The sequence below is a fragment of the Nocardiopsis sp. NPDC006198 genome, from assembly GCF_040613895.1.
Classification (GTDB): Bacteria; Actinomycetota; Actinomycetes; order Streptosporangiales; family Streptosporangiaceae; genus Nocardiopsis; species Nocardiopsis tropica.
In genome coordinates this window covers 1-57,079 of record NZ_JBEXSY010000035.1, presented here as the reverse complement: position 1 = coordinate 57,079, position 57,079 = coordinate 1, and the positions used below count along the sequence as shown (strand labels likewise).

Sequence of the window (57,079 nt, the reverse complement as noted above, 5' to 3'; positions counted from 1 at the left end):
GGCCGCGCGGTGCGGCCGGGTCCGTCGAACAGGAGGCGTCCTAGTGCGCGGACTCCTTCTCACCCTCCGGTGCGGAGTGGTGGAGGTGGTGGCCGCTGTGCGCCTCGACACCGTCGATGGACACGTTGTCCTTGGTGTACCAGTGGGCCAGGGCGCGGCGGAGCTTGCCCATGCCCTTGCGGGACTCGGGGTTCTCCACCCCCTTGTCGTCGACGTCCGCGTCGTCCGCGAGGGCCGTGGAACCGATGAGCGGCTTGCTCTCCAGCACCTCGGTGGTCTCCTCGGAGTTGCGCTTGTGGACCTCGATGAACTCACCGCTGGGGAGCTGCCGGATGGTGCCGCTCTCGTAGCCGTGCTCCAGGGTGTCGCGGTCCCTGCGCTGGAGGCCCAGGCAGATCCGCTTGGTGACGATGAACGCCACGACCGGCCCCACGAAGACCAGCACACGGAAGATGTACGTGGTCAGGTACAGGTCGATCGAGAAGGTCTCCGACAGGATGTCGTTGGACCCGGCGAGCCAGAGCACGCCGTAGGCGGTCATGCCCGCGACGCCCAGCCCGGTGCGGACCGGCGCGTTGCGCGGACGGTCGGCCACGTTGTGGACGCGCTTGTCCCCGGTGATCCACTGCTCGACGAACGGCCAGGCGCCCGGCAGGACGAAGAGCATGCCCATGACCCCGAGCCCCGGGACGAGCACCGCGATCGGCACCGCGTAACCGAAGACGCTGAAGTCGAAGGTGTTCGGGAAGATGCGCAGCGACCCCTCCAGGAAGCCCATGTACCAGTCGGGCTGGAGCCCGGAGGTGATGGACGTCGGCGTGAAGGGCCCGAACAGGTGGATCGGGTTGATCTGCACGAACGCGCTCAGACCCGCGATCACGGCGAACGTGAAGAAGAAGAACCCGCCGGCCTTGACCGCGAACGCGGGGAACATGGGCGTTCCCACCACTGTCTTCTCCGTGCGCCCGATTCCCGGGTACTGCGTGTGCTTCTGGTGCCACAGGATCATGAAGTGCGCCACGATCAGGGCCAGGAGCACCGCCGGGATCGCCAGCACGTGCAGCATGTACAGCCGGGTGATGATGTCCTCGCCGGGGAACTCCCCGCCGAAGAGGAACATCGACACGTACGTGCCCACCAGCGGCAGCGCCAGGATCACGCCCTGGAGGATCCGCACGCCCATGCCCGAGGGCAGGTCGTCCGGCAGGGAGTAGCCGAAGAGGCCCTCGATGATCGACAGCGCGAAGATCGCGATGCCGATCAGCCAGTTGATCTCACGCGGCTTGCGGAACGCACCGGTGAAGAACACGCGGAGCATGTGCACCACGATCGCCGCCAGGAAGATCAGGGCGGCCCAGTGGTGGATCTGCCGGACGAGGAAGCCGCCACGCACATCGAAGTCGATGAACAGCGTGGAGGCGTACGCCTCCGACATGGGAACGCCCTGGAGGCGCTCGTAGGAGCCGTCGTAGACGACCTCCAGCATGCTCGGCTTGAACCAGAGCGTGAGGAAGACGCCGGTGACGAGCAGGATGATGAACGAGTACAGCGCGATCTCGCCCAGCATGAAGGACCAGTGGTTAGGGAAGACCTTGCGGAGGTTCTTCTCACCGGTCTTGGCCAGGTGGAAGCGGTCGTCGATGAAGTTTCCGACGCCGCGCAGCGCCTTGGGTGCTTGCGTGGTCTTACTCATCGACTAGTCCTTCGCATAATCCCAGAACGTCGGACCGGTCGGCTCCGTGAAGTCGCCGGTCGCGATGAGGTAGCCCTCATCGTCGACGCTGATGGGAAGCTGCGGCAGAGCGCGGTGCGCCGGTCCGAAGACGACCTTGGCGGCGTCCGCAGCGTCGAACGTTGACTGGTGGCACGGGCACAGGATGCGGTGCGTCGTGCGCTCGTACAGGGCTGCGGGGCAGCCCACGTGGGTGCAGATCTTGGAGTAGGCGATGATCCCGTTGTGCGTCCAGTTCAGACGCGTCTCATCGGTCCCCTCGATCGGCTCGGTCATGCCCTCCTTCCAGTCGTTCTCCGGGATCTTGATCAACAGGATCACGGATTTCGCCTGGTCGGTGAGGCTCATGCCGTGCGGGTGGTGCCCGTCGTCGATCGCGGGAAGGGCGGAGATCATCCCGTACGGGTCGTTCTCCAGGTCCTCCGCGCGGATCTCGCGGTGGGTCCCCTCGACGAACATGCGCATCCCGGGTTCCCACGGGGTGTGCTTCAGCTTGTCCCCGGGCAGCGGGCCGGTGTCGCGCAGCAGCACGATCGGGGCCAGGCCCAGGGGGACCATCGCGAGGATGAGCGTGCGCCGCATGAGCGGGCGCTTGGTGAAGCCGCTCTCGTCGGCGCTCTTCATGAAGAAGTCGCTGAAGGAGCCCTTCTCCTTCTCGTCGGACGCCAGGTCGTCGTAGGGCGAGTGCACCTCGTAGTGGGGCATCACCTGGCGCGCCCAGACCGTCATGCCCGCGCCGATACCGAACATGGCGACGGTGAGCGTGCCACCGAGCAGCATGTTCGAGTACTGGCCGATCTGCGGGTCGGCGATCGCGGGCTCGCCCGCCGCGTTGGGCGGGAACAGGAAGTAGGAGACGAGGAAGCCGATACCGCCGAGGAAGGCGATGATGAACCAGGCGGACGCGGCCTTCTCGCCGCGGCGCTGGACCTCCTCCGGGCGCGCGTGGGTCTCCGACGCCCGGTAGGGGCCGGCGTGCTCCTCGGGCGCCCCGGCGGAGGACCCGGTCACCACGCGTTCCTCCGCGGCGGCCGTCGGGGTCCCCACCACGCGCTCAGGCGTGTGGGCCCCGGCCTCGTTGTTGTCGTTGTTGTCGTTCTCAGTCATGTGCACGCTGCTTCGCGGTGATCCAGATCGCGCAGGCGACGATCAGGGCCAGGCCGACGACCCACCCGATGAAGCCCTCGGCGACCTGGCCGATCCGTTGGAGGTCGAAGACGCCGCCGGCGTTCGGCTCCGCCTGGAGGGTCTTCACGTAGGAGATGAGCTCGTGCTTCTCCTCGGGGGTGATGGCGCCGTCGCTGAACATCGGCATGGCGCCGGGGCCGCTGACCATGGCCTCGTAGATCTCGCGCGGGGAGGCGTCGTGGATCTCGGGGGCCCAGCGGCCGTCCGTGAGGGCGCCGCCGCCACCGGACCAGCTGTGGCAGTGCGCACAGTTGGTCAGGTAGAGCTTCATGCCCATGTCGGTGTCCTCGGCGCCCTCGATGTAGGAGTCGTACTCGGACTCCCACTCCTCGACGGCCGCCTCGTACGCCGTCTCGTCCTCGAAGTCCGCGCGGTTGGGCTCGGAGTCCGGGACCTCGTAGGGCACCTCGGCGCCGCTCTCGCCGTTCCTGATCTCCGCGTTGTAGTACGCGATCAGGTTGGCCAGGTCCTGTTCGGACATGGCCATGGGCTTGCGCGGCATCTGGCTGCTCGGGTCCATGGACGGCATGCGCCCGGTGCTGACCTGGAAGTCGATGGCCGCGGGGCCGACGTCGCGGAGGTCGGGACCGTTGGTCACGTTCCCCTCGGCGTCGTAGCTGCCGCTCCCGTCGTAGTTGTGGCAGCTCGCGCACGTCTGGTCGAAGACGGTCTTGCCCTCGGCGATGTCCACGTCATCCGGTGACGGGACGTCAGCGGCGAGGGTCTGCGCCTGGGCCTGGTCCGCGGTGGGTGCCAAGGCGGCATACCCCACCCCGAACAGGGCTAGCGCGAGGATGACGACGACATACCCCGCAAGGGGATGCCGTCGCCGCGCGGTAATCCATTTCACGGTTTCCCCGTTTCGGGTTACTGGATGAAGTAGATGGTGAAGAACAAAGCGACCCAGACGACGTCGACGAAGTGCCAGTAGTAGGACACGACGATCGCGCTGGTTGCCTGCTGGTGGGTGAAGCGCTTCGCGGCGTACGTGCGTCCCAGCATGATGAGGAACGCGATCAGCCCACCGATGACATGGAGTCCGTGGAAGCCCGTGGTCAGGTAGAACATCGACCCGTAGGCGTTCGACTGAAGAGTCAGGCCCTCGTGGACGATGAGCTCGTAGTACTCGTAGGCCTGTCCCAGGATGAAGAACAGTCCCATGAAGAACGTCACGAAGAACCACATGCGCAGCTTCTTGACGTCGCCGCGCTCTGCGGCCCAGACGCCGGCCTGCGCGGTGAAGCTCGAAGCCACGAGGACCACGGTGATGGTCGTCGCCCACGGAACGTTCAGGTGGGTCGCCGGCCATGCCCCGAGGTCGGGGTTTCCATTGGTCACCGATCGGATGGTGAAGTACATCGCGAACAGCGCAGCGAAGAACATGAGCTCATTGGCCAACCACACGATGGTGCCAACGCTCACCAGGTCAGGACGCTTTGCCGCACCATGTGCTGGTGTCGGTGCTGTTTTTGGGTTCGCGGTTGCTGTCGCCACGGGAGCATTATTACGGCATCTCGCGGAGGTCCGTACTCGACCCCCCGTAAGGAGGCGGTTCAGTCCCGATATGGCCTGCCTCGGACCGCCGCCACGGCCCTCACCCCGTGACTCGGGCGTTACTGTAGCGGCTCGGGCACCGCGGGTCCGCATCCGCCGCGCCCTCGGGGGCCGAAAAGCGCGATCCTGGGCGGCTGAGGCGATTCGTACCCCTCCTCCCGCCACTCCAACCCACCACGGCCAACGCCCAGGTATCGAAACGATCACTGTTGGACAACGCCGCGCCCGGGGCGGGTGGGCGAACCCCTCCGAGGTACTGGCATCCTGTGGTGTCGAAGGTCTCAGCCGCCCGAAGGACCCGCCGGTTCTCCTGGGCAGCGGGGCCACGAGGCAATACAGTCATAGGCATACAGCCAACGAACGCCTCGGCCGCACCCCCCACGGCGGCGGCCGCGGACAGACGCGATGGGACGGTTGCGCGATGGTGGTCAGCGGTACGGACACGGGTGCCAGGATGCGCGTGCTGGTCTACAGCGACAACGCCGACACCCGTGAGCAGGTCCGGCTGGCGATCGGCCGCCGCCCTGCGGCGGACGTCCCCCGGGTGGAGTTCGTCGAGTGCGCGACCGCGCCCGTCGTCCTGCGCAAACTGGAGGACACCGACCCGGCCGCGGCGATCGACGTGGCCGTCCTCGACGGCGAGGCCTCCCCCGTCGGCGGGATGGGCCTGTGCCGCCAGATCAAGGACGAGATCTACCGCTGCCCGCCGGTCCTGCTCCTGGTGGGCCGCCGCGACGACGGCTGGCTCGCGACCTGGTCGCAGGCCGAGCAGGTCGTCAGCCACCCGATCGACCCCGTCGCGCTCGCCGAGTCGCTGGCCGAGCTGATGCGCCGGCGGGTCGCGGCCCTCAGCGGGTGATCCGGGTGGGAGGCGGACGCGTGGTGGACGACAGCGGCGAGCGGGACATGCGCCGCCGCCTCGTGGTGGGCGGGTCCCTCAACCACGGCGCCGACATCGGGCGATGGCGCGGCCGAGCCCCGTCCCCGTCCCCGGGGGCCTGAGGGCGGCCCGCCCGCTCGTCCGCCGGCGCCCGTGAGGGCCGCCGCGCGGAGGCGGGCCGCCGCCCCGGCGCCGCGCACGCGGAACCCCTTCGCCGTGCGCCGCCTCCCCGGGTCCCTACGCCCGTTCCTCACCGTGGAGTCACCAGAATGAACGCCCCTGCCTCGCCCGCCCCCGCCTCCGAACCGTCCGCCGTCACCGAGCGGACCTGGTCGAACCTCATCACCGCCCTGCTCGGCGGTGTCACCCTCAGCAGCGCCGACACCGTCTGGGCGATGAACGAGATCATGTCGGGGTCGGCGACCGACGCCCAGATCGCCGGGTTCGCCATCGCGCTGCGCGCCAAGGGCGAGAGCGTGTCCGAGGTGACCGGCCTGGCCCAGGGCATGCTCGACAACGCCGTGCGCGTGAGCGTGCCCGGGCCGACCCTGGACATCGTCGGCACCGGCGGCGACCGGGCGCACACCGTGAACGTCTCCACGATGGCGGCGATCGTGGCCTCCGCGGCGGGCGCGCGCGTGGTCAAGCACGGCAACCGGGCCGCGTCCTCCTCCTGCGGCACCGCCGACGTGCTGGAGCGGCTCGGGGTGGTCCTGGACCTGCCCCCGGCGCTGACCGCGCGGGTGGCCGAGGAGGCGGGCATCACCTTCTGCTTCGCGCCCCTGTTCCACCCGTCCCTGCGCTTCGCTGCCAAGCCGCGCCGCGAGCTGGCCGTGCCGACGGTGTTCAACTTCCTGGGGCCGCTGACCAACCCCGCGCAGCCGACGGCCTCGGCGATCGGCGTCTTCGACGAGCGCATGTGCGAGGTCATCGCCGGCGTGTTCGCGCGCCGCGGCTCCTCCGCGCTGGTGTTCCGGGGCGACGACGGCCTGGACGAGCTGACCACGACGACCACGTCCACGGTGTGGGTGGTGGGCGACGGCTCGGCCCGCAGGGAGACCCTGGACCCGGCCGACCTGGGCATCGCCCGGTCCGGGGCCGAGGACCTGCGCGGCGGGGACGTGGAGTTCAACGCCCAGGCGGTGCGCGACCTCGTCGCGGGGCGCCCCGGGCCGGTGCGCGACGCGGTGCTGCTCAACGCGGGCGCCGCGCTGGCCGCCGTGGACGGCGTGGAGGGGCCGCTGCTGGACGCCGTGGGCGCCGGGTACGCGCGGGCGGCCGCCGCCGTCGACTCCGGAGCGGCCGAGCGCACCCTGGAGAACTGGGTGGAGATCAGCCAGAGCCACGCCAAGGCGGCCTGAGGACGCGGCGGCCGGGCCCCGTGCCCCGCCCTGCCGCGGGGGCGGGTGGCCGGGGTCCCCGGCGCCCGCCCCCGCCTCCGGCCGCGGGCCCGCCGCTCACCCGAAGCGGCGCGCGAAGCGCCGCTGCCACGGGGTCTCCACCGCGCGCGGCGAGTAGTGCTCCCGAACGTAGGCCACCGCCTCCCCGGCGGGCACCCCGTCCATGACGGCGAGGCAGGCCAGCGCGGTGCCGGTCCGCCCCCGTCCGCCCGAGCAGGCGACCTCGACCCTGTCGGCCCCGGCCCGCTCCAGCGCCTCCCGCAGGGCGCCGCGCAGGCCGGCCGGGTCGGACGGCAGACCGAAGTCCCTCCACCTCACCCAGCGCGCCTCCCAGGGCACGGGGGGCGGCTCCTGCCCGAGCAGGTACACGGCGAAGGAGGGTGCGGGGCCCTCCGGGAGCGGGCGGCGCAGGCCCCGGCCGCGGACCAGCGCCCCCGAGGGGAGCCGGAGCACACCGGGCGCCGAGGGGTCCCAGGAAGATGCCACCGGCCCCTACCAGCCGATCGCGAAGGCGGACTCCAGGTCGTGCTTGGAGTAGGCGCGGAAGGAGATGTGGGTGTCGGAGGACAGCACCCCGGGAACCTTGTTGACCCGCCCCGGGATCACCTCCGCCAGGTCCTCGTGCCGGCGCACGCGCACCATGGCGATGAGGTCGACGCCCCCGGTGACCGAGTAGACCTCGCTCACCCCGTCGATCTCCGCGATCGCCTCGGCGACCTCGGGGATGCGGTTGACGTCGGCCTTGATCATGACGATCGCGGTGATCACTGTGCCTCCAGGGCGGTTGGCCGCGGGAAGGCGGCCCCGGCCGCGCGGGGCGCCCCTAGTAGACGTCGGAGAGCCGCGTCCCGGAGCGCCATCGCAGCCGGTAGACCACCAGTCCCGCGATCACCCCGGCGATGAACCCGTACACGTGCGCCGCGTAGGCGACTCCGCTCCCGGCGCCGGGGGAGTTCGATGTGGTGACGTAGAGAAGATACTGAAGCACGAAGTAGCTTCCGACCAGGGCCCACCCCGGCAGGCGCATCGGGATCACCACGAACACCAGTGTGGTGACCCGGCTGCGGAACTGCACGACGAGGTAGGCGCCGAGCACGCCGGAGATGGCGCCCGAGGCTCCCACCATGGGCATCTCCCCCCCGGGTTCCACCAGGGAGAAGCCGTAGGCCGCCGCCACCCCGGTGACCGCGTACAGCAGCAGGAAGCGGACGCGGCCGATGCGGTCCTCCACGACGGGGCCGAAGACGAACAGGTAGACCATGTTGCCCAGCAGGTGCATGGCGCCGGCGTGCACGAACATCGAGCTGAGCACCGAGAACCACACGGACTTGCCGTCCACCGACCCGCACTCGGGCACCGCGTGCGGGACCCGGTCCACCTGTCCGAGGATCTCGGCGGGCACCGCGCCCCAGCGCATGAAGTAGTCCTGGATGGCGCAGAAGCGGCCCACCATGTCGACCGGGTACCAGACGGCCGTGGCGGCCTGGGGGGACAGCAGGTAGACGAGGACGTTGACCGCGATCAGCGTGTACGCGACGACGGGGGCGCGGCGGACGGGGTAGTCGTCATTGAGCGGAAGCGCGGCCATGCGCCCAGTGTGTCATCTCCGTGTGCGCCTCCGCGCTCCGCAACGGGCATGTCCAGACCCCGTCGATGTCGACGAGCCTCGTCGCCGGGTCGGTCAGCCAGTCCAGGACGAGCTCGGTCTCCGCGGGCAGGGCCCTGGGGCTCGGCCCGTACCCCGGAGGGACGTACTCGGCGGTCGCCAGGAGCGAGGCCAGGAACGCGGTCGGATCGGTGCCCGGCCGCAGGACCGCGCTGGCCGCGAGGCGCCCGTGGCGGACCACGCAGGTCTCCCAGCCCGTGGCGGAGCGCCGGGAGGCGACCACCTGGGCCACCGAGGCCAGGGCCGACAGCCGCTGGGCCCGCCGGGCGCCGCGCAGGAAGGCGGCGAGGCGGTCGCGGAGGGCGGCGGCCTCCTCGTAGCGCAGGGCGCCGGCGAGTTCGGCGATGCGCGAGGTGTGCGCCGCGACGACGGCGGCGGGGTCCCCGGTCATGGCCTCGAGCGCGGCGTCGGCGTGGACGGTGTAGGCCTCGAGCGCCTCGGTACCGTCGCAGGGGGCGCCGCAGCGTCCCAGCTGGGCCAGGACGCACGGGTCGATCCTCCTGCTCTCGGAGAAGGTGTGCGTGCACTGCCGCAGCGGGAACGTGTGGAGCAGGGCCTCCTTGGCCTGCTCGGCGTCCCTGGCCGAGGCGTAGGGACCGATGTAGGGGGCCCCGTCGTCCTTGACCGCCCGCACCACGGACAGGCGCGGGTAGGCGTCGGTGGTGAGCTTGACCCACGAGGCGCGCTCGGGGTTGCGGGAGCGCCGGTTGTAGGGGGGCTTGCGCTCGGCGATGATCCGCAGCTCGCGGACGGACGCCTCCAGTTCGGTGGCGCACTCGATGGGGGTGACGCCTTCGACCAGCGCGGCCATCTCGCGGATGTGCCTGCGGCTCTCCGCCGCGGTGAAGTAGGAGCGGACCCGCCGCCGCAGGTTGTTGCTCTTGCCCACGTAGAGGCCGGCCCCGCGCGCGTCGGTGAACACGTACACCCCCGGGCCCTCCGGCAGGCCCTCTGCCAAGTGCCGCCTGGCCTTCTGCGCCCGGCTGGCGGGCTTGCTGACGGCGCGCAGCTCCTCCACGCTGGTCACGCCCATCGGCCCGAGGCGCTCGATCAGCCCGTGCAGGACCCCGACCGTGGCACGCGCGTCGTCCAGGGCGCGGTGGTTGGGGGTGACCGGAACCCCGAAGAACGCGGCGAGGGTGGCGAGCCTGTGGTTGCGGGTCTCGCTCCGGGGGAGGATCGCCCGGGCCAGGCGCAGGGTGTCCACCACCGGGTACCCGGGCCAGGCCGACCCGTGGCGCTCGCACGCGGCCTTCAGGAAACCGGTGTCGAAGGCGGCGTTGTGGGCAACCAGGACGGTGTCCGGCTCCTCGTCGAGGAACGCGAGGACGCGGGGCAGGACCTCCTCCATGGGGGGCGCGGTCGCCACCATGGACTGGGTGATCCCGGTCAGCAGGGTGATGGCGGCCGGGACGGGCACGCCGGGGTCGACCAGGGTGGAGAACTCGCCGAGGACCTCTCCCCCGCGCACCCTGACCGCGCCGACCTCCGTGACACGGGCGGCGGACGCGCTGGTCCCGGTGGTCTCCAGGTCCAGCACGACGAACGTCGCCGCGGCGAGGGGCGTGCCGAGGTCGCTGATGCTCGTTTGGACGCCGGCGGGCGCCGCGGACTGTCGAACCACGCGGTCAGGCTAGTCGGCGGTGACGACCGAAAACGGCCGGGATACGGTCTGACCTGCCCGACATGGAAAGATGTGGGGGACGGGGCCGGAAGGTCCGCGGCCCCGTGACGAGCACGACACGAGGAGGAACCGTGGGGATCGCTATGCCGGGTGACAAGGAGCGGTGGCGGTGCACCGGATGCGGGAACCTCACGCGGTTCGACGTGACCAGGACGACCCGTTCGCAGGACTACCTCCACCTGGACCTGGCCGGTGAGGGCCGCGTCGAGGAGCGGACCGTGCTCTCGGAGACGGTCGAGCGCGTGAAGTGCCGCTGGTGCGGCGCCACCGACAGCGTCGAGGTCATCGCCCGCCCCGACGCCGACCGGTCGGCCACCGGTTCCTCGGCGGAGAGCCCGACGGGTCAGGCATGAGCGCCCGCCCCGAGGCGGGCGGCGACTCCGACGGCACCGGCCCGCGCGACGAGAGTGTCGACGTGACGCCCGGCGCCGACAGCGACGGGGAGCGGCTGCGCCGCCCCCTGCCCGAGCCGGTGCGCGCCCGGGTCGTCGAGTACGGTTCCGACGTGCTGGGCGGCATGCGCGCGAGCGAACTCCCCCCGCTGCTGCGCAGGGTCGCCAAGTTCGAGCCGCGCCGCCGTGCCAGGCTCGCCGGCCCGCAGATCGCCGCCCAGCTGGAGACCGACGGCGGCTTCCGCGACATGGTCGCGGCCCGGGTGCGGCAGGTGTGGCCGGAGCTGGCCGAGGGCCTGCACTCGGGCGTGGTGCCCCCTGCCGCGGACCCCGTGGCGGTGGCGGCCTGCGCGTACCTGCTGCGGCCCAAGGGCTGGCCGGAGATCATCGAGGACGTCCACCTGGAGCTGGAGCGGCTGGCCGGCGCCAGGGAGGTGGACGAGGCGGCCGAGGCGCTGGACTCCGTGCGCCGCCAGCTGGACGAGGCCAGGAGCGAGCACCAGTCGGAGACGGAGCGGCTGCGCTCCCAGCTCAAGGAGCAGCGCACGGAGATCGCCGAGCTGCGCCGCAAGGTGCACACGGAGCGGCAGCGGGCCAAGGGCGCCGCGGCGGAGGCCGCACGGGTCCTGGCCGAGACCTCCGACCGCGAGTCGGAGTCGGCCACGCAGATGAACGCCCTGGAGTCGGAGAACCGGCGGCTGCGGTCGCGGCTGGCCTCGGCCGAGGCGCAGGTGGAGAACGCCCGCCGCGCGGTGCGCGCCGGACGCAACGCGGACGAGGCCCGGCTCCGGGTGCTGCTGGACGTGCTGGTCGAATCCGCGCACGGGCTGCGCAGGGAGCTGGCGCTGCCCGCGGCCCTGGACAGCCCCGCGGACCTGGTCGCCGAGGCCGAGCAGCAGCGGCGGGTGTCGCTGGGGGGCCTGCCCGACGACGACCCGGGCCTGCTGGAGCACCTGTTGACGGTGCCCCGGGTCCACCTCCTGGTGGACGGCTACAACGTGACCAAGACCGGGTACGGGACCCTCCCCCTGGCCGACCAGCGCACACGGCTGATGGCCTCGCTGGAGGGGTTGGCCAGCCGGACCAAGGCCGAGATCACGTGCGTGTTCGACGGCGCCGACATCGACGCTCCCCCCGTGGCGGCCCCCACCCGGCGGGTGCGCCTGCTCTTCAGCGCCCCCGGGGAGACCGCCGACGAGCTGATCGTGCGGCTGGTGCGCGCGGAGCCGCCCGGACGCCCGATCGCCGTGGTGACCTCCGACAAGGAGATCGTGTCCGCGGTCCGGCGCGCGGGTGCGCGCGCGGTGCCCTCGGCGATCTTCCTGCGCCGCCTGGAGGCGCACGGCTGAACCGCCCTCCGCTCCCCCCGGCCGGGTCCTCCGAGGGCCCGGCCGGGGGGCGCGGCGCCTCCCCTCCGGCCGCCGCCGGGGCGTGGCGAGGCGCACAGCGGACAGAAGCCCGCACGTTCCGGGCCACACCGCCCCCGACCGCTCCTTCCAGGCGTAACGTCCCCGCGGGAACGGTGGGTTCCCCCATGATTCGGGGGTTGTGCCCACAGATGTGGTTGAGACGAGCAGAGCGGTCCGCTAGGTTCTTCCCGAACGTGAGTGCTCCATCGGAGCGAAGGCAGGATCTGCGCCCTCCGGTCGGGACCCGCACACTCACCCGCCCCGCCTCCGCGCGGACACTGTCCTCCAGCACCCCTATGCGGACTTCCCAACCTCAAGGAGCGGACCGCCATGAAGAACCCCGGTGGTCGGCGTACAGCCCGCCGCATCGCAGCCACGACCGGTATCAGCGCTGTCGTCGCGAGTACCCTCATCGCCCCGGGCACCGCCTACGCGGAGCCGACCCAGGACGAGGTCGAGGACCGGATCGAGGAGCTCAACGAAGAGGCCGCGGCCGCCGTCGAGACCTACAACCAGGCCAAGGAGGACCACGAGGTCGCCGAGGCCCTGTACGAGGAGCTCGAGGAGCAGGTCGGGGACGAGGAGGAGCGCTACGAGGAGCTGCGCGGCAAGGTCCAGCAGCTGGCCAGCGCCACCTACCAGTCCGGTGAGCTGGACTCCACGAGCACCATCCTGACCTCCGACGGCCCCGAGGCCCTGCTGGAGCAGAACGCCGACCTGAACTACCTCTCCGAGGCCCAGAAGGCCGAGCTGGACGAGTTCGGCGAGTCCTCCGAACGGCTGTTCAGCCTCAAGGACGAGGCGGAGGAGGCCCTGGAGGAGTCCGAGGCCGCCCTGGAGGAGGCCGACGAGGCCAAGACCGACGTCGAGGCGAAGATCGAGGAGCAGCAGGAGATCCTCGCCCAGTTCCCCGACGCCGACCGCTCCGCCGACGGCGCCGACTCCAGCGGCGGCCAGTCGTACACCGGCGGCGCGTCCGGCAGTGCCGGGGCGGCGCTGGACTTCGCCTACTCCAAGGTCGGCCTGCCCTACGTCTGGGGCGGCACCGGTCCCAACGGGTACGACTGCTCCGGCCTGGTCCAGGCGTCCTGGCGCAACGCCGGCGTCGACCTGCCCCGCACCACCTTCTCCCAGGCCGAGGTCGGCCACCGGATCAACGACATGAGCGCGCTCCAGCCCGGCGACATCATGTTCTTCTCCGGTGTGAACCACAACGGCCTCTACGCCGGCAACGGCCAGATGGTGCACGCGCCGAGCAGCGGCCGCAACATCGAGGTCGTGGACCTGGCCGCGTACTGGGCCGGACAGTTCGAGTTCGGCGTCCGCCCCTAGGGCCCGCCCCACGCGCACGGAAAGGCCGTCCCCGGTTCGCCGGGGGCGGCCTCTCCATGTGCGGAGCGTGCCCGGGTAAGGGACACGGAAGGGGTTTCCGGACACCCGACGCCCCACGGTGGAACGTCACGAAAAGGTTGAGGTGAACCCGCGCGATGCACTAGTGTTCATCGCCGACAGCGGTTGCTCCTCTTCACCGCCCCCAGGTGGTGACAGCCGTGTCCCGACCGGGCCCCACAGCGTTCGGGCCGGCTCCCCGGCCCTTGAACCCCCACCCGGCGCAGTCCCTTGCTCCCGCTGAACCCCGCACGGCCCGGGACAAGGGGAGAAAGGTGTAACCCAACGTGTCTGCATCCCCTGGCGGCCGCAGGCGCCGCACAGCGGTCCTCGCCGCCCTCACCCTCGGGGCCCTCGTCATGCCCGCCGCGGTGGCGCACGCCGAACCGACCTCCGAGGAGGTCCGCGAGGAGATCGAGCGCCTCGAAGAGGAGTTCATCGGGCTCAACGCGACCTACAACGAGGCCCAGGAGACCCACGAGGCCGCCGAGGAGAAGCTCGAGGAGGTCCTGGCGGAGATCGAGGCCGCCGAGGAGAACGTGGAGGAGCTGGGCCTGGACGTGCGCAAGCTCGCCGGGGCCGCCTACTCCAGCCCCGACTTCACCTCCTTCAACGAGCTGGTCACCTCGACCGGGCCCGAGAACGCCCTGGCCCACCAGGCGGACCTGACCTACCTCGCCGGCCAGAACGACGGGCAGCTGGCGCGGTACGCCGAGGAGCTCGCCAACCTGGAGACCCTGGAGGCCTCCGCGGCCGAGACCGAGGAGGAGGCGGCCCAAGCCCTCCAGGAGGCCGAGGACGCCACCGAGGAGGCCGAGGAGGCCATCGCGGAGCAGGAGGAACTGCTCTCCCAGCTGACCGCCGAGGAGCAGGAGGCGGCGACCGAGAACGTCGGCGGGTCCGGCGGAGGGGACAGCGGCAGCACCGGCGGTGGCGGTGGCGGTGGCAGCTACACCGGCCCCGCCTCGGGCAACGCCAGGACCGCCCTGGACTTCGCCTACTCCAAGATCGGCATGCCCTACGTCTGGGGCGGCACCGGCCCCAACGGGTACGACTGCTCCGGCCTGACCCAGGCCGCCTGGGGCGCCGCGGGCGTGAGCCTGCCGCGCACCACCTACTCCCAGGTGAACGCGGGCCAGCGGGTGTCCTGGGAGAACAAGCAGCCCGGCGACCTGCTGTTCTTCTACCCGGGCGGCAGCGGCCCGGAGCACGTGGGCATGTACGCGGGCGACAACGTGATGGTGCACGCGTCCACCTCGACCAAGCCCATCGGCACGGTGACCCTGAACGACTACTACCGCTCCGAATTCGTGACCGCCGTGCGCCCGTAGCGACGGCAGGCGTCCCGGTCCCCGCGGCAGAGCGGCGGGGCCCGGCGGTGGCCGCGACACCCTGGCTCCCAGGGGGTCGCGGCCACCGTGTCGTCCGTGCACGACCGTGCAACACGCAGAACCGGATCCCTGTCCCTCCCGCCTCGGGCGCCACGCATCCCGCCACCTGTACGGCGTAGATCACCCCAGGCCGGTCCGCCGCACCCGGGACGGCCCCCGCACCACCGCCCCGCGGGAGGCGGCCCGGCGCCCGCCGGCCCCGGTTCGGCGCGAACGCCGGGTTCTCCCCGGGCGACCGCGCGGGACGCCCTAGACTCGCTCCCGTGTCGCGCACCCTGATCATCACCAACGACTTCCCGCCGCGCTCCGGCGGCATCGAGTCCTTCGTCCACGAGCTGGCCCTGCGCCGGCCCGAGGGCTCCGTGGTCGTCTACTGCTCCTCCCCCTCCCCCGGCGACGCCGCCGCGGACCCGCACTTCGACCTGCGCCAGCCCTTCCCCGTCGTCCGCGACGCGGCGGGCGTGCTGCTCCCCTCGCCCCGGGTGGCCGCGCGGGCGCGCGCCATCGCCGCGCTGGAGGACTGCGACTCGGTGCTCTACGGGGCCGCCGCGCCCCTGGGCCTGCTCGCGGGCGGCCTGCGCGGCCGGGTCCGCCGCCAGGTGGCCCTCACCCACGGGCACGAGACCGGCTGGTCGGTGGTCCCCGGCGCGAGCACGGCTCTGCGCCGGATCGGAGACACCACCGACACCGTGACCTACCTGGGCGACTACACCCGCAGGCGGCTCTCCCGGGCCCTGTCCCCGGCCGCCGCCGACCGGATGCGCCGCCTGGCCCCGGGGGTGGACGTCGAGCGGTTCCGCCCCGGGGCGGGGGGCGGGGAGGTCCGCGCGCGCCACGGCCTGGGCGGGCGCCCCGTCGTGGTGTGCGTGTCGCGCCTGGTGCCCCGCAAGGGCCAGGACACCCTGATCCGCGCCTGGCCCCGCGTCCTGGCGGACGTGCCCGACGCGGCCCTGCTCGTCGTCGGCGACGGCCCCTACGGCCCCCGGCTGCGCTCCGCGGCGGCGGGGATGGACTCGGTGGTCTTCACCGGCCCCGTCCCCGCCGCGGAGCTCCCCGCCCACCACGACGCGGGCGACGTGTTCGCCATGCCCTGCCGCACCCGCCGGGGCGGCCTGGACGTGGAGGGGCTGGGGATGGTCTACCTGGAGGCCTCCGCCACCGGGCTGCCGGTGGTGGCCGGCGACTCCGGCGGCGCACCCGACGCCGTCCTGGAGGGCGAGACGGGCCGGGTGGTGGACGGCTCCCGGCCCGGGCCCGTGGCCCGGGCCCTCATCGGACTCCTGAAGGACCCCGACCGCGCCGCCCAGATGGGCGCACGCGGCCGGGAGTGGGTGGCCCGGACGTGGACCTGGGAACACACGGCCGAGCGCCTGGAGGCGCTGCTGACGGCTCCGGGGCGTGCGGGCGGCTGAACCGGGCGGTGCCCCCTGCCCGCTACAGGCCCTCGCCGTGCACGCTGCCCGGGGTGCCCGAGCCGTCGGTCACCTGGGGCTCACCGGTCTCGCTGTGCTTCAACCACTCCTTCCAGGAGCGCTGCCAGAAGCCCCACCCGTTGTCCCACTCCAGTTCGCGTCCGGTGCCGGTGGTCTCCAGGATGTCGCCCATCAGCGCCTGGTCGTGGAACCACCGGGCGTCCCGCACCGACATGTTGGTGCAGCCGTTGGAGGTGTTCGCGTGGCCGATACCGCCGTTCCACGGCGCCGCGTGGGTGAACTCGCCGCTGTCGGAGGTGCGCACGGCCCAGTCCACGTCGAGCCGGTAGTGCCCGGGCGAGCCCTCGGGGATGCCGACCGTCGCGGAGTCCATCACGAGCTCGGCGTACTTCTCCATGGTGACGTGCGTGCCGGAGGTGGTGGTGTTGAAGCGCTCATGGCCCTTGCCGTTGCTCACCGGGATCGTGCGCACGAGCTCGCCGTCGATCTCCACCTCGAGCTCGTGGTCGGGGACGTGCATCGTGGCGACGAGCTCCCGGCCGACCTCGAAGTCGATACGGTCGTCCTCCGTCCCGTAGACGCCCTCGGACGCCTCCACCCCGGCCAGCCTCAGGTCGACGGAGACCTTCTGACGGGGTTCCCAGTACTCCCGGGGCCGGAACACCGCCGTCTCGTCGTCGACCCAGTTCCACGCGCCCTCGACCGGGTGTTCGGAGGTCACCTCGATGGAGTTCTCCACCTGGACCTTGTTCTCCACCGGCACGTCGAAGCCGACGACGACGGGCATGCCGACGCCCACGGTCTGGCCGCTCTGCGGGTGGTTGGAGACGAGCCCGAGGCGTGAGTCCCCGTCGACGCCCTCGGTGTGGAACTCCGCGACGACCTCGGTCTCCTCGCCGCCGGCGTCCTCCGCCGTGGCGTAGACGCTCACCGACGCGCCGGGGGTGAGGTTCCGGTCGCTCTTCCACCGGGTGCCGTCCCCGCTCAGGGTTCCCGGGAACTCCTGCCCCTCCACCCCGGCCTCCCCCGCCCCGCCGGCCTCCGCGAGCGCGTCCGCGGCGACCTGCTCCACGCGGACGTCCGTGATGGTCCCGCCGGAGGCCTCCACGCGCACCGGCGTGTTGGGCGCCACGGGGGCGGCGCCCGTCCCGGGGGTGACGGTGATCCCGGGACCGGGCGCGTCCTCCCCGCCGGGACCTCCCGGGTCCCCGCCCGCGGTGGTGCAGGCCGTCGCCACGAGGACGACCGCGGCGACCGCGGCCACGAGGCGGCGGACCGCCGGTCGGAAGACTCGTCCCTTCACGCCAAGGACCTCCAGCGTCGGTTGCGACGTGGCCCCGGTGCGCGGGACGGCGCCTCGCACGCCGCCGGTCCCGGACACGCCGCGCACCGGACACGAGGCCCCGCGTCACGGCAGGGTCACCGAAAACACGACCCCGGCGGCCGGTCGGCCTCGCGGTGCGAGGCCTTCCGGCCACCGGGGTGGTGACAGTCGCATACTACCCGGAGTGCGCATTTGGGCACGGTATGTGCCCGATGCTCGGGGCGGCGCGTCCTAGTGCTGGAACTCCTTGCGGTAGTACTCGAAGATCCAGCCGATCGAGGTGAGGATGATCGCGAAGGCGCCCGTGATCACCATCCACCAGCCGATGGCCACGCCCACCGCGGTGAACGCGACGGCCAGCGCGACGAACATCGGCCACCAGCTGTGCGGGCTGAAGAACCCGTACTCCCCGGCGTTCTCGGCGATCTCGCCGTCCAGCCGCTCCTCCGCGGGGAGCCCGTGGAAGCGCTCGCTGCGGCGGGCCGCCTGCCAGAGCCAGAAGCCGATCATCCAGCCGAAGCCGATGGAGACCACCAGTGCGGTGGTGCCCGTCCACTCGATGGCGCCGGTGTCCTGGTAGGACCAGTACACGTACAGGGCGGCAGCAAGACCGAAGAAGGTCGAGATGCCCATGAACAGATAGGCCTGCGTCTTCATGGCGAGATCCCTAGTTCCTCTCGGGGTCCGTGCCCGCCGGAACCGCGGCGTGCGGGTGGTTCAGGTCGAACGCGGGACGCTCCGAGCGGATGCGCGGCAGCGACGTGAAGTTGTGCCGCGGCGGCGGGCAGGAGGTGGCCCACTCCAGCGAGCAGCCGTAACCCCACGGGTCGTCCACGGTGACCAGCGGCGCCCTCTTCGCGGTGATGTACATGTTCCAGAAGAAGATGAGCGTCGAGGCCCCCAGCACGAACGACGACACCGAGGAGATCTGGTTCAGCTCGGTGAAGCCGTCTCCGGGCAGGTAGTCGGCGTAGCGGCGCGGGAAGCCCATGGCCCCGAGCCAGTGCTGCACCAGGAACGTGCCGTGGAAGCCGAAGAACAGCAGCCAGAAGTGGAACTTGCCCAGCTTCTCGTTGAGCATCCTGCCGGTGAACTTGGGCCACCAGAAGTAGAAGCCCGCGAACATCGCGAACACCACGGTGCCGAAGACCACGTAGTGGAAGTGCGCCACCACGAAGTAGGAGTCGGTGACGTGGAAGTCGATCGGCGGGGAGGCCAGGAGCACGCCGGTCAGGCCGCCGAAGAGGAAGGTGACCAGGAAGCCGATCGTGAACAGCATCGGCGTCTCGAAGGACAGCTGCCCCCGCCACATCGTGCCGATCCAGTTGAAGAACTTCACGCCGGTCGGGACCGCGATGAGGAACGTCATGAAGGAGAAGAACGGCAGCAGGACCGCGCCCGTGGGGAACATGTGGTGCGCCCACACGGTGACGGACAGGCCCGCGATGGCGATGGTGGCGGCCACCAGGCTCTTGTAGCCGAAGATCGGCTTGCGGCTGAACACCGGCAGGATCTCCGTCGCGATGCCGAAGAACGGCAGGGCGATGATGTACACCTCGGGGTGCCCGAAGAACCAGAACAGGTGCTGCCACAGGATGGCGCCGCCGTGCTCGGCGTTGAAGACGTGTGTGCCGATCATGCGGTCGGCGCCCAGGGCGATCAGGGCGGCGGTCAGGACCGGGAACGCGATGAGCACCAGGACGCTGGTGAGCAGCGTGTTCCAGGTGAAGATCGGCATGCGGAACATCGTCATGCCGGGCGCGCGCATGCACAGGCCGGTGGTGATGAAGTTGACCGCGCCGAGGATGGTGCCCAGACCGGAGACGGCCAGGCCCAGGATCCACAGGTCGCCGCCCAGGCCCGGCGAGCGGACCGCGTCGGACAGCGGCGTGTACGCGAACCAGCCGAAGCTGGCCGCGCCGCCCGGGGTGAGGAACCCGCCCACGGCGATGAGGCTGCCGAACAGGTACAGGTAGTACCCGAACAGGTTGATCCGGGGGAAGGCGACGTCGGGGGCGCCGATCTGCAGCGGCATGAGGATGTTGGAGAACCCGACGAAGAGCGGGGTCGCGAACATCAGCAGCATGATCGTGCCGTGCATCGTGAACAGCTGGTTGAACTGCTCGTTGGACATGACCTGCATGCCCGGTGAGAACAGCTCGGCGCGCATGAGGAGCGCCAGGACACCGCCGAAGAGGAAGAACGCGAACGAGGTGATCAGGTACATGTACCCGATGACCTTGTGGTCGGTCGACGTCAGCCAGTTGACGATGATCGAGCCCGCGCTCGACGGCGCCTTGCCGTCGGTGCGAGCCGGTGTTGCCGTCGTGGTCATTACTCGTTCTCCTCGGCGTCGTCCGCGCCCGCACCGGTGCCCTCGGCATCCGATCCCTCGGCGCCCGAGCCGTCGGCGGAGTCCGCTTCGGAATCCACGGCCTCGGCGGCCTCGTTCTCGGCGGTCACGGCCGCCTGCTCCTGCTCGGCGGCCCAGGCGTCGTACTCGTCCTGGGGAAGGACCTCGACGTTGAAGAGCATGCGGGTGTGGTCGACCCCGCACAGCTCCGCGCAGCGGCCGATGTACCGGCCCGCGCTGTCCTCGGTGAGGCTCGCCTGGAACGCGTTGTCCCGTCCGGGGACGACGTCCATCTTGAAGCCGAACTCGGGGATCCAGAACGAGTGGATGACGTCGGGCGAGTGGAGGTCGAAGTGGACGGTCGCGCCCTCGGGAAGCACCAGGGTGGTCTGCGTCGAGGGGTCGGCGGTGCCGTCCGGGTTGGGGATGCCCGTCTCGGAGAAGAGCACCTCGCCGCCGTTCTCCTTGGTGTCGTCGAGGTAGTTGAACTGCCAGGCCCATTGGAAGGCCACGACCTCGATGTTCACGTCGGCCGGCTCGTCGGTGTCCAGGATGATCGCCTGGTCCCGCGCGGTGAAGAAGAAGAGCACGGAGATGACGACGATCGGCAGGACGGTGTAGAGCGCTTCGATGGGCATGTTGTACCGCACCTGCGGCGGCAACTGCTCAGAGCGCTTGCGGTGGAAGATGACTGACCAGATGATCAGCCCCCACACGAGAATGCCGACCGCGAAAGCCGCCACCCAGGAGCCCTGCCAGAGCGAGAGAACACGCTCGGCTTGGTCGGTGATCGGCTCCGGCATGCCCAAACGAGTGAGATCGTTCGACGCGCAGCCGGTCGCGGCCAGCCCCAGCACGGCGAGCGCGGCGCCGCGTGGTGCCCATCGGCGCGGATTGGGGCGCCGATTTTCTTGGCGGGTCGGACTCACGGATTGCCTTCCCAGCGGTGAAGCCCGTGGATCCTCCACGGGCGGCCTAAGTGTCCAAAGCTTGTCAAGGGGAAACATTATCGCGAACCGCCCGGCGTGCCGTTCATGGGCTTACCTGGTCAGCGTGTTGCCAGACGCCCCTGCGCGGAACGCGCGGCGGTACGTGGAGCCGGGCCCGTTCGCCCGCGGAGGATACCCTCCCGGCTGGCTACGGAGCGCGGCCCGGCGTCCCCCCGGGCCCTCCTCCCCGCGGGCGACCCCGCCGCTCGTGGGCGGCGGTTCCGGAAGCTTCGCGAGGAAAGACCAAGGCGAGCGTATCGCTGGGTTTACGACGCCCTTAACCGGGTTCGCCTTACGGGGCCGGGCGGGTCAAGATGGTGGGGACAGGACGACGACGCGCAGGGGGTGTTCCGTGCCCGGGTATCCGCCGCAGGCCCCGCTGGTCACGGTCGAGGCGGTGGGCCGCAAGTGCCCCGTCCCGATCATCATGCTGGCCGCCAGACTGGGAGAAGTGCCCATCGGGTCGGTCATCGCGGTCACCGCGGACGACCCGGCCGCGCGGGCCGACATCCCCGCGTGGTGCCGCATGAAGATGCACGAGTTCCTCGCGGAGGAGCCCCTGGGGCGGGGTAGCGCGTTTCACATCCGCCGGATGTACTGAACCGGCTCCGGCGCACGTCCCGCCATCCCGTTGCGATAACGATTCGCCGCCCGGCGTTTCCCGGGAGCGGCGCGGGAGGGCGCCCGCACACGACGAGGCCGCGCGGACGGGGTCCGCGCGGCCTCTCCGGTCCCCGGTGCGTCCCTGGGGACGCGCGCAGGGCGCGGGGTTCGCGACTAGCGGGCGTAGAACTCGACGACGAGCTGCTCGTCGAAGGGCACCGGGATCTGCTCGCGCTTGGGGCGGTCGATGACCGCGATGCGCAGGTCCTTGTGGCTCACCGCGAGGAAGCCGGCGATCTTGTCGTCCGCGTGGACGCCCTCGGCGGCCTCGACGAACGGCACCATGTTGCGGGACTTCTCCCGAACCTCGATGATCTGGCCCGGCTTGACCTGGTACGACGGGATGTCGACCTTCTTGCCGTCCACGGTGACGTGGCCGTGGTTGATGAACTGGCGGGCGGCGTAGATCGACGCGGCCAGACCGGCGCGCAGCACGACCGTGGCCAGACGCATCTCCAGCTCGGCGAGCATCTCCTCACCGGTGCGGCCGGAGCGCTTCTTCGCGTTCTCGTAGATCCTGACCAGCTGCTTCTCGGTCAGGTCGTAGTACCAGCGCACCTTCTGCTTCTCCGCCTGACGGACGGCGAAGTCGCTGCTGTTGCGGCGGACACGGCGACCGTGCTCACCGGGCGGGTACGGACGCTTCTCGAAGTAGCTGACCGCCTTACGGGTCAGCGGGGTGCCGGCGCGCCGGGACAACCGCACCTTCGGTCCGGTGTAGCGCATGCAATGTCCTTTCAGGGTGAATCAGGGAATCCCAGGTAAGGCTTGCCTAGATCTGGGAGGCGCTCACGGCGCCCGAGCCCCGACCGCGTGCCGTGGCACGGGGGTCCGGGGTGGGTTCCCCACCGTCGCGGCGACCCTGCGCGGACGGCTTGGGCTAGGTAACCGGTACGCGTTTCAGCGCACCGGCGGGCACGGGGCTCCCCGTGCGGGCGGCCGGGGCGCCCTGGGGCGCACGGCCGACCGTTCGGGGCGCGGCCCGGTCCGGGATCGGATCGGGTCGTGCGGGTCGCGACTATCTACTCTACGGGTTCCCGGGCACCGCCCCGACCCGCGCGGGCGGGGGACGGCGCCCGGGACCCCCCGGTCAGACGAACGGCCGGACCTCGGCGGCGGCCGCGGCGCCGTACGACTTCTCCACGCGCTCCAGCAGGGATGCGCCGGTCATGGTGTACTCCTGCGGACCGTCCGCCTCCAGGCAGTGCACGGCGGTGGCGTTGCCGACCTGGGCGGCCCGCTCCAGGGACAGGCCCCAGGAGTGGGCGGCCAGGAAGCCCGCGCGGAAGGCGTCCCCCATGCCGGTGGGGTCGACGAGGTTGTCGACCGAGGCCGCGGGGACGTGCAGGGCCGGCTCGCCCTCCCGGTCGATGCGGGCGCCCTTGGCCCCGAGGGTGGTGACGCGGGTGCCGACCCGGCTCAGGACGTCCGCGTCGGACCAGCCGGTCTTCTGCTCCGCGAGGGCCTTCTCGTACTCGTTGCCGAACAGGAAGGTCGCCCCCTCGATGAGGGTGCGGACCTCGGGGCCCTCCATCCGGGCCAGCTGCTGGGAGGGGTCCGCCGCGAAGGGGATGCCGCGCGTGCGGCACTCCTCGCTGTGGCGGACCATGGCGAGCGGGTCGTCGGCGCCGATGAGGACGAGGTCGAGCCCGCCGACCCGCTCCGCGACCGCCTGGAGCTCGATGTTGCGCGCCTCGGCCATGGCGCCCGCGTAGAACGAGGCGATCTGGTTCTGGTCGCGGTCCGTGGTGCAGATGAAGCGGGCGGTGTGCCGCAGCTCGGAGATGTACACGGCGGACGTGTCCACCCCGTGGCGGTCCAGCCAGGCGCGGTAGTCCTCGAAGTCGGCCCCCGCCGCGCCGACGAGGACGGGGGCGAGGCCGAAGCCGCCCATGCCGAAGCAGATGTTGGCCGCGACGCCTCCGCGACGGACGTCCAGCTCGTCGATCAGGAAGGAGAGTGACAACTGCTGGATCTGGTCGGGGATGATCTGTTCCGCGAACCGGCCCTCGAAGGACATGAGGTGGTCGGTGGCGATGGATCCGGCAACCGCGATACGCACGGGACGAAGGCTCCTTGGGTGGGAGGCGTCCGGTCGGGGCGACCGGACGGGTGCGGGCAGGCCGAGGACGTGCCCGTTTCGGACCGACCCAGGGTACCGAGTGCCGCTCCCGGCCGGGGTTCCGTCATCGGGATTCCCCGCGCGGGGCTGCGGAAACGACGAGGGGGAGGGCGGATGTCCGCCCTCCCCCTGTGCCCCGCCGCCCGCCGCGGCCGGCGGCGGGGGCGTACCCCCTAGTTGAAGGAGTCGCCGCAGGCGCAGGAACCCGTGGCGTTGGGGTTGTCGATCGTGAACCCCTGCTTCTCGATGGTGTCCACGAAGTCGATCGTGGCGCCGACGAGGTAGGGGGAGCTCATCCGGTCGGTGACGACCTCGACGCCGCCGAAGTCGGTGACCACGTCCCCGTCCAGGTCGCGCTCGTCGAAGTAGAGCTGGTAACGCAGCCCCGAGCAACCACCGGGCTGGACGGCCACACGGAGACGGAGGTCGTCCCGGCCCTCCTGCTCCAGAAGCGCCCTGACCTTGCCGGACGCCTCGTCGGTGAGGTTGATCCCCTCGGTGACCTCGCTCTGAACCGTCATGTTGTAAAGCTCCTCTGAAAAGGGGTTGCGGCTGCCTGGCGACCCCTGGTCGCTTGGGGGACCGGCCCGCCGCGGCGGGTCCTGTCCTCTTCAACGGGTCCCAACGCCCGGGGCCGGTCCGGCATTCCGCCGTGCCGCCGCTGTGTTCTCCCTGCCACCGTTCCCCAGTGCCCCCTGGCGTGGGGGAGGTTCCGGCGAAGCACGGGTGTGCTCGTCCTCCCAGGGTAATTTGTCCGGCCCCGGGACGCCATCTCCCGGCGCGGTCCGTGCCGCCGGGAGATGGCGTCCCGGGTCACAGTCCCGGCGCGCCGTAGACCGGGAACCAGCGCGAGCGGTCCCGCTCCAGGGGCAGGTCGTCGCCGACGGCGGCCTCGAGCTGGAGTTCGAGGGCGTTGTCCCTGTGCCGGCCGTCGCCGGTGGGCGCGAAGGGGTAGAAGGTCCCGCGCTTGTACAGGTACACGAGGCCCAGGGAGCGCGTCCCGTCCGTGAACCCGACGAGGGAGCACAGGAGCGAGGGTCCGTACCCGTTGGCCTCCAGGGTGGAGTTGACGGCGTGCAGGTCGGTGACCAGGCCGGTGATGTCGGGGTCGGTGACCTCCCCCTCCGCTCCCGCCGGGTCGTGCGAGCGGACGACCAGCCACGTGTAGCCGTAGTCGTCGGTGACCTGGTCGACCGGCGGCCCGTCGCCGGCGTCGAGCAGCGCGGTGATGTCGCGTTCCAGGTCGGCGAAGGCCGCGCCCTCGGTGGCGCGGAAGGCGACGGACCCCGTGCCGGTGGGCCGGAACCCGGCCGCGGCCCGCAGGGTGACGGCCGCCGAGGGCAGGCCGAAGAGGGCGTCGAGGTCGGGTGCGGTCGGCTTGGAGCGGCCCAGCAGGGCCCGCCAGAAACTCATCGTGTGCTCCCTCGTCGGTCGGGTGGCGCCCGCCGCGACCCCGCTCAGCGGCCCTGTCCGAGCTGCCGGGAGATCTCGGAGAGCTGGGACAGGCGCTGGTCGACCGGGGGGTGGGTCGCGACCAGCCGGCTGAAGCTGAACCCCTTGCGGGAGAGGGCGGGGGCGAAGAAGAACGCGTTGAACGGCTCCACCTGGCGCAGGTCGCGGCTCGGGATCCGCGCCATGTCGCCGGTGATCTTGGTGAGGGCGCTCCCCAGCACGGAGGGGCGCCCGGTCAGGTAGGCGGCGGCCCGGTCGGCCGAGAGCTCCCGGTACCGGGACAGCGCCCGGGTGAGCAGGAAGCTGAGCGCCCAGGCGACGGCGCTGACCAGGACGACCAGGAGGGCGACCACCGCGGGCGCCGGCCCGTTGTTGTTGCCGCGGCTCGCTCCGGCGAACATGGCGAAGCGCAGGCCCGCCTGGGTGAGGAAGCCCGCGACGATGCCGAGGAACCCGGCGACGGTCATGACCATGACGTCGCGGTGGGCGATGTGGGACAGCTCGTGGGCGACGACCGCCTCCAGCTCGGGACCCTCCAGGCGGCGCATGAGGCCGGTCGTCACGCAGATGACCGCGCTCTTCTCGTTGTGGCCGGTGGCGAAGGCGTTGGGGACGTCGGTGTCGGCGACCCCGACCCTGGGCTTGGCCATGTCGGCCATGGCGCACAGCCGGTCGACCACGGCGTGCAGCTCGGGCGCCTGCTGGGGCGTGACCTCCTTGGCCCCCATGGAGAACATGGCGATCTTGTCGGAGGCGAAGTAGCTGAAGAGCGCGAACCCGGCGACGAGGAGGACCACGAGCCACACGTTGAGCCCCACCAGGACCAGTCCGACCACGAAGGCCGCGTACACCAGGGCCAGGAGGCCCATGGTCGTCACCATCCGGGTGGTGAGCCCGCGGTCCGGCCTGAACTTGGAACCAGCCATGCCGCACTCCTCTCCCCGACTGTCTCGGAGTGTAGTTCGCACAGGTGAGAAAGGGGTCAAAGCGGTGTACAGCGTGTCCCCCACGGTGCGTCCCCCTCTCCGGTCAACGGGGACGCGGGGGCGCCGGGTTCCACCGGGGCGGCCGGGCGCGGGGTGTTCCGTGGCACACCGGCCCCCGCACACGCCGAGGCCGCCGTGACGGTGTCACGGCGGCCTCGGCGAAAACACGCGCGCGCAGGCACCGAGCGCGGTTCCGACCGGCCGTGGCCGGGCCTGTCGGATCCCGCTGCCCCTGTCCGGCGCACACCTGGACGGATGCGGTGTGCGCGGACGGAGAGGACCGGTCCTAGCCGGGGATGAGCCCGTCGTCCTGGAGCATCTGCCGCACCTCTTCCATGCTGGCGTCGGCGTGCGGAAGGATGAACTCGGACGGCTCCAGGGCGTCGGGGGGCAGCGGCCTGCCGTCCTCCCGGACCTTCGCGAGAAGGTCGTGCAGGGCCCGGCGGAACGTCTCCTCGTCACCCGACTCGATCGCCGACTCCAGCGCGGAGTCGAAGGAGTTGAGCAGTTGCAGGTCGGCCTCGGTCAGGTCGACCTGGCCCTCACCCATGATGCGGACGATCACGAGCCCTCCCGGTTCCCGGTGCTGCCGGCGCCGTTCCCGCCCTCGATCTGAGGGGTGGAGCTGCCGCCGCCGAGCTCCATCTTCATGCGCTCCAGCTCGGCCTCGACGCCGGTGGTGCTGGCCATCCGGTCGAGCTCGCTCTGGATGTCGTCCTTGGCGGTGCCGGTGACGTCGTCGAGCGCGCCGGAGGCGAGCAGTTCGTCGACGGCGCCGGCGCGGGCCTGCATCTCGGCGGTCTTGTCCTCGGCACGCTGGACCGCCATGCCGACGTCGCCCATCTCCTCGGAGATGCCGGAGAAGGCCTCGCTGATCTGCGTCTGGGCCTGGGCGGCGGTGTACGTCGCCTTGATGGTCTCCTTGCGCGTGCGGAAGGCGTCCACCTTGGCCTGGAGGCGCTGGGCCGCCAGCGTGAGCTTCTGCTCCTCGCCCTGGAGGTTGGCGTGCTGCTCGCGCAGGCCCTCGATCTGCGTGGCCAGGCCGGAGCGGCGGGTGAGGGCCTCGCGGGCGAGGTCCTCGCGGCCCTGGGTCAGGGCCGCCCGGCCCTGGTTCTCCAGCTTGCCGGACTGCTGCTCCAGCTGCTGGATCTGGAGCTCGACCCGCTTGCGGGAGGTCGCGACGTCCGCCACCCCGCGACGGACCTTCTGCAGGAGTTCGAGCTGTTTCTGGTACGAGTAGTCGAGGGTTTCCCTGGGGTCCTCGACCGAGTCCAAGGCCTTGTTGGCCTTGGATTTGAAGATCATCGAAAGTCGCTGAAACACGCTCATCGGCGTGGCCGTCCCCTTCTCGGTGCGTACATCGGCTGTTCCCAGCGGGCGCTTTGCCCAACCCTACGCGGTCTGGCCCGCGGTCGCCATAAAGCTATGACCGGCTACCCTGTGGGTGTGTTCCGACGTCGCTCCGCTTCCGCAGCCACGGATTCGCACTCTTCCGAATCCGCCAGCCCCGAGGCCACTGAGGCCACCCAACCTAAGGGATACACCCCCAAGAAGGGTGTCCCCACCCCAAAGCGCAGGGAATCCGAGACGATCCCCCGCAAGCCGGTGAAGGCCCCCGAGAGCCGTAAGGAGGCCTACCGCGCCTACCGGGACCGTCTCGACCGTCAACGCGGCCAGACCGTCCGGAGTTCCGGCGGCCTCAAGGGCGTGCCCAAGGACGAGGCCCGCTACTACCGCCAGCAGGACCTGGGCGAGGCCCGCGCGTTCGCCCGCGACTACATCGACTCGCGCCGCAGCGCCAGCGAGTTCTTCCTGCCGTTCTCGATCGTCATCATCGCCCTGCTGTTCATCAACAACCCGCTCTTCCAGGTCGGCGTGGCCTACGTGGCCTGGCCGCTGATGATGGTGACGATCATCGCCGAGGGCGTCCTGGTGGGCCGCGCCGTCAAGAAGCGCGCCCTGGAGTACTTCCCCGACGACACCGCCATCCGGGGCATCGGGATGTACGCGGCCATGCGCCAGCTGCAGTTCCGCCGCCTGCGCCTGCCCAAGCCGCGGATCAAGGTCGGCGAGGACCCGACGCCCCGCGGCGCGCGCTGACTCCCCGCGCCTCCCCGCCCCCGCGCCACGTGAGTAGGGCCGGTGTCCGCACCGGCCCTTCACTCCTCCCCGACTCGGGAGCGGTCCCAGTCATGCCGTTACATTCCTGACAAATCGGCACGATCCCCCACTAGAGTGCTGCCCATGGACTTTCGGCATCTAGGCAACAGCGGTCTCATGGTCAGCGAGATCGCCTACGGGAACTGGCTCACCCACGGCTCCCAGGTGGAGGAGGACACGGCCGCGGCCTGTGTCCGCGCGGCCCTGGACGCGGGCATCACCACGTTCGACACCGCGGACGTGTACGCCAGGGGCAAGGCCGAGGAGGTCCTCGGCCGGGCGCTGAAGGGCGAGCGCCGGGACGGCCTCGAGATCTTCTCCAAGGTCTACTGGCCCATGGGCGACGGCAGGAACGACCGCGGCCTCTCCCGCAAGCACGTCCTCCGCGGCGCCGAGGACTCCCTGCGCCGCCTCGGGACCGACTACCTGGACCTGTACCAGGCGCACCGGTTCGACTACTCCACCCCCCTGGAGGAGACGATGCGGGCGTTCGAGGACCTGGTCCGCCAGGGCAAGGTCCTCTACATCGGCGTCTCGGAGTGGCGCGCGGACGAGATCGAGCAGGCGCTGAGGATCGCCGACGAGATGGGCTTCGACCGGATCGTCTCCAGCCAGCCGCAGTACAACATGGTGTGGCGGGTCGTCGAGTCCGAGGTCGTCCCGGTCTGCGAGCGCGAGGGCATCGGCCAGATCGTGTGGTCGCCCCTGGCGGGAGGCGTCCTGAGCGGCAAGTACAAGCCGGGCCAGGACCTGCCGGAGGGCTCGCGCGCGACCGATCCCAAGATCAAGCAGGCCATCGCCGACAAGGTCGGCGACCAGGTCCTGCTGGAGCGGGTCCAGCGGCTGGAGCCGCTGGCGGCCGAGGCGGGCCTGACCCTGGCGCAGCTGTCCCTGGCCTGGGTCCTCCAGAACCCGAACGTGTCGTCGGCGATCATCGGCGCCTCACGCCCCGAGCAGGTCGAGGGCAACGTGAAGGCCGCGGGGGTCCGGCTCGACGCGGACCTGCTGGAGCGGATCGACGAGGTCCTCGGCGACAGCGTCCAGCGCGACCCCGCGCTGACGAAGAGCCCCGAGGACGTCCACGGCATCTAGCCCGTCGTCCGGCCCCGGGCCCGTGACCGGGCTGTCGTCCGGTCACGGGCCCGGGCGTTCCCCGGACGGCGCCGGGGCCCCGGGCGGTCATGTGCGCCGCCGGGACGCCCGGCGACCGGGCCCGGGCTGTGGACGGGTACGCCGCACGACCACGTCCCGGGCCCGCCTTCCGGGGCTCCGCCCGTCGCGCCCACGGGGGGCGGCAGGCGCCGGGGCCCTACTCGACGGGCTCCAGGGCCATCGCGTAGACCTCCCGGTCGTCCTCCAGGAGGGCGACGCGGCCGACGCCCCCCTCGGCGAGCTCCTGCCAGTTCTCCCCCAGCCAGCTCTCCGCGTCGCCACGCGAGGTGAACGACTCGGACGGCAGGTCCTCCGCCAGAGGGTCGGCGCCGTCGGCCTCGAAGTACCGCCAGGTCCACGCCATGTTCGACCGCCCTTCGTCACGCAGGCCGCGGTGGTGGTCACCGTGATCCTGTGCCGAGCTTAACCAAGGCGCGGTCCGGCATGCTGTTTACTTTTCCGGTGCGTATCCGATTTCAGGGGACGGCGGGTCCCGCGGGCTGGCCCGCACCGCAGTGCACCTGCTCCTCCTGCAACAAGGCCCTGGCCGAACGCCGCCTGCCCGTGCGCGTGACCGTCGACGACCGCTTCCGCGTCCGCGAGGCGGGCGCGGTCGGCCCCGTGCCCCCGGGATACACCGTGTCCGCGACGCCGGACGGCTGCCTGGTCGAGGCCGCCGACGGCGGCAGGCTGCTCTACGCCCGGTCGGGCCCGGGCCCGCTGCCCGGCGGCCCCCCGGTGGAAGCACGGGCGGAGGGGCTCTCCGGCTACTCCTCGGCACGGCCCGAACAGCAGGTGGACATGGTCGTCGTGGACGCCGCGCGGCGCCCGGAGGTCATCGGCGAGCTGCGGCGCTCGGGGGTGATCGGGGTGACCACCGCCGTCGTGGCCGTGGGCGGCGACCACCGGATCCCCTCGCCGCAGGAGTTCGCCCGGCGCGCGCGGCTGTGGGGCGCCCTGGCCCCCGGAGACGGCCAGGTCATGTCGTGCCCGCCGTCCGTGTGGCCGGAGCCGCGCCCGCAGGGGCCGCACCGGACCCTGGTCACCGGCGGCGCCCGCTCGGGGAAGTCGACGGAGGCGGAGCTGCGCCTGCTCGCGGAGCCGAGGGTGCTGTACGCGGCGACCGGGCCGGAGCCGGACCCGTCCGAGGACCCCGAGTGGGCCGACCGGGTGGACAGGCACGTGCGCCGCCGCCCCTGGTGGTGGCGGACCGAGCAGACCACCGACCTGGCCCCGCTGCTCCGGCGGGCGGAGGGAGCGGTCCTGGTCGACTGCCTCGGCACCTGGCTGACCCGGGTGATGGACGGGGCGGGGCTGTGGGACGAGGCGCCGCCCCCCGACGCCGAGGAGCGGGTGGAGGCGGCGGTCCGGGACCTGCTGGAGGCCTGGCGCGGGACCCGGGCCTACGTCGTGGCCGTCACCAACGAGGCGGGGTCGGGGGTGGTGCCCGCGACCCGTTCCGGGCGGCTCTTCCGCGACCACCTCGGCCGGCTGAACCAGTGGGTGGGAGCAGAGTCCGAGGACGTGGTCCTCGTGACGGCCGGCCGCGTCCTGGAACTGCCTTGACGGGCGGGCCGACGGAGGGCGGTCCCCCCTCCACGGGCCCGGCCGCGGCCGACGCGCTCGCGGGGGCCCGGATGGCCCTGGGCACGTTCACCGCCTTCCCCGTGCGGGCGGGGCGGGTGGACCGGGCGGCCGCCGGCTGGGCGATGGCGTGGGCGCCCGTGGTCGGCGCGGCCCTGGGCCTCCTCTCCGGCGCGGTCGCGGCGGCCGGCGCCTGGGCCGGCCTGGCCCCCTCCCTGGCGGCGGTGCTCGCCGTGGGCCTGGGCGCGCTCGCGACGCGGGGGCTGCACCTGGACGGGCTGGCCGACCTGGCGGACGGGCTGGGGAGCGGCAGGCCGGCGGAGGGGGCGCTGGAGGTGATGCGGCGGTCCGACATCGGACCGTTCGGCGTGGTGTCGGTCGTGGTGGCGACGGCGGCACAGGCCCTGGCGCTGGGACAGCTGGTGGCGGCCTCGCCCTGGGCCGCCCTGTCCGGGGCCGCCGTCGCGGGCGCGACGGGACGGCTGGCGGCGACGCTGGCGTGCGTCCCCCGGGTGCCGCCGGCGCGGCCCGAGGGCCTGGGGGCCTTCGTGGCGGGGACGGTGCGCGGGCCGCGTGCGGCGGCGGCCGTGGCGTTCGTCGCCGCCCTCTGCCTCACGGGGGCGGTGCAGGCGCCTGCCCTGGCCGCGGCCCACGCCCTCGCGGCGGCGGCGGGCCTGGTCGCCGCCGGGGCGCTGCTGCGCCGGGCGGTGCGGCGCCTCGGCGGGATCACCGGCGACGTCCTGGGCGCCCTGGTGGAGACGGCCTCGACCGCGGCGCTGGTGGCGGCGGCAGCGGCGACCGCGTGGGTGTGAGGCCGGGCACGGTTCCCACCAGGGGGTTCACGGCCGTACGGTCGCCTCCGGTGGCGGGATGTCGCCATCGTCACATTTTTTCACACGGAGTTTCACGGCCCTCCGGCACGGGCAGGCGCGGGCCCCCGGGAGCGGGCGTGCGACGCCCCCGGTGGGCGACCAGGGGCCCCCTCCCCGCGCGGGCGGGCCGGGGCCGCCCCCGGGAACACCCCCCGCCCCCGGTCGCGCGGAGCGCGGCGTCAGACCCCCTGGGGAGCCGGGGTGCCGCGTCCCCGCCCGGCGCGGGAGGCGACTAGCATCGGGGGTGTGAGCACGTCGTTGGCAGTAAACACGGAGTCCCCCAGTTCGCTCGACGCCGACGCGGTTGTCGTCGGCTACCACTCCGGAGGCGACGCTCCGGAACCCGCGTCGGGCGCGCATGACGTCGACGCCGCCTTCTCGGGCGGCCTCGCCCCGACCCTGTCGCTCCTGGGAGCGAGCGGCGCACCCGAGGAGGTGCACACCATTGCCTCCCTCGGAGCCGTCAGGGCCCCGGTCGTCGTCGCGGTCGGTCTCGGCCCGGCGCCCGCCGAGGGCCCCGTCGACCCCGACGTCCTGTCCCGCGCCGCGGGCGCCGCCCTGCGGTCGCTCGCCTCGCGCCCCGGGGGCACCGGCCGCGTGGTCCTGGCCCTGCCCGCCGGGAGCGCCGCCGAGGCCGGGGCCGTCGCCCTCGGAGCCCAGCTCGGAACCTACGTCTTCGACCGGTACCGCACCGGTGACGAGGCCCGCGAGCAGGCCGAGGGCCGCGCCGCCGGCTCCCTGGTCCTGGCCAGCTCCGCGCCGGGCGCGGACGCGGCCGTCGAGCGCGCCGCGGTCATGGCCGAGGCCGTCAACTTCACGCGCGACCTGGTCAACACCGCCCCGGCCGACCTGGTCCCCGAGGACCTGGCCGCCGCCGCCCAGGAGATCGCCCAGCAGGCCGGCCTCCAGATCGAGGTCCTGGACGAGCGGGCCCTGTCCGAGGGCGGCTACGGCGGCCTGACCGGCGTCGGCCAGGGCTCGTCCAACCCGCCCCGCCTGGTCCGCCTCGCCCACAGCCACCCGGAGGCGACCAGGACCGTCGCCTTCGTCGGCAAGGGCATCACCTTCGACTCGGGCGGCCTCTCCCTCAAGCCCGCGGGCTCGATGGACTGGATGAAGTCCGACATGGCCGGCGCCGCCTCCGTGCTCGCCGCCATGCGCGCCATCTCCACCCTGGGCCTGAAGGTCAACGTCGTCGGCTACCTGGCCGTGGCGGAGAACATGCCCAGCGGCACCGCCCAGCGCCCCTCCGACGTGCTGAGCATCTACGGCGGCAAGACCGTCGAGGTCCTCAACACCGACGCCGAGGGCCGCCTGGTCATGGCGGACGCCCTGGTCCGGGCCCAGGAGGACCAGCCCGACCTGGTCGTGGACATCGCCACGCTGACCGGCGCGCAGCTGGTCGCGCTCGGCACCCGGGTGTTCGCGGTCATGGCCAACGACGACGGCGTGCGCGAGGCGGTCGTCGCCGCGGCCGGGGCGGAGGGCGAGGCCTCCTGGCCGATGCCGCTCCCCTCCGAGCTGCGGGCGGGGCTCGACTCCGCGGTCGCCGACATCGCGAACGTGGCGGGCGAGCGCTGGGGCGGCATGCTCTCGGCGGGCGTCTTCCTCCAGGAGTTCATCGGCGAGGGCGTCAAGTGGGCGCACCTCGACATCGCGGGCCCGTCCTTCAACCAGGGCGGTCCGCACGGCCACACCCCGAAGGGCGGCACCGGCGCGGGAACCCGCACCCTGGTCCGCATCGCCGAGGAGTACGCCGAGTAGTCACCGTGCGCGGGTCCGGTCCCGGTGAGCCGGGACACCGCCCCGCGCGCGGCCACCGCGGTCGCCGACACCCTCCCCCCTCTGTGGGCGCCACCCGCGGATCCACCACCCACACCAGCCACCACAACTAGGAGTTCGTTCCCGTGAGTGAGAACGGCGGCACCTTCGACCTCGTCGTCCTTGGCGGCGGCAGCGGCGGCTACGCGGCAGCGCTCCGCGCCGCCGAGCTGGACATGAGCGTCGTCCTGATCGAGAAGGACAAGCTCGGCGGCACGTGCCTGCACCGCGGCTGCATCCCCACCAAGGCCCTCCTGCACTCCGCCGAGGTCGCCGACTCCGCCAAGGAGAGCGAGGCCTTCGGCGTGAAGGCCAGCTTCGAGGGCATCGACATCGAGGCCGTGCACAAGTACAAGGACAAGGTGATCGGCGGCCTCTTCAAGGGCCTGACCGGCCTCGTCAAGTCCCGCAAGATCACCGTCGTCGAGGGCGAGGGCAAGCTCACCGGCAAGGACGAGGTGACCGTCGGCGACACGGTGTACAAGGGCCGCAACATCGTCCTGGCCACCGGCTCCAAGCCCAAGACCCTGGGCCTGGAGATCGACGGCGAGAAGGTCATGACCAGCGACCAGGCCCTCGACCTGGGCCGGGTCCCCGAGTCCGTCATCGTCCTGGGCGGCGGCGTGATCGGCGTGGAGTTCGCCAGCGTGTGGCGTTCCTACGGCGCCGACGTCACCATCGTCGAGGCCCTGCCGCACCTGGTGCCGGTCGAGGAGGAGTCGAGCTCCAAGCTGCTGGAGCGCGCCTTCCGCAAGCGCAAGATCAAGTACGAGCTCGGCACCCCGTTCGAGTCGGTCAAGACCACCGACTCCGGCGTGACGGTCACCCTCAAGGGCGGCAAGACCCTCGACGCCGAGGTGCTGCTGGTCGCCATCGGCCGCGGCCCCGTCTCGGAGGGCCTGGGCTACGAGGAGCAGGGGATCACCCTGGAGCGCGGCTTCGTCCAGGTCGACGAGAACCTGCACACCGGCGTCGGCGGCGTCTACGCCGTGGGCGACCTCATCCCCACCCTCCAGCTCGCCCACGTCGGCTTCGCCGAGGGCATCTTCGTCGCCGAGCACATCGCCGGGCAGAACCCGCCCGCGATCGACTACGACGGTGTGCCCCGGGTCACGTACTGTGAGCCCGAGGTCGCCTCGGTGGGCCTCACCTCCGCGGTGGCCAAGGAGCGCGGCCACGACATCGTGGAGATGAACTACAACCTGGCGGGCAACGGCAAGAGCCAGATCCTCCAGACCTCCGGCGCGATCAAGGTCATCGCCGAGAAGGACGGGCCGGTGCTGGGCGTCCACATGGTCGGCAGCCGCGTCGGCGAGCTGATCGCCGAGGGGCAGCTCATCTACAACTGGGAGGCGCTGCCCTCCGAGGTGGCCCAGCTCATCCACCCGCACCCGAGCCAGTCCGAGGCGCTGGGCGAGGCGCATCTGGCCCTGGCCGGCAAGCCGCTGCACGTCCACGACTGACCGCACCACCCGGGGGCGGGCCCACACGGCCCGCCCCCGCACACATCCGCGCTGCCCAGTCAAGGGGTTGGGCAGAGACCGCGCCCAGATCCAACGAGGAACCCATGCCGACTTCCGTTTCCATGCCCGCCCTGGGTGAGAGCGTCACCGAGGGGACCGTCACCCAGTGGCTCAAGAACGTGGGCGACACCGTCGAGGTAGACGAGCCGCTCCTTGAGGTCTCCACCGACAAGGTGGACACCGAGATCCCGTCCCCGGTCGCCGGTGTACTCACCAAGATCCTGGTGGACGAGGACGAGACCGTGGAGATCGGCGCCGAGATCGCCGTCATCGGCGGCGAAGGCGAGAGCACCGACGAGACCGGGTCCGCGCCCGCCGCCGAGACCGCCCGGCCCGAGGCGGAGCCGGAGCCCGAGCCGGAGGCCGAGCCGGAGGCCGCCCCGGAGCCCGAGGCCGCCGCCGAGCCCGAGCCGGCCGCGTCCCCCGCCGCGTCCGCCCCGTCCTCCGACGGACCCACCACGTCGGTGACCATGCCCGCCCTGGGTGAGAGCGTCACCGAGGGGACCGTCACCCAGTGGCTCAAGAGCGTGGGCGACACCGTCGAGGTGGACGAGCCGCTCCTCGAGGTCTCCACCGACAAGGTGGACACCGAGATCCCGTCCCCGGTCGCCGGTGTACTCACCAAGATCCTGGTGGACGAGGACGAGACCGTGGAGATCGGCGCCGAGATCGCCGTCATCGGCGGCACCGGGGGCGAGGCGCCCTCCGCCTCCGAGGCGCCCGCGCCCCCTCAGGCCGAGCCCACGCCGGAGCCGAAGGCCGAAGCGAAGCCCGAGCCCGCCCCGGAGCCGAAGGCCGAAGCGAAGCCGGAGCCCGAGCCGGCCCCCGCCGCGCGCGCGGACTCGGCGGACGACGGCCCCTCCGTGGACATCGAGACCCTCAGCGGCACCGGCCGGGCCTCCGGCACCGACGCCGTCACCGAGGCGTACGTGACGCCGCTGGTGCGCAAGCTCGCGTCCGAGCACCGCGTGGACCTGGGCCGGGTGAGCGGCACGGGCGTGGGCGGCCGCATCCGCAAGCAGGACGTGCTCAAGGCGGCGGAGGAGCAGAAGGCCGCCGCCGCGCGCGCCGCCGCCCCCGCGGCGCCCTCCTCGGCCCCCCGCAAGGTCGCCGCCGACACCTCGCTGCGCGGGCGGACCGAGAAGCTGACCCGCCTGCGCCAGTCCATCGCGGACCACATGGTGGAGTCGCTGCACGTCTCCGCGACGGCCACGCAGGTCATCGAGGTGGACGTCACCAAGATCGCCCGCCTGCGCGAGCAGGTCGCCAAGCGGGACGGGGCCGCCCCGGACTTCTTCGCGTTCTTCGGCCTGGCCGCGGTCGAGGCCCTCAGGACCCACCCCAAGCTCAACGCGGTCATCGACGGTGACAAGCAGGAGGTGACCTACCACGACGTCGAGAACCTCGCCGTCTCGGTGGACACCGAGCGCGGTCTGCTCGCCCCGGTCGTGAAGGACGCGGGCAAGCTGAACCTGGACGGGCTCGCCCGCACGATCACCGACCTGAGCGAGCGTGCCCACACCGGCAGGCTCGGCCCGGACGAGCTGGGCGGCGGCACGTTCACCATCGCCGAGACCGGGTGCACCGGCGCCCTGTTCGGCACGCCGATCATCAACCAGCCGCAGGTGGCCATCCTCGGCACCGGCGCGATCGTCAAGCGCCCCGTCGTGGTCGAGGACCCGGCCATGGGCGGCGAGGTGATCGCGGTGCGCTCGATGGTCTACCTGTCGCTGGCCCACGACCACCGCCTGATCGACAGCGCCGACGCCGGACGCTTCCTCCAGACCGTGAGGGAGCGGCTGGAGGAGGGCGACTTCGAGCGCGAGCTCGGCCTCTCCTAGGATCCGCGTGTTCCGGCCGGGCCGGGCGCCGTCTTCGGCGCCCGGCCCGGTTCCGTTTCCAGCGCGCCTGATTTGACCTGAATCGCGGTTCAGGTCCTAACGTTGTCCCGTCACCCGGAAGAGAACGGACGCCGTTCCGCCCGAATCCCCGTGGGGCCGCCGGTCCCCGCGTGCCCAGGGCCGTCAGGCACGAAGACGACGAGGACCACATGGAAAACCTTCGGATCGCGGTCATCCTCGCTGGCAACGGCAGGGGCCGCACCGGCCCCGCCGTCTCGCGGTGGTTCGTGGAGCGCACGGCGAAGCACCCCGACCCCCGCCTGCGGTTCGACGTCCTGGACGTGGACGGCATCGGCCCCGAGGACGGCCACGGCGGCCCGATGGCGCCCCATGCGGCGGAGGTCGTCGACGCCGCCGACGGGTTCGTGGTCGTCACACCGGAGTACAACCACGGCTACCCCGGCGGGCTCAAGAGCGCGATCGACTCCGCGCGCCGGGAGTGGTTCGCCAAGGCCGTGGGGTTCGTCTCCTACGGCGGGATGTCCGGCGGCCTGCGGGCGATCGAGCAGCTGCGCTCGGTCTTCTCGGAGCTGCACACCGCGACCATCCGGGACACCGTCAGCCTGCACAACGCGCAGTCGATGTTCGGCGACGACGGCGAGCCCGCCGTGGACATGTCCGGCGCGGAGGCGGCCGTGGATCGGATGCTGGGCCAGCTGGCCTGGTGGGCGCAGGCCCTGCGCGAGGCCCGCGAACGCCGCCCCTACCCCGGCTAGCGGGCCGGCCGGAAGCGCTGCCCGTACGCCGTGAGTGGTCGCAGGACGGGGTTGGACGGGGTTGGACGGGGTGGCCGCCGGGCTCGACGGCCGCCCCCGTCGGACCCCGGGCCGGGCCGCCCCGGCCGAGGCGCTCGACGAGCTCCCCGTCGCCGCCACCACGTGACCCCGAGGCGCCGAGCCCCGCCACGAGTACGAGATCGCGGACGAGGGGCGGGTCCGCGCCCGCCCCGGCGCGGGGTCAGAGGTCGATGACCACCTTCACCTGGTCGCCGGCGGGCTCCGCGAACACCCGGGGGGCCAGGTCGAGCGGGAGCCGGCGGGTGATGAGCCCCCGCAGCCAGTCCCGGTCGGCCGCGGCCAGGTGCCGCGCCGCCAGCTCGTAGTGGCGGCGGTTCGCGTTGACCGAGCCGAAGAGCACGTCGTTGTCCAGGACCAGCCTCCGGCTCAGGCGGCCGGGGCTCACCTCGACGCGGGCGCGGCCGGCGCTGAGGCCGACGTAGCAGACGATCCCGTCGGCGGCGTTGTGGACCGCCGTGTCGAGGACGAGGGCTTCCGCGCCGGTGGTCTCGATGATCACGTCGAGCGCGAACTCCTGGGCGATCTCAGCGACGCCCCCCGTGTGGTAGGTCGCCCCCAGCGCGGCGACCAGGTCCGGCTTGGGGCCGCTCCCGACCCTGTCGAGGACGTGCACGTCGAGGCCGCGCCGGACCCCGATCAGGGCCGCCAGGAGTCCGATGGGCCCGGCGCCGGTGACGAGCGCGGTGCGCGGCTCGAACCAGGCCCGCCGTCCGATGCTCTCCACGTGCTCCCACGCCTTCGCCACGATCGTGGTCGGCTCCATCAGGACTCCGACCTCCTCCAGCGCCGGGTCGAGCCGGACCGCGTAGTCGGCCGGGACGGTCCACTGCTCCGAGCCGTAGCCGTGGATCTCCTTGATACCGCGCTCCGTGAACCCGCCGTTGCGGCACATGTCGAACTCCCCGTGCGCGCACGGCCCGCAGGGGACGGGGTCGGGTCTGCGGACGATGCCGACCACCAGGTCGCCCGGGGCGAATCCGGACCCGGGCGGCGCCTCGCGCACCCGGCCGAGGGACTCGTGCCCCAGGACGAGGCGGTCGTGGCCGGGCGGGGCGGTGCCGTACTCGCCGTCGACGATCTCCTTGTCGGTCCCGCAGATTCCCAGCGCCACGCCGTCGATGAGGAGTTCCCCCTCTTCCGGCACCGGCGGGTCGACCTCGTCCACCGTCACCGACCCGGCCGTCATCGGCGTCACCATCAGAGCCCGCATGAGTCCCCCGCTGTCGTCGTGCGTACGGCGCGGCACGCGCCCGCCCTCGGGTACTGCCCCCGCCCCGCGGCCGGAAAGCCGGGTTGGGGGACTCATGTCCGCGTTATTGCCACGGTGGAGGCTTCGCCCGGGAGGTCAGCGGCGCCGCCGGCGCCACGAGTACCAGCGGTGCCGGTACCTGTCCACGGGCGGACGCCACGGCAGCCACGGCAGCCACGGGACCCCCGGGGGATGCGGGACCTCCAGGTCGGCCTCGTCCTCCCGCAACGCCTCCTCGGCCTCCTCGAACCTGATCCCGGCGAACACCATGATGTCGGTGGCGACCATCTCGACCGCCAGGTGCGTGGCGGTGGTCACGGGGTCGCCGCCCGTGTCCTGCGCGTCGAACCTCCGGGCGGACCGGAGGGCCCCCTCCACCGCCTCCTGGCGCGCCCGGCGGCTGCTGAGGTCGTCGGCGAGCGTGTACAGCGCCGAGGCCATGCGGCTGACGACGGGCGCGAGCTCGTGGCGCTCGTCCTCGCTCATGGCCGCGGTGGTCCTCGCGAGGAACAGGCAGCTCTCCCCGAGCAGGATGAGGCGGTCGATCACCTCGTCCTCGGCGAGGACCGGCGCCGGGTCGCCCCACCGGATGGTGGAGAGGCGGACCGTGTGGCGGCTGTTCTCCCTGGCGCGGCTGAGCTCCGCCATCGGCCTGCTCAGGTCTCCCAGCCACGTGACCATCTCCTGGCTGGAGGATTCGTCGTCCCGCCGCAGCGCGCGGCCGGAGACGTCGAGCATGTGGGCCATCTCGGTCAGCGCGTCCGCCTCGATCCGGCGCAGGATGGCGACCAGCCTGGCGGGGAACAGCAGCTGGCTGAACACGAGCGCCACCCCGGCCCCGATGAGCGCGTCGGTGAGCCGGCCCAGCCCCGCGTGCCCTCCCCCGAAGTTCACGGCGAAGACCACGGTGAGGATCGCGCTGGCCGCCGCCTGGCCGATCACGATCCGCTGGACGCCGATCGCCAGGGCGGCCGTCATCGCCAGGCCGACGCCCAGTGCGAGCGCGCCGTAGCCGCCGCCCCCGGTGAGGGCGATCGCGACCTCGCCGGAGATGATGCCGAACACCACGCCCGTGAGCAGCCGGACCGCGTTGGCGCCCCGCTCCCCGCCCGAGGTGTTGAGCGCGATGACCGCCGCGATCGGCGCGAAGAAGGGGTCGTGGTCCTGGACGAGGCCGCCGGCCACGGTCCACGCCACCACCGCGGCCACGACGGCCTGGACCACCGACCAGAAGTGGACGGTCACGCGTTCCCGGGCGTCCTCGGCCGCGACCGCCAGCCGGCGCCGGCCGGCGCGCAGCGGCGGGGGAGTCCTCCTCACGGCCGCCTCAGGGGCCGGGGGCCGGCGGGGTCGTGGGATCCGGGACCGGTCCGCCGCGGGGGCGGGTCCCGGCGGCACGGACGTGGAGCATGGCGACGCCTTCCTGTCCTGGACGCCCTGGGCGCGAACGGGCACTGCGTCCATGCTCCGCCGCGAGGGCCCGCGACGGGAGCGGACACACCGCAGGGGGGCGGGCATGGCCCAGTCCTTACCCTCGGCGTGCCGAGCAGGTGTGCGGGCGGGCTCCGGGGCCGCGCGGAGGAATCCTGCGCGAGGAGGGCGGGAAAGGCGGACGGGGCGGCGCCTGTGGCGCCGCCCCGTCTTTCTACCCCACCAATCACCATCCCCTGATGATCCCCATCATCAAAGGTCTGTGGACGGGCGCCACGACAGCCAGCCCGACAGCGTGTCGCCCACAGTGACTCCGCAATGACGCGGAGTTCCCTGCTCCACCTTCAAAGTAGAAGAGCGGAGGGTCTCCCCGCAGCGTTTTCGCAGAAAAAGCCCGAGAAAACTTCTGGGAGGCCCCGCGGGGCCTTCCGCCCCCTCTTCCGCGGGAGGTCCGGGATCCTCCGGGTAGACCCTGGGCATGAGAGTGGCTATCACTGGGGCCTCCGGGCTCATCGGCGGGGCGCTGGCCGCGTCCCTGCTCGACGACGGACACACGGTGGTGCGCCTGGTCCGGCGCCTTCCGCGTGGCGGCACCCCTCCGAACGTGGAGGAGGCGGAGTGGCGCCCCGAGCAGGGGCGCGTCGACACCGTGGCCCTGCACGAGGCCGACGCCGTCGTGCACCTGGCCGGGGCCCCGGTCGGACCCACCGTGTGGACCAGGCACCGGCGCACGGTCATCCGGCGCAGCCGGGTCCGCGGCACCCGCACCCTGGCCCGGGCGCTGGCGGGGATGCCCTCCCCTCCCCCGCGGCTGCTGACGGCGTCGGGGATGCACTACTACGGGGACACCGGGGGCGGGGTGGCCACCGAGGAGAGCCCTCCGGGCGCGGGTTTCCTGGCCCGGACGTGCCAGGCCTGGGAGGAGGCGGCGGCCCCGGCCCTCGAGGCGGGCCTGTCCGTGGCGTACATGCGCACGGCGGTGGTGCTCGACCGCTCGGGGGGCCTGCTGCGCACGCTGCTGCCGCTCTACCGGGCCGGCCTGGGCGGACGCCTGGGGTCGGGGGCGCAGTACATGAGCTGGATCGCGCTGCGCGACCAGGTGGGGGCGATCCGGTTCCTGCTGGAGCACCCGGAGGTGACGGGGCCGGTGAACATGTGCTCGCCGGAGCCGGTGAGCAACGCCGCGTTCACCCAGGCCCTGGGGGAGGTCCTGCGGCGCCCCACGGTCATCCCGGTCCCCGCGACGGCGCTGCGCGCGACCCTGGGCGACTTCGCGGAGGAGACCTCCCTGATCGACCTGAGGGCCGCGCCCGAACGCCTGGAGCGGGCCGGCTATTCCTTCCTGCTGCCCACCATCGACAGTGCGCTATCCGACATCCTGGCCCGACCGGCGCACCGCGCCGGGGCGTAAGGTGGTTGTGTGAGTGATCTCGTTTACGCATGGCTGGGCGACGCTCCCGTCCCGTACCACCAGGGCTGGGATCTCCAGAAGCGGCTCCACGAGGGCCGCGTCGCCGATGAGGTGGCCGACACCGTCCTGTTCCTGGAACACGAGCCCGTGTACACCGCGGGAAAGCGCACCGGGAGGTGGGATCGTCCCATCACTGATCCCGGCGCCCCCGTCGTGGACATCGACCGGGGCGGCAAGATCACCTGGCACGGCCCCGGCCAGCTGACGGTGTACCCCATCGTGCGCATGCCGGACCCCGTGGACGTGATCGCCTACGTGCGCATGCTGGAGGAGGCCGTCATCCGCTCCGTCGCGGAGTACGGCCTGACCGGCAGGCGGGTGGAGGGGCGGACCGGGGTGTGGCTCGACGCCGACCCCGGGCGCGGCCTGATCGAGCGCAAGGTCGCCGCCATCGGGTGCCGGATCGCCCGCGGGGTCGGTATGCACGGACTCGCACTGAACTGCAACAATGACATGTCGTGGTTCGACCGGATCGTCCCGTGCGGAATCACCGACGCCGGGGTGACCTCGCTCTCCGCCGAACTCGGGCGCGAGGTGACCGTGGCCGACGTGAGGCCCCGGATGGAACGGCACCTGGCGGACGTCCTCGGCGCGGAGGGGTACAGCCACGCCGACGGCGCCGAGCTGCTCGGCGCCACCGCCCGTGGATGACACACCACACCATGAGCCAGTCCCCACCGGGACGCAGCCGCCCCCACGAAGGGCGAGAGGGTCCCGTCACGGGGCACAGAAGGGAACGGGTTCACGTTGACCATCGCTCCTGAGGGCCGCAGGTTGCTGCGCGTGGAGGCGCGCAACAGCGAGACCCCCATCGAGAAGAAGCCGCCGTGGATCAAGATCAAGGCGCACATGGGGCCCGAATACACCGAGCTCCAGTCCCTGGTCAAGAGCGAGGGCCTGCACACGGTGTGCCAGGAGGCCGGGTGCCCCAACATCTACGAGTGCTGGGAGGACCGGGAGGCGACGTTCCTCATCGGCGGCGACCAGTGCACGCGGCGCTGCGACTTCTGCCAGATCGCCACGGGCAAGCCCAGCGCCCTGGACCGGATGGAGCCGACCAAGGTCGCCAACTCCGTGAAGAAGATGGAGCTGCGCTACGCCACCATCACCGGTGTGGCCCGTGACGACCTCGAGGACGGCGGCGCCTGGCTGTACGCCGAGACGGTCCGCAAGATCCACGAGCTCAACCCGGACACCGGCGTCGAGCTGCTCATCCCCGACTTCAACGCCGACCCCGACCAGCTGGCCGAGGTCTTCGGCTCGCGGCCCGAGGTGCTGGCGCACAACGTCGAGACGGTGCCCCGGATCTTCAAGCGCATCCGTCCGGGCTTCCGCTACGAGCGCTCCCTCCGGGTCATCACCGAGGCGCGCGCGGACGACCTCGTCACCAAGTCGAACCTGATCCTGGGCATGGGCGAGACCCGTGAGGAGATCAGCGAGGCGATGCGCGACCTGCACGAGGCCGGCTGCGACCTGCTCACCATCACCCAGTACCTGCGCCCCTCCAAGCTGCACCACCCGATCGACCGGTGGGTGAAGCCCGAGGAGTTCGTGGAACTGGGCCAGGAGGCCGAGGAGATCGGCTTCGCCGGCGTCATGTCGGGGCCGCTGGTGCGCTCGTCCTACCGCGCGGGCCGCCTCTACAAGCAGGCCCGCGAGAAGCGCGACGCCGAGAACGCCGCCCTGGCGGGCGGCGTCTGATGGGCGTTTCGCCCGAGTCGTGACCAAGCTGGAACGGTGGCCCACGGGCCACCGTTCCTCATGTAGGGGCACCTCCACATATCCTGGTGGCGAGAGGCGCCCAGCTGGCCGGCGCCGTGAGGCGCAGCACCCAGGTCGACCGCGAAGAGGAGGCAAGGCAGCCCAGGGACCCCGTCCCCGCCGACACCGCGTCGGCGCGCTGCCTGAGAGCACGATGGCGAAAAAGCCCAAGGGTTCAGAGACCACGACCCCCGCCAAGGGCGGGGCCGAGAAGCAGCCCGGTCGGCTCAAGCAGATCGGCATGGTCGCCAAGGTCGTCCACCAGCAGAGTCCCCGCAGCATCCCGCTGGCGGTCGGTGTCGCGGTGGTCGTCCTCGCGGTCTTCGTCGGCATCGGCATCTGGACCGGCTCCTGGATCCTGTGGCCGCTGACGGGCCTGCCGGTCGCCTTCCTGACCGGTTTCATCATCTTCACGCGCTCCGCGCAGCGCGTCCAGTACAAGATGCTGGACGGGCGCCTGGGCGCGGGCATGGCGATCCTGGACAACATGCGCGGCAACTGGGTGGTCGAGCCGGGCGTGGCCGCCAACAAGCAGATGGACGTCGTCCACCGCGTGGTGGGGCGGCCGGGCGTGATCCTGGTCGGCGAGGGCGACCCGGGCCGGCTCAAGCCGCTGATCGCCGGGGAGAAGAAGCGGGTCGCGCGGGTCGCGCACGACACGCCCATCTACGACTTCAAGGTCGGCAACGGCGAGGGCCTGGTGCCGATCTCCAAGCTCCAGCGCACTCTGGTCAGGCTCCCGCGCAACCTGGACAAGTCCGGGGCCGCCGAGCTGAACTACCGCCTCAAGGCCCTGCCCGCCAAGATGCAGATGCCCAAGGGCCCGATGCCCAAGGGCGCGAAGATGCCCCGGGGCATGCGGGGCCAGATGGGCGGGTAGCGACCCGGCCGGCCTCTCACGGACACGGGACGGGGGCCGTCGCACCGACAGGTGCGGCGGCCCCCGTTCGCGTGCGCGGCCGTGCCGCTTCCCGCCCGCCCCGGCGCGGCCCGCAGGCCACCTCCCGGCAGGCGGGCCCCCGGCCCAGGGCGGCACGGGTGGGGAAGCGGATCGCCCCCGCCCGGTCGTTCTCGGGCACGGACGGGTCGACGCCGGTGCCACCGACTCGTTCGGCGGGCCCGGTGAGGGTCGTACCGTGTCGGGCCGGAAGCTCGTCCAGGCGCACGCGGACGCCGTCGTCCTCCTCGGGGGCGTCGGACCGGCCCCCGACGTCCCGGAGCCCTTGCGGAGGACCTCCGCCGGCGCGGCCGTGAGGAAGCCGGTGAAGAGGTGGACGGGGCAGACGCCGCCCTCACCGTTCGGGTCCGGGGCGGCGGACCGGAGGGGTCCGTCGCGCACCGCCTCGGACGGGGCTCGCCCCCGGCGACGCGAACGGCCCTCCCGGACCGGCCCGGAACACGACGAGGCCCCGTCGGCACCGGACAGGCGCCGACGGGGCCCTCGACGCGGCAGCGCCGCCGTTCCGTGGCCTACTCGCAGGAGACCGTGTCGTCGGCGGCCGAGGTGCCCTCCAGCTCAGCGAGGGCGCCGCTGCCGCCCCCGCCGTCGCCCCCGAAGGTGATGGGGCCCCAGTCGTCGGCGCCCATCACCAGCTCCAGCTCCGTCCCGAGGTCGGGGACCTCCTCGATCTGGGCGGCGGAGAGCACCGAGGCGAGCTCCTCGGCGTGCGCGGCCTGGCCGGGGCCGTGGTAGACCGTGGTGGCGGTCGGCTGCCGCGCCCCGGGGTTGCCCGTCCCGGTGACGACGAAGCCGCCCTCCAGGAGGCGCTGCTCGACCTGGCTCCCCAGCCCGTCGACGCCCGTGCCGTTGAGGACCCGGACGGAGACGTCCCCCGGCTCGACGGGGGCCTCCTCCTCCGCCTCCTCCTCCGGGGCGGCCTCCTCCTCTTCCTCCTCCAGCACCTCGCCGGAGGCCACCGAGGCGAAGAGCTCGTCGGCGGCGGGCTGCTGGAACGCGACCTTGTTCGGGTCGCTGGGGGCGTCGACGACCGGGACCGTCACCATGTTCATCCGCCCGAGGTCCACCTGGCGCATGGCGATGGCCAGCTCGGCCATCTTGTCGGTGGTCAGGCCGTCGTCGGTCACCATGCTGTCGGTGACCGAGCCGATGAAGTCGTAGAGGGTGGTCGGGCTGCTCAGGATGTCGCCGCCGGTGACCTCGCGCAGGATCGCGCCGATCATCCGCTGCTGGTTCTCGATCCTGTTCAGGTCGCTGCCCTGCTCGGTGCTGTCCCGGGACCGCGCCAGGCCGAGGGCCTGCTCGCCGTTCAGGGTCTGCATCCCGGCGTCCAGCCGCAGGTGGGCCTTGGGGTCGTCGATCGGTTCGGGGACGCACATCTCGATGCCGCCGACGGAGTCGACGATGTTCTGGAACCCGGCGAAGTCGACCATCACCATGTGGTCGAGGTGGATGCCGGTGAGCGTCTCCACGGTGTTGCCCTGGCAGTCCATGCCGCCGTAGGTCATGGCGTGGTTGAGCTGGTCCACCGTCCCGGCGGTCACCCCCGGCGCCTCGCCGTTGGGCGCGCAGTCGGGCATCTCGATGATGAGGTCGCGCGGCATGTTGACCATGGTCACCCCGCCCCGGTCCACGTCGATGCTCACCACGACCAGCACGTCGGGCCGGATGCCGTTCAGCTCGTTGTAGGAGGCGTCCTCCCCCGCGCGCTCGTCGGTGCCGAGCAGGAGGATGTTGTGGATGCCGTCCACCTGGCTGGGGCGGTCCCCCCAGGCGTCGGTGTTGATCTCCTCGGTGGCGATGCTGAGGGCGTCCCGGTACCCCGCGTAGGCGGTCAGGCTCGTCGCTATGAGCACTCCGGTCACCCCGCACGCGACCCACTGACCGAGACTCATCCTCGCGGCGAGGGCCGAAGACACGTTTCTGGGAGCCAAGAGGGCACCTGCGATCCGGTATGGGACAAGGGCGGGTCCGCTCGGAGGAGAGCACCGCGCGGAGGGCGCGGGGCGACGCGGACGTAACGGCCGGATGGTACCGGAAGGGTACGCACCGTGTCAGATCGTATCCGGCTCGGAGGTCCGGATCAGCAGGCGCTCTCCGTCTCCTCCGCGGTGATGCCGCCGAGGTCGTCGGTGACCGAGACCTCCGGCGCGGAGGAGGCCCCGTCGGCGAACCCGGCCCAGTCGGGGGCCAGGACCAGCTCAAGGGTCTGGGAGAGGCCCTCGGCCTCCTCGGTGACCGCGGACTCCATGGACCCGGCCAGCATCTCGGCCGCGGCCTCCTGACCGGGGGCGTAGTAGACCGTCGTGGCCTCGGGGAACCGGGCGACCGGGTTGCCCGTGCCGGTGACCGTGTAGCCCTCTCCGGCGAGGACCGCCTGCACCTCCAGGGCGAGGCCGTCGACGCCCGCGTTGTTGAGGATCTCCACGGAGACGTCCTCGGGGGCCGGGCCCTGCTCGGCCTCCCCCTCCGACTCCCCCTCGGACTCCCCGCCGCCGTCCTCCCCGCCGCCCGCCAGGTCGGCGCCGGCGTTGATCGCCTCGAACAGGGCGGGGGCCTCGTCGCTCATGACCAGGCGGTTGGGGTCGGCGGGGTGCTGGCCGTTGGGGACCGTCACGAACTGGATGCGCTGGAGGTCGACCTCGCGCATGGAGATGGCGAGGTCGGTCATGGTGTCGACGGTGAGCTCGTCGTCGGTGGTGACCGAGTCGGTGACGGCGCCGAGGAAGTTGGTGATGGTGACCGGGCTGGTCATGACCTCGCTGCTGAGCACCTGGCGCAGCATCGCGCCCATGAACTCCTGCTGGCGGTCGATGCGGGACAGGTCGCCGCCGTCGCCCTGCGCGTAGCGGGAGCGCACGAAGCCGAGCGAGTCCTCGCCGTCCAGGGTCTGGAGCCCGGCGTCCAGGACCAGGTGGGCCTTGGGGTCGTCCACGGGCTCGGGGATGCACATCTCCACGCCGCCGATGGCGTCGACCATGTCCTTGAACCCGGTGAAGTCCATCATGACGAAGTGGTCGAGGTGCACGTCGGTCGCGTTCTCGACGGCCTGCCACTGGCAGCCGATGCCGCCGAAGGTCATCGCGGAGTTGATCATGCCGCTGTGCGGCGACATCCCCTCGTACCCCTCGACCGCCTCGCACGCGGGCAGGTCGACGACCAGGTCGCGGGGCAGGTTCACGAGGGTGGCCGCCCCGTTGTCGACGTTGATGCTGGCGATGAGCATCGTGTCGGGCCGCTCGCCCTCCGCTTCGCCGTAGTCGGCGTTCTCCCCCGAGCGGACGTCGGAGCCGATGATGAGCAGGTTCATCACGCCCTCGACGCTGGTGGGGCGGTCCCACGTCGTGTCCACCTGCGTGGTGGTGATGTTGCCGACGATGCCCTGGTACCAGCCGTAGCCTCCCAGGCTGACGACGACGGCGAGGGCGGTGGCGGCGCAGGCGACCCACTGTCCTGCGGACATCCGCACGGCACCGAGCGCGCCCGAGGGGCGGGGAGTGGAGCGTCTTCCAGCCATGCGAACCTTCGGAGGGTGCGATGAGACGTGGGGGGAGGTGCGGGGGCAGGACACCGTGAGGGTCGCGACCGTCCCCGGGGAAAGCGATGAACGGATGCTAACAGCAGCGGAAGCCCTGTCCGTACAGCCGTTCCGGCTGTCCGGTGGGACCGGTTCCGTTCAGTGAGGACTCAGTAACGCGTCGCCACCGTGCCCGCGGCGCGGTCGTGCAGCCCGCGGGTGTCCCGGTCGTAGATCACGGCCGGGATGACCAGGCACAGCAGGACCGTGCGCACGGTCATCGACACGAACCACGGCCAGGAGCGCTCACCTGTGGCGGTGATGCCGACGCCGACGAGGCGGCGCCCGACGGTGGTGCCGAAGAGGGTGAGGAGGAGGATGCTCACCACGGCGAAGACCACCAGGGCGGTGTTGCTGAGCATCGGGACGACCTCCTCCTGGGAGGCGGCGCCCGCTCCGACGACGCCCAGGCGGTAGAGGCCCCAGGCGATCATGAGGGCCAGGCACCAGTCCAGGGCGAGGCCGACGAGGCGCCTGATGACGCCGGGGACGGAACCGGACCCCTCCTCCGGCAGGCCGAGGCGGTTCCCCCGGTACTGGAAGTCGTCCTCGTGGATGGCCCCGGCGGCGCCGCCCCGGCTCTCGTCGCTCATGGCATCCACGGTATCCACCCGGTGGAGGGACCGGTCCGCGGGACGGCGGGACGGGGCGTGAGCAGGGCGACGGACACGCGTGTCCCGGACCACAACCACCCGTTCCGCGTGTCCCGATTTCGCACCCCGAGCGGTGGAATCACCGGGTCAGGCTGGTTGGTCTGCGAAAACGCCTGGCTCCGTAACATGCAGGAAACAATAGAGACATGGCACGGAAATCACGCGCTCCTAGCTTCGTTGACGAAGCCGGGAGACGGCGCGTGATCCGACGTGTCCGCGATGGAGCGGGCTCCGGTCCCATCGTCTCAGACACCTGCACGGAGGTTCGTTTTGTTCAGCAGCGTCGACGAGGTGCTCGCCTACATCCGGGACGAGGACGTCAAGTTCCTCGATGTCCGATTCACGGACCTGTTCGGGGGCGTCAACCACGTCACCCTCCCGACCTCGAACGTCGACGCCTCGACGTTCACCGACGGCCAGATGTTCGACGGGTCCTCGATCCGCGGCTTCCAGGCCATCCACGAGTCCGACATGCTGCTGCTGCCCGACCTGAGCACCGGCGTCCTGGACCCGTTCCGCAAGCACAAGACGCTGAACATGACGTTCTTCGTCCACGACCCGCTGACGCTGGAGTCCTACAGCCGGGACCCGCGCAACGTCGCCCGCAAGGCCGAGGCCTACCTCAAGGGCTCCGGGGTCGCGGACACCGCCTTCTTCGGCCCCGAGGCCGAGTTCTACATCTTCGACGACGTCAAGTTCGAGACGCGCTCCAACACCGGCTACTACGAGATCGACTCCATCGAGGGCGCCTGGAACACGGGCTCCGCGATCGAGGGCGGCAACCGCGGCTACCGTCCCCGGTACAAGGGCGGCTACTTCCCGGTCGAGCCGGTCGACCACTACAGCGACCTGCGCTCCGACATGGTGCAGACGCTGATCGACGCGGGCATCGACGTCGAGCTCCAGCACCACGAGGTCGGCACCGCCGGCCAGGCCGAGATCGGCATCAGGTTCGGCACGCTGCTCCAGCAGGCCGACAAGGTGCAGCTGTACAAGTACATCGTCAAGAACGTCGCCAACGAGGCGGGCAAGACGGCCACGTTCATGCCCAAGCCGCTGTTCGGCGACAACGGCTCCGGCATGCACTGCCACCAGAGCCTGTGGAAGGACGGCGAGCCGCTCTTCTTCGACGAGTCGGGCTACGGCCAGCTCTCCGACACCGCGCGCTACTACATCGGCGGCCTGCTCAAGCACGCCGACGCCCTGCTCGCCTTCACCAACCCGACGGTGAACTCCTACCACCGCCTGGTGCCCGGCTACGAGGCCCCCATCAACCTCGTCTACAGCCAGCGCAACCGCTCCGCCTGCATCCGCCTGCCGCTCACGGGCTCCAACCCGAAGGCCAAGCGCATCGAGTTCCGCGTGCCGGACCCGTCGGCCAACCCGTACCTGGCCTTCTCCGCCATGCTGATGGCCGGGATCGACGGCATCAAGAACAAGATCGAGCCGCCGGAGCCGGTCGACAAGGACCTCTACGAGCTGCCCCCGGCGGAGGCCTCGGCCATCAAGACCGTCCCGGCCTCGCTCGACGACGCCCTGCTGGCGCTGGAGGCCGACCACGAGTTCCTGCTCGAGGGCGGCGTGTTCACCAAGGACCTCATCGAGACCTACGTGGACTTCAAGCGCACCGAGGAGATCGACTCCCTGCGCCTGCGCCCGCACCCGCGCGAGTTCGAGCTCTACTACGACATCTAGGCGGTGACGCCCCGGCGTGCGCCTTCCGCAGGAGCGATCCACGGAAGGCGCACGCCGGACGTGTTCCCGGCCGACGCGGGGCCGGGGTCCCGGGGGGCCGCCGACGGCGTCGCGCACGCCGCCGGCGGCCCCTCCCGCTCCCTCCGCGAGGGCGTCGGCGCCGCGTACGGCGGGCCCGCGGTTCTCCCCCGGAGGCGGCGGGCCCCTGGCGTCCGGCGGGTTGCGGGTACGAACCGGGATACTTCCACCACCAGGGGCCCCGGCCGGATACACCGTGCGCAGGGGACCGAAACGAGGCGTGTTACCGACAGATGACGCCCTGTCCCGGCAGCCCCCGCCGCCACGGTTCCGGGGGCCCCGGCCCCGCGGCGCACGGGCGCGCGCCGTGGACACGACCCCCCGGAGCCGAGCGCCCGACGCCCTCCTCCCCGGGGCCGGCATCCGCCCGGATGCCGGCCCCGACCCGGTTCCGGGGCCTCCCCGCGCCCGCAGGGGCGGCGCGGCGGCCCCGGACCGAACGACCGCAAGCAGAGCCGTACGGTGTGCCCGCGGGCCGTCCGGCTACGGTTGACGCGTGGCAAGGGACGGAAACAACACCATGACAGCAGGCGCGCTCGCCAGGCGTGGCTTCAGCGACAGCACCCGGGCCCTGCGGCTGATGACGGAGGCGGGCCTGGACGCCCGGGCCGACACCGCCGTCATCGACGCCCTCGCGGCCGCCCCCGACCCCGACCAGGCCCTGCTGGGGCTGATCCGGGTCCTGGAGTCCGACCCGGACCCGGCCGAGGTCCTGGACGTGCTGCGCGAGGAGTCCGACCTCCGGGCGCGGCTGAGCAAGGTCCTGGGCACCAGCCCCGCGCTGACCGACCACCTGGTGCGCCACCCGGGCGACTGGCGGGAGCTGCGGGGCGCGGACGCCGCCCGCTCCCCCGAGCCGGACGAGCTGCGCCGGGGCCTGCTGCACACCGTGGGGGCCGACCCCCACAGCGCGGCGCCGGCCGCCGACCCGGCCGTGGTCGGGGACGGGACGTCCGAGACCCTCCGGCACACCCTGCGGGTGGCGTACCGCAGGCGCCTGCTGCGGCTGGCCGGACGCGACCTGACGGGTCTGTGCACGGTCGACGAGGCCGCCGCGGAGCTGGCCGACCTGGCCGCGTCCATGCTGGACGCCTCCCTGGCCGTGGCCCGGGCCGAGCAGCCCGAGGACGCCGCGCTGTGCCGTCTGGCGGTGATCGGCATGGGCAAGTGCGGCGGCCGCGAGCTGAACTACGTCAGCGACGTGGACGTCGTGTTCGTGGCCGAACCCGCCGGGTCCGCGGACCCCGGGGCGCCGGTGGACGAGCAGGCCGCCATGCGCGCGGCCACGCGCCTGGCCACGGCGATGATGCGCATCCCGTCCGAGACCGACGCCGAGGGCGCCCTCTGGGAGGTGGACCCCGCCCTGCGGCCGGAGGGCAGGAACGGGCCGCTGGTGCGCTCGGTCTCGGGGCACCTGTCGTACTACGAGCGCTGGGCCAAGACGTGGGAGTTCCAGGCGCTGCTCAAGGCCCGGCCGATCGCCGGTGACGCCGGGCTGGGCCGGGCGTACACGGAGGCGATCCTGCCCCTGGTCTGGGAGGCGACCGGCCGCCAGGACTTCGTGGAGGACGTGCAGGCGATGCGCCGCCGCGTGGTGGCGCACATCCCCGCCGGCGAGGCCGAGCGGGAGCTGAAGCTGGGCCCGGGCGGGCTCCGCGACATCGAGTTCTCCGTCCAGCTGCTCCAGCTGGTGCACGGCCGCACCGACGACCGGCTGCGCTCGGGCAACACCCTGGAGGCCCTGGAGGCCCTGTCGGAGTCCGGGTACGTGGGGCGGCGCGACGCGGCCGGGCTGTCGGAGGCCTACCGCTTCCTGCGGCGGCTGGAGCACCTGCTGCAGCTGGAGCGGCTGCGGCGCACGCACCTGATGCCGGACCCCGGGAGCCAGGACGGCCCCGAGCACCTGCGCCGCCTGGGGCGGGCGCTGGGGTTCACCGCGAACCCGGTCAGGGAGCTGACCGAGGCGCGCCGCCGGGTGACGTCGGAGGTGCGACGCCTGCACGAGAAGCTGTTCTACCGCCCCCTCCTCAACGCGGTGGCCCAGCTGCCGGGCGAGGAGGCGCGGCTGTCGCCGGAGCACGCCAAGATCCGCCTGGAGGCGCTGGGGTTCGCCGACCCCGGCGGGGCCCTGCGCCACCTGGAGTCGCTGACGTCGGGGGTGTCCAGGCGGGCGTCGATCCAGCGGACGCTGCTCCCGGTGATGCTGGGCTGGTTCTCCGACTCCCCCGACCCCGACGCGGGCCTGTTCGGTTTCCGCCAGGTGAGCGACGCGCTGGGCACCACCCCGTGGTACCTGAGGCTGCTGCGCGACGACGTGCGGGTGGCCGAGCGCATGGCGTGGCTGCTGGGGACGAGCCGCTACGTGACGGAGCTGCTGCTGCGGGCCCCGGACGCGGTGGCGATGCTGGCCGACGACCAGGACCTGGTGCGGCGCGGCCCGAAGGTGCTCGAGGCCGAGGCCGAGGCGGCGCAGCGCCGGTACGACACGGCCGAGGAGTCGGTGGCGGCGGTGCGGGCGCTGCGCCGCCGCGAGCTGCTGCGCACGGCCGCCGCCGACCTGTTGGAGGTGTCGTCGGTCCGGGAGGTGGGCTCGGCGCTGACCGACATCGCCGCGGTGACGATCGAGGCCGCGCTGCGGCTGGCGCAGAACCGGGTCGTCGCGGCGTCCGGGGACGAGCCGCTGACCCGGGTGTGCGTGGTGGCGATGGGCCGCTTCGGCGGCGGCGAGCTGACCTACGCCAGCGACGCGGACGTGATGTACGTGCACGACCCCCTGCCGGGCGTCGACACGGGGGCCGCGACGAAGCAGGCGCTGGCGATCGTGCGCGAGCTGGCGCGGCTGCTGGAGATGCCCGCCGCCGAACCGCCCCTGAAGGTGGACACGGACCTGCGCCCGGAGGGCCGGAGCGGGCCCGTGGTGCGCACGCTGGAGTCGTACGCGGCGTACTACGGCCGCTGGTCCCAGGTGTGGGAGAGCCAGGCGCTGCTGCGGGCCAGGCCGATCGCCGGGGACCCCGAGCTGCGCAGGGCGTTCACGGAGCTGATCGACCCGGTCCGCTACCCCGAGGGCGGTGTCGACCCGTCGGCGGTGCTGGAGATCCGCAAGCTCAAGGCGCGGATGGAGGCCGAGCGCCTGCCGCGGGGGGCGGACCCCACCCTGCACACGAAGCTGGGCCGGGGCGGGCTGTCGGACGTGGAGTGGGTGGCGCAGCTGACGCAGCTGCGCCACGCCCACGAGTACCCGGGCCTGCGGACGACGGGGACCCTGGAGGCCCTGGACACGGCCGTGGCCCACGGGCTCCTCGCGGCGGACGACGGCGCGGTGCTGGAGCAGGCGTGGAGGCTGGCCTCGCGTGTGCGGGGCATGGTGATGCTGGTGCGGGGCCGGGGCGGTGACTCGCTGCCGTCCGACCTGCGGGTGCGCGCGGCGGTCGCGGGCGCGATGGGGTGCCGCAGCGCCGAGGACGAGGAGGGGGTGTGGGAGGGGCCGGCCGAGCAGTTGACGGAGGCCTACCTGCGCGCCACCCGGCGGGCGCGCGCGGTGATGGAGCGCGTCTTCTACGACGACTAGCGGGCCGGCCGCGGCGGAGCCCGCGGGGTGCGGGGCCGCCCCGCCGGACCCGGCCCCGGTGCGGGGCCGGTCGGGGGCACGGCGGGCGGGCGACGGCGCCGCGGCGGAGCCCGCCGGGTGTGCGGCCGCTCCTGCGCGGGCGCGTCACACCGGGTGCGCGGGGAGGGTGACCGTGACGACGAGCCCTCCCCCCTCGCGGGGGGCGGTGTCCAGGGTGCCGCCGTGGACGTCGACGACCCGGGCGACGAGGGCGAGTCCCAGGCCGTAGCCTCCCCCCGCCCCGGGGCCGCGCCCGTCCCGCCGGCGGGTGCGCCCCTCGCCCCGCAGGAACGGCTCGCGCAGCCGCGCCGCGGTCCCGGGCGTGTACCCGGGTCCGGTGTTCTCGATCCGGAGCGTGGTGAGCCCCCGGCGGGGGTCGTGGCCGGTGGCGGCCAGGGCGGTCCCGGGCGCGGTGTTGTGGCGGACGGCGTTCTGGACGAGGTTCGCGGCCAACTGCGCGAGGAGGGCCCCGTCGCCGAGCACAGGTGCGGCCTCCAGGCGCAGGTCCCAGGTCACGCCGCACCGCCGCGCCTCGTCACCGGCCTCGCGGACGGCCGCGCGGACCGTCCCGGCGAGGTCGAGCGGTGCGGCCGCGGCGGTGACGGCGTTGGCGTCGGCCAGCCGCAGCAGCGCCTCGGTGAGGCCCACCGCCCTGGCGTTGGTGATGCTGAGCCGTTCGACCAGGGCGGGGTAGTCCTGCCCGTCCGGGTTCTGCCGCGCCACGTCGAGGAGCGTCCCCGTGACGGCCAGGGGCGTCCGCAGTTCGTGGGAGGCGTTGGCGGCGAAGCGCTCCTGCGTGGCGAACGCGTCGTCGAGCCGGTCGAGCATGTGGTCGAAGGCGTCGCCGAGCCGCCGGAACTCGTCGTTGATCCCCGTGAGGCGGATCCGGTGGTCGAGGCGCCCCTCGGCGGCGAGCCGGACGGCCTCGTCGATGCGCTGGAGGGGGCGCAGCACCCACCCGGCCAGGAACCACCCCCCGGTGATCCCGATCAGGGCCAGGGCCGCGAGGAGCGCGCCGGACAGGTGGACGAGGACGGTGAGGATCTTCGACCTCGACGCGATGGGCAGGTGGGCCTCGGACGGGTTGGCGGCGGTCAGGGGGTAGTTCGGGACGTACCGCAGGACCACGTAGACGCCCGCCAGGAGGACGGCTCCGGCGGCGACGAGGAAGGCCGCATAGCTCAGGGCCAGGCGGAACCGCGCGCTGACCAGGGGCTTCGTCGGCCGCGGGCGGGCGGCGTTCACGCCTTGCCGCCGGGGGCGCCGAGGCGGTAGCCGGCCCCGGGGACGGTGACGACGGGGTCCGGTTCGCCGAGGGCCCGGCGCAGGGTCGAGACCGTGACCCTGGGGGCGCTCGTGAACGGGTCGGCGTTCTCGTCCCACACCTTCTCCAGCAGGGTCTCCGCGCTCACCACCCCTCCGTCCGCGCGCATGAGGAGCTCCAGGACGGCGAACTGCTTGCGCGCGAGCCGCAGGTAGCGGCCGTTCCGGTAGGCCTCCTTCCGGTAGGGGTCCAGGCGCAGGTCCCCGAACTCCAGCACGGGCGGGATCGCGGTCCGCGGGCGCCGGGCGAGCGCCCGCAGGCGCACGACCAGCTCCTCCAGCGCGAAGGGCTTGGTGAGGTAGTCGTCGGCGCCGAGCGCGAACCCGTCCACCTTGTCCCTGAGCCGTGTCGCGGCCGTCAGCATGAGCACCCTGGTGCCGGGGTGGTCCCTGACCACGGTCGCGCACACGTCGTCCCCGTGCGTGCCCGGGATGTCGCGGTCCAGGACCACGACGTCGTAGTCGTTGACGGCCACGCGCTCCAGGGCCTCGTCCCCGTCGAACACCGTGTCGGCGGCGATCGCCTCGTGGCGCAGGCCCGCCTGGAGCGCCTCGGCCATGAAGGCCTCGTCCTCGACGATCAGCACGCGCATGTGGTCCCCTCCTCCTCGGCGGTCCGCGCCCGCGGACGGACGCCCGAGTCTAGGCGGCGGCGTGTTGCGAAAACGTAGGCGGATCACCCGACGTCCCCGCAACATCCCCCCTGCTGGTCTGGTGCGGAGCGCCGGGCGGGCCCGTCCGGCGGAGAGGGGAGGGATCCCGTGGTCCGTGTTCCACCGATGCCGCGCGTCACCGGCCGCCCGGCCGCCGTCGCGGTCACGTCAGCCCTGTTCGCCGTGGCCCTGGCGGCCCTGTGGGGCCTGTCCCCGGGGCCGGCGGGGGGCGGGGAACCGCCGCTGGGGGCGACGGCGCCCGTCACCAGGTTCACGCCGCTGGACGAGGAGGACGGCTACCTGGCCGAGGGGGAGGGGGTGTCCCCGTTCGCGGAGGGCCTGCCCCTGCTGGAGCGGATGGACCCGGAACTGCTGGAGGCCGTGCGCGCCGCCGCGGCCGAGGCCCGGGAGGACGGGGTGGACGTGGTCGTCACCAGCGGATGGCGCAGCGAGCGCTACCAGCGGTTCCTCCTGGACGCGGCGGTCACGGTCTACGGGAGCGAGGAGGAGGCCGCGCGGTGGGTCGCCTCCGCGGAGTCCTCCTCCCACGTGAGCGGTGACGCGGTCGACATCGGCCGGACGGACGCCGCCGACTGGATGGGCCGGTTCGGGGACGCCCACGGGCTCTGCCGGACCTACGCCAACGAGATGTGGCACTTCGAGCTCGCGGCCGGGCCCGGGGGCGCCTGTCCGGCCCCGCGGGCGGACGCCTCGGCCGGTTGACCGCCCGGGCCCTTCCGGGGTGCGCCCCCGTGCCGGCGGGGGCGGCACGGGGGCACAGCCGGGGGGGGCGGGGGGGCGGC

Annotated in this window: 51 protein-coding genes; 24 read left to right on the top strand and 27 right to left on the bottom strand. The window is 72.5% G+C overall.

From position 1 onward, the window contains the following. Positions 1-40 precede the first annotated feature (40 nt). From ABZ234_RS22025 to ABZ234_RS22010, 4 genes are all read right to left on the bottom strand, one after another. The gene (locus ABZ234_RS22025) at positions 41-1,693 is read right to left on the bottom strand and encodes a cytochrome bc complex cytochrome b subunit (protein WP_267948888.1); all 1,653 of its coding nucleotides are present in this window, start codon (positions 1,691-1,693) and stop codon (positions 41-43) included. Positions 1,694-1,696: 3 nt separating this feature from the next. Next, a complete protein-coding gene (locus ABZ234_RS22020) occupies positions 1,697-2,839 on the bottom strand; it encodes a Rieske 2Fe-2S domain-containing protein (RefSeq protein WP_355013275.1) in 1,143 nt (380 codons plus the stop codon). Continuing rightward, on the bottom strand, positions 2,832-3,692 hold the full coding sequence (locus tag ABZ234_RS22015; protein WP_267948886.1) for a c-type cytochrome: 861 nt from the start codon (positions 3,690-3,692) through the stop codon (positions 2,832-2,834). Before ABZ234_RS22015 ends, ABZ234_RS22020 begins: the two co-directional genes overlap by 8 nt. 95 nt (positions 3,693-3,787) lie before the next feature. After that, positions 3,788-4,345 carry a heme-copper oxidase subunit III gene (locus ABZ234_RS22010; RefSeq protein WP_344184111.1) on the bottom strand — a complete coding sequence of 186 codons (558 nt, stop codon included), beginning with the start codon at positions 4,343-4,345 and terminating at the stop codon, positions 3,788-3,790. Positions 4,346-4,895: 550 nt separating this feature from the next. Here ABZ234_RS22010 and ABZ234_RS22005 point away from each other — a divergent pair. The 3 genes from ABZ234_RS22005 (at position 4,896) to trpD (ending at position 6,715) form a co-directional block, all read left to right on the top strand. Beyond that, positions 4,896-5,333: a hypothetical protein gene (locus ABZ234_RS22005; RefSeq protein WP_267948885.1), complete on the top strand. Its 438-nt coding sequence runs from the start codon at positions 4,896-4,898 to the stop codon at positions 5,331-5,333. Between the two features lie 20 nt (positions 5,334-5,353). Continuing rightward, positions 5,354-5,476 (top strand): hypothetical protein, encoded by a 123-nt coding sequence (locus tag ABZ234_RS22000; protein ID WP_267948884.1) that lies wholly within the window; start codon positions 5,354-5,356, stop codon positions 5,474-5,476. 147 nt (positions 5,477-5,623) lie between these two features. Continuing rightward, the gene (trpD, locus tag ABZ234_RS21995) at positions 5,624-6,715 is read left to right on the top strand and encodes an anthranilate phosphoribosyltransferase (protein ID WP_355013274.1); all 1,092 of its coding nucleotides are present in this window, start codon (positions 5,624-5,626) and stop codon (positions 6,713-6,715) included. Between the two features lie 96 nt (positions 6,716-6,811). Here the strand turns inward: trpD and ABZ234_RS21990 are convergent, their stop codons facing one another. The 4 genes from ABZ234_RS21990 to ABZ234_RS21975 are packed head-to-tail and all read right to left on the bottom strand — an operon-like array spanning position 6,812 to position 10,044. Then, positions 6,812-7,240 (bottom strand): protein-tyrosine phosphatase family protein, encoded by a 429-nt coding sequence (locus tag ABZ234_RS21990; RefSeq protein WP_267948882.1) that lies wholly within the window; start codon positions 7,238-7,240, stop codon positions 6,812-6,814. 6 nt (positions 7,241-7,246) lie between these two features. After that, positions 7,247-7,522 (bottom strand): Lrp/AsnC ligand binding domain-containing protein, encoded by a 276-nt coding sequence (locus ABZ234_RS21985; protein WP_267948881.1) that lies wholly within the window; start codon positions 7,520-7,522, stop codon positions 7,247-7,249. Between the two features lie 55 nt (positions 7,523-7,577). After that, positions 7,578-8,342, bottom strand: a complete 765-nt coding sequence (locus ABZ234_RS21980; RefSeq protein ID WP_267948880.1) for a rhomboid family intramembrane serine protease — start codon at positions 8,340-8,342, stop codon at positions 7,578-7,580. Continuing rightward, a complete protein-coding gene (locus tag ABZ234_RS21975) occupies positions 8,320-10,044 on the bottom strand; it encodes a DEDD exonuclease domain-containing protein (RefSeq protein ID WP_355013273.1) in 1,725 nt (574 codons plus the stop codon). Before ABZ234_RS21975 ends, ABZ234_RS21980 begins: the two co-directional genes overlap by 23 nt. 131 nt (positions 10,045-10,175) lie before the next feature. Between ABZ234_RS21975 and ABZ234_RS21970 the strand changes: the two genes are divergently transcribed. From ABZ234_RS21970 to ABZ234_RS21950, 5 genes are all read left to right on the top strand, one after another. After that, positions 10,176-10,457 (top strand): hypothetical protein, encoded by a 282-nt coding sequence (locus ABZ234_RS21970; protein ID WP_267948878.1) that lies wholly within the window; start codon positions 10,176-10,178, stop codon positions 10,455-10,457. Beyond that, positions 10,454-11,845 carry an NYN domain-containing protein gene (locus ABZ234_RS21965; RefSeq protein ID WP_355013272.1) on the top strand — a complete coding sequence of 464 codons (1,392 nt, stop codon included), beginning with the start codon at positions 10,454-10,456 and terminating at the stop codon, positions 11,843-11,845. The genes ABZ234_RS21970 and ABZ234_RS21965 overlap by 4 nt, the downstream gene beginning before the upstream one ends. Before the next feature lie 390 nt (positions 11,846-12,235). Then, a complete protein-coding gene (locus ABZ234_RS21960; RefSeq protein WP_267948876.1) occupies positions 12,236-13,237 on the top strand; it encodes a C40 family peptidase in 1,002 nt (333 codons plus the stop codon). Between the two features lie 416 nt (positions 13,238-13,653). Then, positions 13,654-14,625 (top strand): C40 family peptidase, encoded by a 972-nt coding sequence (locus tag ABZ234_RS21955; RefSeq protein ID WP_355013281.1) that lies wholly within the window; start codon positions 13,654-13,656, stop codon positions 14,623-14,625. 323 nt (positions 14,626-14,948) lie between these two features. Next, positions 14,949-16,097 (top strand): glycosyltransferase family 4 protein, encoded by a 1,149-nt coding sequence (locus ABZ234_RS21950; protein ID WP_355013271.1) that lies wholly within the window; start codon positions 14,949-14,951, stop codon positions 16,095-16,097. 22 nt (positions 16,098-16,119) lie between these two features. Here the strand turns inward: ABZ234_RS21950 and ABZ234_RS21945 are convergent, their stop codons facing one another. The 4 genes from ABZ234_RS21945 to coxB all read right to left on the bottom strand — a co-directional run bounded on the left by ABZ234_RS21945 (position 16,120) and on the right by coxB (position 20,598). Further along, positions 16,120-17,421 (bottom strand): Ig-like domain-containing protein, encoded by a 1,302-nt coding sequence (locus ABZ234_RS21945; protein WP_355013270.1) that lies wholly within the window; start codon positions 17,419-17,421, stop codon positions 16,120-16,122. 252 nt (positions 17,422-17,673) lie between these two features. Then, a complete protein-coding gene (locus ABZ234_RS21940; RefSeq protein WP_330161708.1) occupies positions 17,674-18,099 on the bottom strand; it encodes a cytochrome c oxidase subunit 4 in 426 nt (141 codons plus the stop codon). Positions 18,100-18,109: 10 nt separating this feature from the next. Then, positions 18,110-19,777, bottom strand: coding sequence for a cytochrome c oxidase subunit I (ctaD, locus tag ABZ234_RS21935; RefSeq protein WP_267948871.1), 1,668 nt, complete (start codon positions 19,775-19,777; stop codon positions 18,110-18,112). Then, positions 19,777-20,598, bottom strand: a complete 822-nt coding sequence (gene coxB, locus ABZ234_RS21930) for a cytochrome c oxidase subunit II (protein ID WP_355013269.1) — start codon at positions 20,596-20,598, stop codon at positions 19,777-19,779. Before coxB ends, ctaD begins: the two co-directional genes overlap by 1 nt. A gap of 538 nt (positions 20,599-21,136) precedes the next feature. On the opposite strand from coxB, the gene ABZ234_RS21925 reads away from it, so the two are divergent. Further along, positions 21,137-21,385 (top strand): sulfurtransferase TusA family protein, encoded by a 249-nt coding sequence (locus ABZ234_RS21925; protein WP_267948869.1) that lies wholly within the window; start codon positions 21,137-21,139, stop codon positions 21,383-21,385. A gap of 176 nt (positions 21,386-21,561) precedes the next feature. Here the strand turns inward: ABZ234_RS21925 and rpsD are convergent, their stop codons facing one another. The 7 genes from rpsD to ABZ234_RS21890 form a co-directional block, all read right to left on the bottom strand. Continuing rightward, positions 21,562-22,173 carry a 30S ribosomal protein S4 gene (gene rpsD / locus ABZ234_RS21920; protein ID WP_267948868.1) on the bottom strand — a complete coding sequence of 204 codons (612 nt, stop codon included), beginning with the start codon at positions 22,171-22,173 and terminating at the stop codon, positions 21,562-21,564. A gap of 364 nt (positions 22,174-22,537) precedes the next feature. Next, the gene (locus tag ABZ234_RS21915; RefSeq protein ID WP_267948867.1) at positions 22,538-23,509 is read right to left on the bottom strand and encodes a carbohydrate kinase family protein; all 972 of its coding nucleotides are present in this window, start codon (positions 23,507-23,509) and stop codon (positions 22,538-22,540) included. A 233-nt stretch (positions 23,510-23,742) separates the two neighbouring features. Beyond that, entirely contained in the window at positions 23,743-24,090 is a 348-nt protein-coding gene (locus tag ABZ234_RS21910; RefSeq protein WP_267948866.1) for an iron-sulfur cluster assembly accessory protein, read from the bottom strand. Between the two features lie 292 nt (positions 24,091-24,382). Further along, entirely contained in the window at positions 24,383-24,982 is a 600-nt protein-coding gene (locus ABZ234_RS21905) for a hypothetical protein (protein ID WP_355013268.1), read from the bottom strand. Positions 24,983-25,026: 44 nt separating this feature from the next. Further along, positions 25,027-25,947: a zinc metalloprotease HtpX gene (gene htpX / locus ABZ234_RS21900; RefSeq protein ID WP_355013267.1), complete on the bottom strand. Its 921-nt coding sequence runs from the start codon at positions 25,945-25,947 to the stop codon at positions 25,027-25,029. Between the two features lie 346 nt (positions 25,948-26,293). Further along, positions 26,294-26,572, bottom strand: coding sequence for a hypothetical protein (locus ABZ234_RS21895; RefSeq protein WP_355013266.1), 279 nt, complete (start codon positions 26,570-26,572; stop codon positions 26,294-26,296). Next, entirely contained in the window at positions 26,569-27,336 is a 768-nt protein-coding gene (locus ABZ234_RS21890) for a PspA/IM30 family protein (protein WP_267948862.1), read from the bottom strand. Before ABZ234_RS21890 ends, ABZ234_RS21895 begins: the two co-directional genes overlap by 4 nt. A 96-nt stretch (positions 27,337-27,432) precedes the next feature. On the opposite strand from ABZ234_RS21890, the gene ABZ234_RS21885 reads away from it, so the two are divergent. Together ABZ234_RS21885 and ABZ234_RS21880 are read left to right on the top strand one after the other, a co-directional pair. Further along, a complete protein-coding gene (locus ABZ234_RS21885; RefSeq protein WP_267948861.1) occupies positions 27,433-28,107 on the top strand; it encodes a DUF3043 domain-containing protein in 675 nt (224 codons plus the stop codon). 144 nt (positions 28,108-28,251) lie between these two features. Further along, a complete protein-coding gene (locus tag ABZ234_RS21880; RefSeq protein ID WP_267948860.1) occupies positions 28,252-29,259 on the top strand; it encodes an aldo/keto reductase family protein in 1,008 nt (335 codons plus the stop codon). A gap of 217 nt (positions 29,260-29,476) precedes the next feature. Here the strand turns inward: ABZ234_RS21880 and ABZ234_RS21875 are convergent, their stop codons facing one another. Then, complete coding sequence (locus tag ABZ234_RS21875; RefSeq protein ID WP_267948859.1) at positions 29,477-29,683, bottom strand: hypothetical protein; 207 nt, start codon at positions 29,681-29,683, stop codon at positions 29,477-29,479. Between the two features lie 206 nt (positions 29,684-29,889). Here ABZ234_RS21875 and ABZ234_RS21870 point away from each other — a divergent pair, with 206 nt between their 5' ends. The 6 genes from ABZ234_RS21870 (at position 29,890) to ABZ234_RS21845 (ending at position 37,736) form a co-directional block, all read left to right on the top strand. Further along, positions 29,890-30,885 carry a bifunctional adenosylcobinamide kinase/adenosylcobinamide-phosphate guanylyltransferase gene (locus ABZ234_RS21870; RefSeq protein ID WP_355013280.1) on the top strand — a complete coding sequence of 332 codons (996 nt, stop codon included), beginning with the start codon at positions 29,890-29,892 and terminating at the stop codon, positions 30,883-30,885. Positions 30,886-30,956: 71 nt separating this feature from the next. Further along, positions 30,957-31,715, top strand: a complete 759-nt coding sequence (locus tag ABZ234_RS21865; protein WP_267950301.1) for an adenosylcobinamide-GDP ribazoletransferase — start codon at positions 30,957-30,959, stop codon at positions 31,713-31,715. A gap of 306 nt (positions 31,716-32,021) precedes the next feature. Next, a complete protein-coding gene (locus ABZ234_RS21860) occupies positions 32,022-33,539 on the top strand; it encodes a leucyl aminopeptidase (RefSeq protein WP_355013265.1) in 1,518 nt (505 codons plus the stop codon). A gap of 143 nt (positions 33,540-33,682) precedes the next feature. Further along, a complete protein-coding gene (gene lpdA, locus ABZ234_RS21855) occupies positions 33,683-35,059 on the top strand; it encodes a dihydrolipoyl dehydrogenase (RefSeq protein WP_267948857.1) in 1,377 nt (458 codons plus the stop codon). A 104-nt stretch (positions 35,060-35,163) separates the two neighbouring features. Then, on the top strand, positions 35,164-36,960 hold the full coding sequence (gene sucB / locus ABZ234_RS21850) for a 2-oxoglutarate dehydrogenase, E2 component, dihydrolipoamide succinyltransferase (RefSeq protein ID WP_355013264.1): 1,797 nt from the start codon (positions 35,164-35,166) through the stop codon (positions 36,958-36,960). A gap of 209 nt (positions 36,961-37,169) precedes the next feature. After that, positions 37,170-37,736, top strand: a complete 567-nt coding sequence (locus tag ABZ234_RS21845; RefSeq protein ID WP_355013263.1) for an NAD(P)H-dependent oxidoreductase — start codon at positions 37,170-37,172, stop codon at positions 37,734-37,736. A gap of 241 nt (positions 37,737-37,977) precedes the next feature. Here ABZ234_RS21845 and ABZ234_RS21840 read toward each other — a convergent pair whose 3' ends face one another. Together ABZ234_RS21840 and ABZ234_RS21835 are read right to left on the bottom strand one after the other, a co-directional pair. Beyond that, positions 37,978-39,027 (bottom strand): glucose 1-dehydrogenase, encoded by a 1,050-nt coding sequence (locus ABZ234_RS21840; RefSeq protein ID WP_355013279.1) that lies wholly within the window; start codon positions 39,025-39,027, stop codon positions 37,978-37,980. 135 nt (positions 39,028-39,162) lie between these two features. After that, complete coding sequence (locus ABZ234_RS21835) at positions 39,163-40,344, bottom strand: FUSC family protein (protein ID WP_344184198.1); 1,182 nt, start codon at positions 40,342-40,344, stop codon at positions 39,163-39,165. 631 nt (positions 40,345-40,975) lie between these two features. Between ABZ234_RS21835 and ABZ234_RS21830 the strand changes: the two genes are divergently transcribed. The 4 genes from ABZ234_RS21830 to ABZ234_RS21815 all read left to right on the top strand — a co-directional run bounded on the left by ABZ234_RS21830 (position 40,976) and on the right by ABZ234_RS21815 (position 44,609). Next, the gene (locus ABZ234_RS21830) at positions 40,976-41,908 is read left to right on the top strand and encodes a TIGR01777 family oxidoreductase (RefSeq protein WP_267948854.1); all 933 of its coding nucleotides are present in this window, start codon (positions 40,976-40,978) and stop codon (positions 41,906-41,908) included. Between the two features lie 9 nt (positions 41,909-41,917). Beyond that, a complete protein-coding gene (lipB, locus tag ABZ234_RS21825; protein ID WP_267948853.1) occupies positions 41,918-42,619 on the top strand; it encodes a lipoyl(octanoyl) transferase LipB in 702 nt (233 codons plus the stop codon). A gap of 96 nt (positions 42,620-42,715) precedes the next feature. Next, the gene (gene lipA / locus ABZ234_RS21820) at positions 42,716-43,669 is read left to right on the top strand and encodes a lipoyl synthase (RefSeq protein ID WP_267948852.1); all 954 of its coding nucleotides are present in this window, start codon (positions 42,716-42,718) and stop codon (positions 43,667-43,669) included. A gap of 214 nt (positions 43,670-43,883) precedes the next feature. Beyond that, complete coding sequence (locus ABZ234_RS21815) at positions 43,884-44,609, top strand: DUF4191 domain-containing protein (RefSeq protein ID WP_267948851.1); 726 nt, start codon at positions 43,884-43,886, stop codon at positions 44,607-44,609. Positions 44,610-45,199: 590 nt separating this feature from the next. Here ABZ234_RS21815 and ABZ234_RS21810 read toward each other — a convergent pair. The 3 genes from ABZ234_RS21810 to ABZ234_RS21800 form a co-directional block, all read right to left on the bottom strand. Then, positions 45,200-46,582 carry an LCP family protein gene (locus tag ABZ234_RS21810; protein ID WP_344184195.1) on the bottom strand — a complete coding sequence of 461 codons (1,383 nt, stop codon included), beginning with the start codon at positions 46,580-46,582 and terminating at the stop codon, positions 45,200-45,202. Positions 46,583-46,770: 188 nt separating this feature from the next. Continuing rightward, positions 46,771-48,204, bottom strand: coding sequence for an LCP family protein (locus tag ABZ234_RS21805; protein ID WP_355013262.1), 1,434 nt, complete (start codon positions 48,202-48,204; stop codon positions 46,771-46,773). A 170-nt stretch (positions 48,205-48,374) separates the two neighbouring features. Next, positions 48,375-48,857 (bottom strand): RDD family protein, encoded by a 483-nt coding sequence (locus ABZ234_RS21800; RefSeq protein ID WP_267948848.1) that lies wholly within the window; start codon positions 48,855-48,857, stop codon positions 48,375-48,377. 330 nt (positions 48,858-49,187) lie between these two features. Between ABZ234_RS21800 and glnA the strand changes: the two genes are divergently transcribed. Next, positions 49,188-50,612: a type I glutamate--ammonia ligase gene (gene glnA, locus ABZ234_RS21795; RefSeq protein WP_267948847.1), complete on the top strand. Its 1,425-nt coding sequence runs from the start codon at positions 49,188-49,190 to the stop codon at positions 50,610-50,612. Positions 50,613-51,210: 598 nt separating this feature from the next. Further along, the gene (locus ABZ234_RS21790; RefSeq protein WP_267950298.1) at positions 51,211-54,261 is read left to right on the top strand and encodes a bifunctional [glutamine synthetase] adenylyltransferase/[glutamine synthetase]-adenylyl-L-tyrosine phosphorylase; all 3,051 of its coding nucleotides are present in this window, start codon (positions 51,211-51,213) and stop codon (positions 54,259-54,261) included. Positions 54,262-54,405: 144 nt separating this feature from the next. Here the strand turns inward: ABZ234_RS21790 and ABZ234_RS21785 are convergent, their stop codons facing one another. Then, positions 54,406-55,545, bottom strand: coding sequence for a HAMP domain-containing sensor histidine kinase (locus ABZ234_RS21785; RefSeq protein ID WP_355013261.1), 1,140 nt, complete (start codon positions 55,543-55,545; stop codon positions 54,406-54,408). Further along, positions 55,542-56,216 (bottom strand): response regulator transcription factor, encoded by a 675-nt coding sequence (locus ABZ234_RS21780; protein ID WP_344184192.1) that lies wholly within the window; start codon positions 56,214-56,216, stop codon positions 55,542-55,544. The genes ABZ234_RS21785 and ABZ234_RS21780 overlap by 4 nt, the downstream gene beginning before the upstream one ends. 168 nt (positions 56,217-56,384) lie before the next feature. Here ABZ234_RS21780 and ABZ234_RS21775 point away from each other — a divergent pair, with 168 nt between their 5' ends. After that, positions 56,385-56,999 (top strand): M15 family metallopeptidase, encoded by a 615-nt coding sequence (locus ABZ234_RS21775; protein ID WP_355013260.1) that lies wholly within the window; start codon positions 56,385-56,387, stop codon positions 56,997-56,999. Positions 57,000-57,079 lie beyond the last annotated feature (80 nt).

Bases quoted from the DNA above. Each gene is read 5' to 3' on its own strand.
- ABZ234_RS21790 (WP_267950298.1), top strand. From the start codon at position 51,211: ATGACAGCAGGCGCGCTCGCCAGGCGTGGCTTCAGCGACAGCACCCGG.
- ABZ234_RS21910 (WP_267948866.1), bottom strand. From the start codon at position 24,090: ATGACGGTTCAGAGCGAGGTCACCGAGGGGATCAACCTCACCGACGAG.
- ABZ234_RS21830 (WP_267948854.1), top strand. From the start codon at position 40,976: ATGAGAGTGGCTATCACTGGGGCCTCCGGGCTCATCGGCGGGGCGCTG.
- ABZ234_RS21960 (WP_267948876.1), top strand. From the start codon at position 12,236: ATGAAGAACCCCGGTGGTCGGCGTACAGCCCGCCGCATCGCAGCCACG.
- ABZ234_RS21875 (WP_267948859.1), bottom strand. From the start codon at position 29,683: ATGGCGTGGACCTGGCGGTACTTCGAGGCCGACGGCGCCGACCCTCTG.
- ABZ234_RS21805 (WP_355013262.1), bottom strand. From the start codon at position 48,204: ATGGCTGGAAGACGCTCCACTCCCCGCCCCTCGGGCGCGCTCGGTGCC.
- ABZ234_RS21965 (WP_355013272.1), top strand. From the start codon at position 10,454: ATGAGCGCCCGCCCCGAGGCGGGCGGCGACTCCGACGGCACCGGCCCG.
- ABZ234_RS21940 (WP_330161708.1), bottom strand. From the start codon at position 18,099: ATGAAGACGCAGGCCTATCTGTTCATGGGCATCTCGACCTTCTTCGGT.
- coxB (WP_355013269.1), bottom strand. From the start codon at position 20,598: ATGCCGGAGCCGATCACCGACCAAGCCGAGCGTGTTCTCTCGCTCTGG.
- ABZ234_RS21885 (WP_267948861.1), top strand. From the start codon at position 27,433: ATGACCGGCTACCCTGTGGGTGTGTTCCGACGTCGCTCCGCTTCCGCA.
- ABZ234_RS21845 (WP_355013263.1), top strand. From the start codon at position 37,170: ATGGAAAACCTTCGGATCGCGGTCATCCTCGCTGGCAACGGCAGGGGC.
- ABZ234_RS21955 (WP_355013281.1), top strand. From the start codon at position 13,654: ATGCCCGCCGCGGTGGCGCACGCCGAACCGACCTCCGAGGAGGTCCGC.
- ABZ234_RS21815 (WP_267948851.1), top strand. From the start codon at position 43,884: ATGGCGAAAAAGCCCAAGGGTTCAGAGACCACGACCCCCGCCAAGGGC.
- ABZ234_RS21865 (WP_267950301.1), top strand. From the start codon at position 30,957: ATGGCCCTGGGCACGTTCACCGCCTTCCCCGTGCGGGCGGGGCGGGTG.
- ctaD (WP_267948871.1), bottom strand. From the start codon at position 19,777: ATGACCACGACGGCAACACCGGCTCGCACCGACGGCAAGGCGCCGTCG.
- ABZ234_RS22020 (WP_355013275.1), bottom strand. From the start codon at position 2,839: ATGACTGAGAACGACAACAACGACAACAACGAGGCCGGGGCCCACACG.
- sucB (WP_355013264.1), top strand. From the start codon at position 35,164: ATGCCGACTTCCGTTTCCATGCCCGCCCTGGGTGAGAGCGTCACCGAG.
- ABZ234_RS21890 (WP_267948862.1), bottom strand. From the start codon at position 27,336: ATGAGCGTGTTTCAGCGACTTTCGATGATCTTCAAATCCAAGGCCAAC.
- ABZ234_RS21780 (WP_344184192.1), bottom strand. From the start codon at position 56,216: ATGCGCGTGCTGATCGTCGAGGACGAGGCCTTCATGGCCGAGGCGCTC.
- ABZ234_RS22005 (WP_267948885.1), top strand. From the start codon at position 4,896: ATGGTGGTCAGCGGTACGGACACGGGTGCCAGGATGCGCGTGCTGGTC.
- trpD (WP_355013274.1), top strand. From the start codon at position 5,624: ATGAACGCCCCTGCCTCGCCCGCCCCCGCCTCCGAACCGTCCGCCGTC.
- ABZ234_RS21905 (WP_355013268.1), bottom strand. From the start codon at position 24,982: ATGAGTTTCTGGCGGGCCCTGCTGGGCCGCTCCAAGCCGACCGCACCC.
- ABZ234_RS21840 (WP_355013279.1), bottom strand. From the start codon at position 39,027: ATGCGGGCTCTGATGGTGACGCCGATGACGGCCGGGTCGGTGACGGTG.
- ABZ234_RS21880 (WP_267948860.1), top strand. From the start codon at position 28,252: ATGGACTTTCGGCATCTAGGCAACAGCGGTCTCATGGTCAGCGAGATC.
- ABZ234_RS21810 (WP_344184195.1), bottom strand. From the start codon at position 46,582: ATGAGTCTCGGTCAGTGGGTCGCGTGCGGGGTGACCGGAGTGCTCATA.
- rpsD (WP_267948868.1), bottom strand. From the start codon at position 22,173: ATGCGCTACACCGGACCGAAGGTGCGGTTGTCCCGGCGCGCCGGCACC.
- ABZ234_RS21800 (WP_267948848.1), bottom strand. From the start codon at position 48,857: ATGAGCGACGAGAGCCGGGGCGGCGCCGCCGGGGCCATCCACGAGGAC.
- htpX (WP_355013267.1), bottom strand. From the start codon at position 25,947: ATGGCTGGTTCCAAGTTCAGGCCGGACCGCGGGCTCACCACCCGGATG.
- ABZ234_RS21980 (WP_267948880.1), bottom strand. From the start codon at position 8,342: ATGGCCGCGCTTCCGCTCAATGACGACTACCCCGTCCGCCGCGCCCCC.
- ABZ234_RS22025 (WP_267948888.1), bottom strand. From the start codon at position 1,693: ATGAGTAAGACCACGCAAGCACCCAAGGCGCTGCGCGGCGTCGGAAAC.